A 48,477-nucleotide genomic window follows, 5' to 3' on the forward strand; every position below is an offset into this window, starting at 1 on the left:
CCCCACCACCCGGTAAAGTGCCGCTCCCCCCGCAATGCCCGAGGCAGCTCCCATGACCCAGACCTTTGATATCGCCGTGATCGGCGCCACCGGCACCGTCGGTGAAACCCTGGTGCAGATCCTCGAAGAGCTGGCTTTCCCGGTGGGCACCCTGTACCTGCTGGCGGGCAGCAACTCCGCGGGCGCGTCGGTGCCGTTCCGTGGCAAGAACGTGCGCGTGCGGGAAGTCGATGAGTTTGACTTCAGCAAGGCGCAGCTGGCGTTTTTCGCCGCCGGCCCGGCGGTGACCCTGAGCTTCGCCCCACGCGCCACGGCGGCCGGCTGTTCGGTGATCGATTTGTCGGGCGCATTGCCGGCCGCGCAAGCGCCGCAGGTGGTGCCGGAAGCCAATGCCCATGTGCTGGAGGGCTTGAAAAAGCCGTTCCAGCTCGGCAGCCCGAGCCCGTCCGCGACCAACCTGGCGGTGGTGCTGGCGCCGCTGCGCGGGATTCTGGATATCCAGCGTGTCAGCGTTACCGCCAATCTGGCGGTGTCTGCCCAGGGCCGTGAAGCAGTCAGCGAGCTGGCGCGCCAAACCGCCGAGTTGCTGAATGTGCGCCCGCTGGAGCCCAAATTCTTTGATCGGCAGATGGCATTCAACCTGTTGGCACAAGTCGGCACGCCGGATGCCCAAGGTCATACAGCGCTGGAGAAACGTCTCGTACACGAACTGCGCGCGGTGCTGGAAACTCCTTTACTAAAGATTTCTGCGACTTGCGTTCAAGCCCCGGTGTTTTTTGGCGATAGCTTGACTGTGTCATTGCAATTGGGTTCGCCGGTCGACCTTGCCGCCGTCAACCGTGCGCTCGACGCCGCAGCGGGTATCGAGCGGGTGGAGGAGGGGGATTACCCGACAGCGGTGGGTGATGCCGTCGGCCAGGATGTAGTCTACGTCGGACGAGTGCGTGCGGGGGTGGACGATCCGGCGGAACTAAATCTGTGGTTGACGTCAGATAACGTGCGTAAAGGCGCCGCACTGAATGCGGTGCAGCTGGCGCAGTTGTTGATAAAAGGCCTTGTGTAAAAGATACTTGGCGGCAATTTGTAGATTGATTCTAACCAGGCGCTATGCTTGGCCCCAAGCAGGAACAGTTGCGTGTCGGTGACCTATCGGCTCGCCGTGCCTTATGGCAACGGTTACCAACCTTCTCGCAGGCCGGGGAGTGTTCAAACAAAGGATGAGGCTATGGTTCAAGTTCGCAAACTGGTGTTAGCAATAGCGGCCGCCTCGGCGCTGTCCTCCGGTATGGCGCAGGCGCTGCAGCTGGGGGAGATGACCCTCAAGTCGAAGTTGAACCAGCCGTTGTCGGTGGAAATCGAATTGCTCGACGTCGGCGGCCTCACGGCCTCCGAGATCACCCCGAGCCTGGCGTCGTCCCAGGCGTTTGTCGATGCCGGCGTCGATCGCCAGGCGTTCCTCAATGACCTGACGTTCACCCCGGTGATCAACCCGGCCGGGCGCAGTGTGGTGCGTGTCACGTCCAGCAAGCCGCTGCCTGATGCCTACGTGCGGTTCCTGCTGCAAGTGCAATGGCCCAATGGCCGCTTGATGCGTGACTACAGCGTGCTGCTCGACCCGGCCAAGTTCGACCAGTCGACGCCGACCAACAGCGCAGCCACGCCGCGTTTGAGCGCGCCCGCGTTGAGCGTGCCAGCCCAGCACACCACCACGGCCCGTGACACGCTGTGGGAAATCGCCGAGAAGCACCGCAATGGCGCTTCGGTGCAGCAGACCATGCTGGCGATCCAGGCACTCAACCCTGACGCTTTTATCGGCGGCAACATCAACCGTCTGAAAACCGGCCACGTGCTGCGCCTGCCGGATACCGTACAAAGCACGGCGTTACCGCAGTCCAAGGCCATTGCCGAAGTGACCGCGCAGAACGTCGCCTGGCGCCAGGGCCGCCGTGCCGCGCCCCATCAGGCGGCCGGTAAGCAACAACTGGACGCCACCAAGCGCACCCAGGCTGGCAATGCACCGGCGAGCACCAACGCCAAGGACAACTTGAGTCTGGTTTCGGCCGACTCCGCCAAGAAGGGCGCGAAGGGCAAGGCGGGTGATGGCCAGGCCCTGAGCGACAAGCTGGCGATGGCCCGGGAACAGCTCGACACCACACGCCGTGACAACGAAGAACTGAAAAGTCGCGCCGCAGACCTGCAGAGCCAATTGGACAAGCTGCAAAAGCTGATCCAACTGAAAAACGATCAACTGGCCAGGTTGCAGGCTGAAAAAGGCGCCCCGGCAACCCCGGCGACTGCGGTCATGCCCGCGCAGTTGGCAGGTGAGCCGCCGGCCGCTGCAGTCGCGCCCGCTGAGCCGGCCGCCACTGCGGCCCCGGTGGCCGAGCCGATCAAGCCCGACGCCGTGCCTGCGACCAGCGAAGACAAATTCAACGAACTGCTGACCAACCCGATTGTGCTTGGCGTCATCGGCGGCGCAGCCGGCCTGGTGGCGTTGGTGCTCCTGTTGCTGTGGGCGCGTCATCGCAATGCCCGTCGCGCAGAAGAAAAGCACCTGCGCATGGCGCGGGCCCTGTCCGAAGAGCCGGAATTCACCTCGAACATCGACCTTGATCTGCCACCGGACAGCTTCGCTGGCCTGGAAGTACCGGCACCGAACGTGACGTTGGCCGCCGCGCCTGCGCCTGCGCCGGCACCTGTGGTCGCGCCGGCAGCGGCGCCAAGCGCGGCCTCGGTGCTTGCGCCACTGGCTGGCGCCGTAGCGCCGGAAAACACCAATGATGCACTGGTCCAGGCCCAATCCCATATCGACCGCGGTCACTTGAACCAGGCGGCCGATGTGCTGGAACAAGCCATCAAGTACGAACCCAAGCGCAGCGACCTGCGCTTGAAGCTGATGGAAGTCTACGGCCTGCAGAACGACAAGGACGGTTTTGTCGTCCAGGAGCGTCAGTTGGTGGCCAATGGTGAAAACCATGCCCAGGTCGAGCAGCTCAAGTCGCGCTTCCCGGCCATGGCCGTGTTGGCGGCGGGAGTGAGTGCCGCCGTGGCCGCCGCCGCGATGGACGCTCAATACGTCAAGGATCTGCTGGAAGACAAGTCGGCCGCCGCGCCGCAAGCGACGGCAGAAGCGGAGCCGTTCGATACTGATTTCGATCTGAGTCTGGACGAGCTGGAGGCGGCTTCGCCAGCGGCGTTGGACAAGACCGATCAGCAGACCTTCGAAGCGCTGCTGCAACAACAGACCGATGCCAAGCCAAGTCCGGAAGATCTGTCGGACTTTGACCTCGACCTGCAACTGGACCCGCCGGCGTCCCAGTCCGATGACGACTTCCTTTCGGGGCTTGAAGATCAGATGAAGGACGTGTCGCCGGTCGAACCGCCGACCCTGACCCCGGCCGCCCTGGACGACCTCGACTTGCCGGAAGACTTCGACCTGTCCCTGGCTGACGAGCCGGACGCCCCGGCGGCCAAACCCGATGCGTTCGCCTCGGAACTGGATGACGTCAACGCCGAGCTCGATCGCCTGTCCCAGAGCCTGGAAAGCCCGCCGATCGAGCCGTCCTTCACCGCCGAAGACGCGGCGCTGGGCGGTGACGAACCGGAGGTCGACTTCCTCTCCGGCACCGATGAGGTCGCAACCAAGCTGGATTTGGCCCAGGCCTATATCGACATGGGCGATACGGATGGCGCGCGGGATATCCTTTCCGAAGTGCTGACCGAGGGTGATGAAACCCAGCGCGGCGAAGCCAAGGAGATGCTTGGCCGACTGGTGTAATCGCCACGGGGTGACCCAGACGGCGGCCTTCGGGCCGCCGTTTTGCATTGCCGGTACCAAACACATGGCGTCTGGGGCGCAGCGCCTTATAATGCCCGCCTTTGCGCAACTCATCAGGCTCTCAGTTCTTGGCAAATATAGATAACCCGGCTGCCGAAATGGCGGCTGCAGGCTTTTACCGCATCGCCCTGGGCGTGGAATACAAAGGTTCGCGCTATTGCGGCTGGCAGCGCCAGGCGTCCGGCGTGCTGACGGTGCAGGAAACCCTGGAAAAGGCCCTGTCCAGAGTCGCCGACTCGCCGGTATCGCTGATGTGCGCCGGGCGTACCGACGCGGGCGTCCACGCCTGCGGCCAGGTGGTTCACTTCGACACCCAGGCCGAGCGCTCGATGAAAGCGTGGGTGATGGGCGCTAATATCAATTTGCCCCATGACGTCAGTGTCAGTTGGGCCAAGGTCATGCCGGCGCACTTTCATGCGCGCTTCAAGGCGATCGCCCGGCGTTACCGCTATGTGATCTACAACGATCAGATCCGCCCGGCGCACCTCAACGAAGAAATCACCTGGAACCACCGCCCGCTGGATGCCGAGCGCATGGCCGAAGCCGCGCAGCATCTGGTTGGCGTCCACGATTTCAGCGCGTTCCGTGCCGGCCAGTGCCAGGCCAAGTCACCGATCAAGGAAGTCCATCACTTGCGGGTGACGCGTCACGGCAAGATGATCGTGCTGGATATCCGCGCCGGAGCGTTCCTGCACCATATGGTGCGCAACATTGCCGGTGTGTTGATGACCATCGGCACCGGCGAGCGCCCGGTGGAGTGGGCCAGGGAAGTACTGGAAAGCCGTATTCGGCGGACCGGCGGCGTCACGGCGCATCCGTTTGGCCTGTATCTGGTGGAAGTGGAGTACCGCGACGAGTTCGAGCTGCCGCAGCGCTTCATCGGGCCACACTTCCTCACAGGTTTCAGCGAACTTGGCGGCTGACGCCCGGAAAAGCTTTTGTTACCATCCGGGACTTTCTCGGTTCAACCCCTGAGGTTTCCACGACATGTCAGCCGTTCGCAGCAAGATTTGTGGGATTACCCGCATAGAAGACGCGCTGGCGGCAGTTGAAGCGGGGGCGGATGCCATCGGTTTGGTGTTTTATGCCAAGAGCCCGCGGGCGGTGAATGTGCTGCAGGCGCGGGCGATCATCGCCGCACTGCCGCCGTTCGTGACCACCGTGGGCTTGTTCGTCAATGCCAGCCGCTGCGAACTCAACGAAACCCTGGATGCCGTGCAACTGGACATGTTGCAGTTTCACGGCGATGAAAGCCCTGACGAATGCGAAAGCTACCAGCGTCCGTATATCAAGGCGTTGAGAGTCAAGGCCGGGGATGACATCGCCGGCGCTTGCGCGGCCTACACCGGTGCGCGCGGGATACTGCTGGACACCTACGTCGAAGGCGTACCCGGCGGCACCGGCGAAGCCTTCGATTGGTCGCTGATCCCCGAGGGGTTGAGCAAACCGATCATCCTGGCCGGCGGGCTTACCCCCGCCAATGTCGCGGCGGCGATCGAGCAGGTCCGGCCGTATGCCGTGGATGTCAGCGGTGGGGTAGAGCAGGGCAAGGGCATCAAGGACCACGGCAAGATTCGCGCATTCATGCAGGCTGTGCGCAACAGCGATGGCGCGATGTGACGGCTGGCAGTCTGCCGCCGTCCATAACTACCACTGTGTAAAACAGCCCGGTGCCCCCTGCGGGAGGCCCGGAAATGAAGTGGCAACCCTGCACGGGCAGGTTGTCTGGAAGGCTGAGGAAACATGCGGGAAATGGCTGGTCGAACGTCTGACCCCGTCCTGCATGTGTCATCGCCACATATGAATTTAGCTCAAGGGCATACGCGGGGCTGTGTTCAAGCCACCGGTACTGGAGAAAGAAAGCATGAGCAACTGGTTAGTAGACAAACTGATCCCTTCGATCATGCGTTCCGAGGTGAAAAAAAGCTCGGTTCCTGAAGGTCTGTGGCACAAATGCCCATCCTGCGACGCGGTGTTGTACCGCCCGGAGCTGGAAAAGACCCTGGACGTTTGCCCTAAGTGCAACCACCACATGCGTATCGGCGCTCGCGCGCGCATCGACATTTTCCTCGACGCCGACGGCCGTAACGAGCTGGGCGCGGACCTCGAGCCGGTTGACCGCCTCAAGTTCCGTGACGGCAAGAAGTACAAGGACCGCCTGACCGCTGCACAGAAGCAGACCGGTGAGAAAGACGCGCTGATTTCGGTCAGCGGCAAGCTGCTGGGCATGCCGGTCGTGGTGTCGGCGTTTGAGTTCTCCTTCATGGGCGGTTCCATGGGTGCCATCGTCGGCGAGCGTTTCGTGCGCGCCGCCAACTACGCCCTGGAAAACCGCTGCCCGATGATCTGCTTCTCAGCCTCCGGTGGTGCGCGCATGCAGGAAGCCCTGATCTCCCTGATGCAAATGGCCAAGACCTCCGCGGTGCTGGCACGTCTACGGGAAGAGGGCATTCCGTTCATCTCCGTGCTGACCGATCCGGTGTACGGCGGTGTTTCCGCCAGCCTGGCGATGCTGGGCGACGTGATCGTCGGCGAGCCCAAGGCCCTGATCGGCTTTGCCGGCCCGCGTGTGATCGAGCAGACCGTTCGCGAAAAACTGCCGGAAGGCTTCCAGCGCAGCGAATTCCTGCTGGAGCACGGTGCGATCGACATGATCATCGCCCGTGGCGAGTTGCGTCCACGCCTGGGTAGCCTGCTCGCGCAAATGATGGGCCTGCCGACGCCGGTCTACATCGCGCCGAAGGTTGAGCCGATCGTCGTGCCGCCGGTGCCTGCAAACCTATGACCCAACGTACCCTGGGCGAATGGCTCGCCTACCTTGAGCAGTTGCATCCGTCCGCCATCGACATGGGCCTGGAGCGCTCGCAACAGGTAGCGGCCCGCCTCGGGTTGGGCCGCCCGGCGCCGCGAGTGATCACGGTGACGGGGACCAACGGCAAGGGCTCGACCTGTGCCTTTGTCGCCGCGCTGCTGCAGGCCCAAGGCCTGAAGGTCGGCGTGTACAGCTCGCCGCACCTGCTGCGCTACAACGAGCGGGTGCAACTCAATGGCGTGGAAGCCACTGACGAGCAGCTCTGCGAAGCCTTCGCCGCGCTCGATGCCGGGCGCGGTGAGATTTCCCTGACGTACTTCGAGATGGGCACTCTGGCGGCGTTCTGGCTGTTCGAACGGGCGCGCCTGGACGTGGTCGTGCTTGAAGTGGGCCTGGGCGGGCGCCTGGATACGGTCAACGTGGTGGATGCCGACCTGGCGCTGGTCACCAGCATCGGTGTCGACCATGTCGACTACCTGGGCGATACCCGTGAATCCGTGGCCTATGAAAAGGCCGGCATCTTCCGCCAGGGCAAGCCTGCGCTGTGCGGTGACCTGGACCCGCCGCAGACGTTGCTCGACCGGGTGCGGGAGCTGGATTGCCCATTCTTCCTGCGCGGGCGTGAGTTCAATCTTGAGGTCGGTGCTGAGCATTGGCAGTGGCGCGGGCGTGATGCGCGCGGCCAGCTCGTAGAGTTGCATGACCTGCCGCTGCTGAACCTGCCGATGGAAAACGCCGCGCTCGCCCTGCAAGCCTATCTGTTATTGGATCTGCCGTGGAATCCTGCGCAGATTGCTCGTACATTGCTGGCGACGCGGATCGTCGGGCGTCTCGATCGCCGAGCCTTCGATTGGCAGGGCAAGCGCCTGAACCTGCTGCTGGATGTGGGGCATAACCCCCACGCCGCCGAATACCTCGCGCAACGCCTGTCGCGTACAGCGCCGGTCGGTCGCCGCCTGGCGGTGTTCGGCTTGCTGGCCGACAAGGATCTGGAGGGCGTAGTGACGCCGTTGCTGGGGAATGTCCAGGCCTGGGCCGTGGCGCCCCTGGACACGCCGCGCAGCCGTCCGGCCGCCGAGCTTGAGGCGGCCTTGCAGAACCTTGGTGCGCGCGTGGCGTCGTATGCAAGTGTCACTGCGGCCCTTGAAGCGCAGTGTGCGGTTGCCACGCCCGAGGATGAGATTCTGTTGTTCGGGTCATTTTATTGTGTTGCCGAGGCGCTCGAATGGTTGGCCCGGCGCTCCACGGAGGAAGCTGCACATGGCATTACTGGATAGCGCATACAAGCAGCGGATGGTCGGCGCCCTGGTGCTGGTGGCCTTGGCGGTGATTTTCCTGCCGATGCTGTTTTCCCGTCAGGACGAACAGCGCCAGGTGGTCGTCGAGGCCCCGGCAGCGCCCCAGGCGCCGGCCGTGCCTCAGGTGCAGGTTGAGCCGGTGGTGGTGCCTGAGCCGCAGGCGTTGCCTGAAGAAGAGCCGGTGCCGGCCGATGAGGAGTTGGCCGCGCAGCCGGCCCCTTCGATGCCGGTGCAGCCGAGTGTGCCTGTGGTCAAGCCGGCGCCTGCCGTCGCTGCCAAGCCCGCTGCGCCAGCGCCTGCCCCCAAGCCGGTCGTGCCGCAGCCTGCCGCGCCGGGCAAACCGGACGTGGGTCAGAGCCGTATCGACCCGAATGGCCTGCCGATCAGTTGGTCGATCCAGTTGGCCAGCCTGGCCAATCGCGAAAGCGCCGAGGCCTTGCAGAAAAAACTGCGCAGCCAGGGCTACAACGCTTACATCCGCAGCGCCGACGGCAAGAACCGCGTGTTTATCGGTCCGTTGATCGAGCGCGCCGAAGCGGACCGCCTGCGCGATTTGTTGGGGCGTCAGCAGAATCTCAACGGTTTTGTGGTGCGTTTCCAGCCTGAACGCGGCTGAGTTCACGCCGCTTTCAGCTTGGAATGCAGTCAAATGTGGGAGGGGGCTTGCCCCCGATGGCGGTCGATCAGTATCGGTTGTGCTGACTGACCCACCGCCATCGGGAGCCAGCCCCCTTCCACTTTGGTTTCGAGTGGGCCTTGAAATGCGCTTAACTCGTCACAAACTATTGTTTTGCAAAGCACCCGCAATCACAGCTTACCGATAGCCCGGCGCTCTGCTAAAATGCGCCGCCTTATCCGTCTGTAGGCTGCACCGTGCCATTTACCTGGGTTGATTGGGCGATCGTCGCAATCGTCGCCATCTCCGCTTTGATCAGTCTAAGCCGCGGCTTCGTAAAAGAAGCACTGTCGTTGCTGACCTGGATCATTGCAGGAGTCGTCGCCTGGATGTTCGGCGGTTCGCTGTCGGTCTACTTGAGCGGGTACATCGAGACACCTTCGGCTCGCGTCATCGCGGGCTGCGCCATCATGTTCATCGCCACGCTGCTGGTGGGAGCAATGGTCAATTATCTTATTGGCGAGTTGATACGTGTCACCGGCCTCTCCGGGACCGATCGATTTCTCGGCATGGCCTTCGGCGCTGCGCGTGGCGCGTTGCTGGTGGTCGTGGCGGTCGGGCTGTTGAGCCTGGGGCCAGTACAGCAGGATTCGTGGTGGCAGGAGTCGGTACTCGTGCCAAAATTTCTATTGGTTGCAGATTGGTCCAAGAACCTCATTTTGGGGTGGAGCAGTCAGTGGCTGGCCAGCGGGATCAGCATACCCGCTGATCTTCCGTTCAAGGAGCACCTCTTACCGGCCAAAACGCCTCAGTAAGCAGTGTTCAGTCAAGATTCATTAAGTAGGGGTTGCGTCGCATGTGTGGCATCGTCGGTATCGTCGGTAAGTCGAACGTCAATCAGGCGCTGTATGACGCGCTAACCGTCCTCCAGCACCGCGGCCAGGACGCTGCCGGTATTGTGACCAGCCACGACGGCCGGTTATTCCTGCGCAAGGACAATGGTCTGGTACGTGACGTGTTCCATCAGCGTCACATGCAGCGCCTCGTCGGGCACATGGGCATTGGCCATGTGCGTTACCCGACTGCCGGTAGCTCGACCTCGGCCGAAGCTCAACCGTTTTACGTCAACTCGCCTTACGGCATCACCCTGGCGCATAACGGTAACCTGACCAACGTTGAACAGCTGGCCAAGGAGATTTACGAATCTGACCTGCGCCACGTCAACACCAACTCTGACTCGGAAGTGTTGCTCAACGTGTTCGCTCACGAGCTGGCCCAGCGCGGCAAGCTGCAGCCGACCGAAGAAGATGTGTTTGCCGCCGTCACCGACGTGCATAACCGTTGCGTCGGTGGTTACGCGGTAGTGGCGATGGTCACCGGTTATGGCATCGTCGGTTTCCGTGACCCGCACGGCATCCGCCCGATCGTGTTCGGCCAGCGTCACACCGATGAAGGCGTCGAGTACATGATCGCCTCCGAAAGCGTGTCCCTGGACGTGCTGGGCTTCACCCTGATCCGCGACCTGGCACCGGGCGAAGCGGTGTACATCACCGAAGATGGCAAGTTGCACACCCGCCAGTGCGCTGTTGCGCCGAAACTCACCCCGTGCATCTTCGAACACGTCTACCTGGCGCGTCCGGATTCGATCATCGACGGCGTTTCGGTGTACAAGGCGCGCCTGCGCATGGGCGAGAAGCTGGCCGACAAGATCCTGCGCGAGCGCCCTCAACACGATATCGACGTGGTGATCCCGATCCCGGATACCAGCCGTACCGCTGCGCTGGAGCTGGCCAACCACTTGGGCGTCAAGTTCCGTGAAGGCTTCGTCAAGAACCGCTACATCGGCCGCACGTTCATCATGCCTGGCCAGGCGGCGCGCAAGAAGTCGGTACGCCAGAAGCTCAATGCCATCGAACTGGAATTCCGCGGCAAGAATGTGATGCTGGTGGATGACTCCATCGTGCGTGGCACCACCTGCAAGCAGATCATCCAGATGGCCCGCGAAGCTGGCGCGAAGAACGTGTACTTCTGCTCCGCCGCGCCTGCTGTGCGTTACCCGAACGTGTACGGCATCGACATGCCGAGCGCCCACGAGCTGATCGCCCACAACCGCACGACCCAGGACGTAGCCGATCTGATCGGCGCCGATTGGCTGATCTATCAGGACCTTTCCGACCTGATCGAAGCGGTCGGCGGTGGCAAGATCAAGATCGAGCAGTTCGACTGCGCGGTGTTCGACGGCAAATACGTGACCGGTGATGTCGATGAGGCTTACCTGAACAAGATCGAGCAGGCGCGTAACGACTCGTCGAAGATCAAGACCCAGGCGGTCAGTGCGATCATCGATCTGTACAACAATTGAGTGAACACCGGCCCTGAGGGGCCGGTTTTGTATCTTAAACAAAGCATTGAGTAAGGAGTCGCAGCATGAGTCAGGAATGGGATGCCGGTCGGTTGGACAGCGACCTCGATGGCGTAGCTTTCGATACCCTGGCTGTGCGCGCCGGTCAGCACCGCACGCCGGAAGGCGAGCACGGTGATCCGATGTTCTTCACCTCCAGCTATGTGTTCCGCACCGCTGCCGACGCCGCTGCGCGTTTTGCCGGTGAAGTGCCGGGCAACGTCTATTCCCGTTACACCAACCCGACCGTGCGCGCGTTCGAAGAGCGTATCGCCGCACTGGAAGGCGCTGAGCAGGCGGTCGCCACGGCGACCGGCATGGCGGCGATCCTGGCGGTGGTCATGAGCTTGTGCAGCGCCGGCGACCATGTGCTGGTGTCACGCAGCGTGTTCGGTTCGACCATCAGCCTGTTTGAGAAGTATTTCAAGCGCTTCGGTATCGAAGTGGACTACGTGCCTTTGGCGGATCTTTCCGGCTGGGATGCGGCAATCAAAGCCAATACCAAGCTGCTGTTCGTCGAGTCGCCGTCCAACCCGCTGGCCGAGTTGGTAGACATCACCGCGCTGTCGCAAGTCGCGCATGCCAAAGGCGCCATGCTGGTGGTCGACAACTGCTTCTGCACGCCGGCGTTGCAACAGCCGTTGAAGCTGGGTGCGGATGTTGTCGTGCATTCGGCGACCAAGTTCATCGACGGCCAAGGCCGTTGCATGGGCGGTGTGGTGGCGGGGCGTAGCGAGCAGATGAAAGAAGTGGTGGGTTTTCTGCGCACGGCCGGCCCGACCCTGAGCCCGTTCAATGCATGGATCTTCCTCAAGGGCCTGGAGACTCTCAGCCTGCGGATGAAAGCCCATTGCGCGAACGCCCAGGCCCTGGCCGAGTGGCTGGAGCAGCAGGACGGTATCGAGAAGGTTCACTACGCCGGCCTCAAGAGCCATCCGCAGCACGCATTGGCCCAGCGCCAGCAGCGCGGCTTCGGTGCGGTGGTGAGTTTTGAAGTGAAAGGCGGCAAAGAGGGCGCCTGGCGCTTTATCGACGCGACGCGCCTGATCTCGATCACCGCCAACCTGGGTGATAGCAAGACCACCATTACCCATCCGAGCACCACGTCCCACGGCCGCCTGGCGCCGCAGGAGCGGGAAGCGGCGGGTATTCGCGACAGCCTGATCCGTGTTGCGGTGGGGCTTGAAGACGTCGCTGACTTGCAGGCTGATCTGGCCCGTGGGCTGGCGGCCTTGTGATCGAGTGGTCCATGGAAGCGGCTGCGGGCGGTAACGGCCGCGTCGCGCTGGTGACGGGCGCTGCCCGGGGCATTGGCCTGGGGATCGCGGCGTGGCTGATCAGCGAAGGCTGGCAGGTGGTGTTGGCCGACCTGGACCGCGAGCGCGGCTCCAAGGTCTCCAAGGTGCTCGGCGAGAACGCCTGGTTTATCACCATGGACGTGGCCGACGAGAAGCAAGTCGCCCAGGGCGTCGCTGAAGTGCTCGGGCAGTTCGGGCGCCTGGACGCATTGGTGTGCAATGCGGCGGTGGCCGACCCGCGCAATATCACCCTTGAAAGCCTTGACCTGGCCTCCTGGAATCGCGTGCTGGCGGTGAACCTCAGCGGCCCGATGCTGTTGGCCAAGCACTGTGCGCCTTACCTGCGCGCCCATGGCGGTGCGATCGTCAACCTGGCCTCGACCCGGGCTCGGCAGTCGGAGCCGGACACCGAAGCCTACGCGGCGAGCAAGGGCGGCGTGCTGGCCCTGACACACGCCTTGGCGATGAGCCTTGGCCCGGAAGTGCGGGTCAACGCCGTCAGCCCTGGCTGGATCGATGCGCGTGATCCGGCAGCCCGTCGCGCAGAGCCGCTGACCGACGCCGACCACGCCCAGCACCCGACGGGCAGGGTTGGCACGGTGGAGGACGTGGCGGCGCTGGTGGCATGGCTGCTGTCGCGCCAGGCCGGGTTCGTCACCGGCCAGGAGTTTGTGGTGGACGGCGGCATGAGCAAGAAGATGATTTACAGCGAGTAGGGTGGGTAGCCGTCTTGAAACTATTTTGTCTTTTTCAGAAAAACTTCAAGCAGGCTATTGACTTAGGTCCGCTATCTGCGTAAATTTCGCGGCCTCAACGAAGCAAAGGGTGATTAGCTCAGCTGGGAGAGCATCTGCCTTACAAGCAGAGGGTCGGCGGTTCGATCCCGTCATCACCCACCACTTCTTGAGAGTTTTGCCCTAGGGTAAGACGCAACGTTAAAGGTTGCACCGACGCGCAGCGGTAGTTCAGTCGGTTAGAATACCGGCCTGTCACGCCGGGGGTCGCGGGTTCGAGTCCCGTCCGCTGCGCCATATTTTCCAGGTTCGATTCGTCGGGCTTGAGGTTGAACAGCCAAGGCTGATCAGCCAGATGTTTAAAGACGGTCGAGGGTTTACGTTCGGCCGGTCAAGCGATACGCAGCGGTAGTTCAGTCGGTTAGAATACCGGCCTGTCACGCCGGGGGTCGCGGGTTCGAGTCCCGTCCGCTGCGCCATATCTGCTTCAAGGCCCACTGAACGCCTTGCAGCACAAAGAAAGCCGTTGGCTGCCTTTGACCCGATAGCAAAGACCCTGGTCGAAAGACCGGGGTTTTTTGTGTCTGCGATTCAGCATTGATCGGCGCGTGTCGGCAAGCTACCTCAGCCCCTGTGGACGCAAGCTTGCCTGCGATGATGTCGGCTGAGTGCGCCGTGCCAGCATCCCAGGCAAGCCTTCCCATCAGAACCCCAGCTTATCCCGTAGCCCGTAATACCAGGCGCCCATCGCGGCAAACGGCGTGCGCAGCAGTTGCCCGCCGGGGAACGGGTAGTGCGGCAGGTCGGCAAACGCGTCAAAACGCTCTGCCTGGCCTCGAAGGGCCTCTGCCAGTACCTTGCCCGCCAGGTGCGTGTACGTCACGCCGTGGCCGCTGCAGCCTTGGGAGTAATAGATGTTGTCGCCCAGGCGACCGACTTGCGGCAAGCGCGACAGGGTCAGCAGGAAATTGCCGGTCCAGGCGTAGTCAATCTTCACATCCTTGAGCTGCGGGAAGGCCTTGAGCATCTTCGGGCGGATGATTGCTTCGATATTGGCCGGGTCCCGCGCGCCATAGACCACGCCACCGCCGAAGATCAGGCGTTTGTCACTGGTCAGGCGGTAGTAGTCGAGCAGGTAGTTGCAATCTTCGACGCAGTAGTCCTGTGGCAATAGCGTTTTGGCCAGTTCGTCCCCCAGCGGTGCGGTGGTGATCACCTGCGTGCCGCACGGCATCGATTTGGCCGCCAATTCCGGCACCAGGTTCCCCAGGTAGGCATTGCCGGCGACGATGATGAACTTCGCCCTGACCTTGCCCTCGGCGGTGTGTACCACTGGGTTGGCGCCGCGCTCGATGCGCAATGCGGCTGACTGCTCATAAATCGTGCCGCCGAGGGACTCTACGGCTGCTGCTTCGCCCAGCGCCAGGTTGAGCGGGTGGATATGTCCGCCGCTCATGTCCAGCAGGCCGCCGACGTAATTGTCACAGGCCACCACCTCGCGGATGCGCCGCTCGTCCAGCAACTCCAGCTGCGTATGGCCATAACGCTCCCACAAGCGCTTCTGCGACTCCAGGTGACCCATGTGCTTGCTGTTCAGCGCGGCGAATACTCCACCGTCCTTCAGATCGCACTGAATCTGGTACTTGGCGATCCGCTCACGAATGATCCTGCCGCCCTCGAACGCCATCTGTCCCAGCAACTGCGCCTGCTTCGGCCCTACGCTGCGCTCGATCACATCGATATCGCGGCTGTAGCTGTTGACGATCTGCCCGCCGTTGCGGCCAGACGCGCCAAACCCCACCTTGGCTGCCTCCAGGACTGTCACGCGAAAACCGTTCTCCAGCAGAAACAGCGCGCTGGAGAGTCCGGTGTAGCCAGCACCGATCACGCACACATCGGTTTCGACTTCACCTTGCAGCACTGGGCGAGGCGGAGCCGCATTCGCCGACGCGGCGTAATACGACTGGGGGTAGGGGGTGTTCGCCATCCTGGAACCTCTGTTTTATATTTTTTACGAGTGCCCCGATCCTACCTGAGTTGAAAATTGCCTGCCAGCCGCCCGAAAAATACGGGTGTACGGGCCGAAAATAAAAAATTCGCATATTCATAGGGTTAGCTGCAAAAAAGATGTTGACAGCCCTCCGGAATTCCGTAGAATGCCGCCTCACAGCAGGCACGTAGCTCAGTTGGTTAGAGCACCACCTTGACATGGTGGGGGTCGTTGGTTCGAGTCCAATCGCGCCTACCAAACAAAATCCGCTCTGCTGGGCGGTCTAGAAGGGTTCACCGAAAGGTGGGCCCTTTTTTGTGTGCGCCTGAAATTTGCGCGCAGTTTCGCCACGCCCCGTTCGCGGCGGACGGTGAAGCGGGCGATCAGAAGAAAAGCTGAGCCACCGCTAGCAGACAGATGATCTGGACGAGCATCTGGCCGAGAATTTCGCCATTGAACGTTTCCATATGCGTTTGTCCGGCGTACATAGTGGCTAGCCTCTTTGTCGGCAATATTGCCCTGAACGATGCACAGAACGTGCGGTTGCTTTGTTGAGTGTAGTGGCTGAATGAGAATCTTCACGCCGGGCCGACACAAGGTGATCACCCCCCCCCCACGGTTTGTCGGTCTGCAGCGACAATTCTCCCGCCTTGGAAAAAAACACTCGAAACACGTCGCCCCGCCCTGGGAGCTGCCGCTGTAGCGCCGGGGATGCGTCGCGTGAGCGCTGTTGGCGTTTACAAGCGTCGAGGTGATCCGTAGATTGCCTCGAGTCTATTTTTGTCGTCGCCTGCGAGGAAGCCACACCGTGCCCATCCCCGGTTCATCTGTATTTGCCCAGCGTTATCGCGCCTTCCTGTTCGATATGGATGGCACCTTGCTCAACTCCATTGCGGCTGCCGAACGGGTGTGGAGTATCTGGGCTGAACGTCATGGCCTGGATGTGGCGGCGTTCCTGACCACCATTCATGGCGCGCGGGCGATCGATACGATCAGGCGTCAGGCGTTGCCTGGGGTCGATCCTGAGGCTGAGGCGCAATGGATCACCGAGGCTGAGCTGAATGATGTCGAGGGTGTGGTGGCGATTCCCGGCGCCGTTGCGTTCTTGAATGATGTGCCCAGCGATCAATGGGCGTTGGTGACGTCCGCCCCCAGGGAGTTGGCGCTGCGGCGCCTGCAGGCGGCGGGCATCAGTCCGCCGGCGGTGTGGGTGACGGCCGAGGATGTCGCCAACGGCAAGCCGGATCCCGCCTGCTATAGGCTGGGTGCGCAACGTCTGGGTGTCGCGGCCCAGGACTGCCTGGTATTCGAAGATGCGACGGTGGGGATCCGAGCGGGGGAGGCGGCGGGCGCGGATGTGATGGTCGTGACCTCGACGCACCTGACACCCATGGTGACTGCGCATGCCTGGATCGACGGGTATGAGCAGTTTCAGGTGCGGCGCGACGCTGAAGGCCTGCTGCGCGTCGAGCGCCGAATGGAGTGAGGGGAACAGGCTGCGCGTTCTATCGGCCGTGGCCTTCTTCACACGTGCCTGGGGCGCCGGGCGTGTGCAACGGATAATTTTTCACGCCCTGGCGCGACAGCACCATCTCTCTGAGTATCTCATTGGCAAGTCGGGCAATCGCTTCTTCGCCGCGATAGTGCGCGCGCACGATGCCGGTGATTGCGAAGTGGTCGGTGTTCGGGCCGCTGAGAATGGCTGAGAGGGTGCCGTCAGCATGTAATGTGCAGACGACCTTATAGCTGGGCAAGCGCGATGCCAGTGCAGATTCGATTTGGGATTTGCTCAGGGTGTCCATCTGTTTCAACGCCTTTCAGCCGACCGTGCAAGGCCAAGCATAGGTGCTGCTGCAGGGCTGTAAATACCGGCGATCTGATAGCCAGGCATCAGCCGTCAGCGGGTAGTTCTCCGGTGTTCGCCGGGAGCTGCGCGCTGGCACATTTTGCGCTGGACGGTTTTCTGGATCGGCTTGAGGCAGAACACAAACAGGTAGCCGCCGAGCAACAGCGTCAAGTCCAGCCACGACGGCACATCGGTGACGTAGATGTCTTTGATTTCGAACCTCAAGCCGCATTCCAATCCCGCAAAAACGAGCCCGATGAACAGGGCGATCATCCAGGAACGGGCGGCAAAAGGTCGCTTCGTGCTAGGCCTCATCGATGTGCTCCTGAGTGCACTCGTATGGCGGAAGAGGTTCTCACGAGGTTCGGCTGCAAATCATGTAACAAGTTCCGGGCGTAATGACAGTTTCATCTTTTTAGCGACGATGAAAGGACTGGATACGCTGAACGCGAAAAGAACGCGAGCAGGCCAATAGGGTTTTCGCCAGCCGTGACCGTGAACGAAAAGGCTGGCTACTGAAGGCGCTTCAAGGCGTCTGGTTTTTGTCCGGCGCCGTCAGGCCGGCCTGGATGCGCTGGTAGATTTCCTCGCGATGCACGGCAACATCCTTCGGTGCATTGATGCCGATTCGTACTTGCTGGCCGCTGACGCCCAGGATGGTGATCGTAATGTCATCACCGATGTTTATGCTTTCACCAACTTTACGGGTGAGTATCAGCATGGACTTCTCCTTGATTACTTTTAAGGACACATGTTTCAGACAGGGCAGGTGTCGGATGTGTGTAGCTTACTGCTAAGCGCTTCCCTGTGACTGCCTCTTTTAGGACGCATAGAGGCGACATTAATTCCCATGGCGTCATCATACAGGTCTGCGATACATGATTCGCATTGTTTAACCCAACGTTTATGACGGCCAGAATAGACAGTGGATGATAAAGTTGCCTCTTTATCCTTAAAGGAGCAGGGCAGTGCGTAAAGTAGCGATGGCAATGGCGGTGTTGGCATTGGCCGGTTGCGGTGAAGGCAAGCGTGTCGAAGAGCCCAGGGCCAAGCCCGCCGTGACTGAAAGCCAGCCGCAAACCGGTGCGATTGCCGCTCAGGAGTGGGACCTGCGCGTGGGCCCGCCGGATCACAAGCTGCAGGCGATCACCGACCTGACCGCCTGGTTGCTGGAGCATGGTTTCAATTTTTATATCGTGAAGGAAGACGGCAAGGATGTGGTGCTGTTGGGGCCATTCCAAACCAGGGCCGAGGCTGAAGCCAAGCAGGCCTTGCTGACGGAAAAACTTGCCCGTGCCAAGAAAAACGACACCGAGTCGCAGATCATCGAACACAAGGTCGCGCAGTAACCGGCCGATTGGGCGGGAAAATACCGATTTTTCCCGCTCGGTTTCAGTTGCAGGCTTTCAGATTCACCGGGCCGACGAACTCGTTGCCGCGCCCCATCACGCAGGCTACCGTCTGATTGCGTTGGCGCTCCCAGGTCTGCACCGGATAGGTCTTGTTCCAGGCTTCGTACAGTTGGCGATCCTGTTTCGACAGGCGCAAGCCGTATTGTTTACTCATGTAAAAATACGTCCGTGCGATCATCCCGCGAATGGACGGACGCGGCATGACCTTCTTGGCCTTGAAGTCGACCTGGGTCAGGCATGAACCGTACTGCCCGCTTTGCACCGGCAGCCAGCCAAAACTGAAGTTGTTCCGGTCGCCATTGACCTCGCCGATGCTCGGCACGAGGTTGTGCAGGTCGGCTTCGGCGCGTTTGAACACGTCGTCATACCGCGTACAGTTCTTGCGCCCGCCATTCTGCCAGCACTGGCGCTGATGCCCGATCTGCCAGGCCGGCACGATATGTTCCCACTCGATGCGCGCGGCGCGGCTGGCGTTTTTGCGTGGGATGTAGCCGCAGGCTTTCAGGTCTACGCGGTTGCCCGTGTATTTGCAGCCGCAATAGAACTCGGTGGATTGTGGTGCGTAGAGCTTCCAGGCGATTTTCTTGGCTTCGCTGAACGTTCGGGGCGCTTGGGCGTGGGCGGCGACGGCAAAAAACAGGCACAAAAACACAGCAGTAAAACGGACACTCATTGAATCAATCTTCCTTCGGCACAACCCAGAAAATCTGCACGCCACCGTCGTCCCGGTAGGCGAGTGTGACGTTGTCGTTCTCCGCAATTTCCTCCAGCAGACGTTGCCATTCGTCCTCCGGTTCATCCGGCAGGCGGAAGATCAAGGCTGCCTTGGCTTTCTGGGCGTTGGTCGAATTGATGATCTTTTGCACACGAAGGGCCAGGCGTTCGTAAGCATCAGGCGGGGTTGGCGCTGCGGAAGAGGACTTTGCCACGGAGTATTCCTTAGTAAGCTGTACGTGCATACAGTATTTAACTGTAGGCGATTTCGCAACTGCTTAAAATTCAACAAGCTCGTCTGACAGTGATTCAAGCGAATTGATGTAGGGCGGGGAGATATGTAGCGAGGGTTTTGCGGGGAAGCAGGGGCGGGCGAATCCGCCCCTGCACAGGTGTTATCAGGAATCAGTATTCCCAGAACATCCGTTGCAGCTCTTTGCTGTCCTGGGTCTTGGTCAGGCCGACCATCGCCAGAATCCGCGCTTTCTGCGGGTTCAGGTCGTGGGCAGCCACCCAGTCGTACTTGTCGTCAGGCTGTTCGGCGTTGCGCAGCACGAAACCGCCGGCATTCACGTGGGACGAGCGAATGATCTGCACGCCTTGCTTGCGCAGTTCCTGCAGGGCCGGGACGACCTTGGAGGACACCGAACCGTTGCCGGTGCCTGCAAAGATGATGGCTTTGGCGCCGGCCTGGGCCAGGGCTTTGGCGGCAGTGTCGCTTACGTTGCCGTAGCCGTAGGCAATTTCGACGTCGGGCAGGCTCTTGATGGTCTTGATGTCGAACTCGGAGTCCATGGTGTGACGCTTGGCCGGCAGGCGGAACCAGTAGGATTTGCCTTCAACCACCATGCCCAAAGGGCCCCATGGGCTCTTGAACGCTTCGGTCTTGATGTTGACCATCTTGCTCACGTCGCGACCCGACTGGATCTCGTCGTTCATGGTCACCAGCACGCCCTTGCCGCGGGCATCCTTGCTGCCGGCGACGGCGACGGCGTTGTACAGGTTGAGCATGCCGTCTGCCGACATGGCGGTACCTGGGCGCATCGAGCCGACAACAATGATGGGTTTGTCGGTTTTTTCCACCAGGTTCAGGAAGTAAGCGGTTTCTTCCAGGGTATCGGTGCCATGGGTGATCACGATGCCGTCGACGTCCTTGCTGTCAGCCAGTTCGGCGACGCGGCGACCCAGTTGCAGCAGGTTTTCGTTATTGATGCTTTCGGAGGCAATTTGCATGACTTGCTCGCCGCGCACATTGGCGATCTGGCTAAGCTCGGGAACACCGGCGATCAATTGCTCGATGCCGACTTTGGCTGCCTGGTAGGTGGCGCTGTTAGCAGTGCTGGCGCCGGCGCCGGCAATGGTGCCGCCGGTGGCGAGGATCACCACGTTGGAGAGTTTGGCTTTGGTTTCGACTTCTTTTGCCTGAGCGGCAACGGGGAACAGCAGCAGGAGGGCGAGTGCGCCCGGAACAAAGGTCTTCAGTGCAGATTTCATTATTTTTCTCTCTGGTTTTTGATGAGTGCGGTAGCAAGTTCATCTAGAGCGCTCGGGCGGTTCTGAACGCCTCGAGGTGCAGGCAGGGAGCAGGATTTGTACCAGCCTGAACGCCTTCGTGTTTATTATCTAAGGTGTTGATTTAAAACCAATTAAACTTATCTTTAAGAAGGTTTGTCCATGCACTTGTCCGGCTTTCCGAACAAAGCGTGGCTGTTGCGTTCGGTTGTCCGAAAATAATGACGGGATAGTCGCCGGAGGCGTATGACATCGGCGGCACTGCCTGTCGTTTTAGAGAACGATCCGGCGACGGTGATGTTTAATAACCCCGCGAGACAGGCTGGAACGCAGGCGCTAGAGGGCTTGGGTGGAGGGCGGTTTTCTTCCGTTGACAAATCCTGGCAAGGTTCTCATAGTTTGTTTAACGCAAACGTTTGCGAGATGTTTCGCGGGTACGCCCTGAACGTCTTGAAAGCTCGTATCAGTCACCCGGGTGGGTGGGCTGCCGAAGTGTTCTTCGGTGCAAGCGTTGCTCCCAATAATCATAAGATCGGAGTGAACCCATGAAGCTGCCATTCGCTGGACGTCTTCTTGCTGTCGCTGTGCTTGCCGCCGCATCTGCTGCTCTGCCTCTCTCTTCTGCATTCGCCGCCGACACCGCCGCCAAACCCAAGGTCGGCCTGGTGATGAAATCCCTTGCCAATGAATTCTTCGTCACCATGCAAGAGGGCGCGAAGGACTACCAGAAGTCCCACGCCGCTGATTTCGACATGATCACCAACGGTATCAAGAACGAAACCGATACCAGCGCGCAGATCGATATCGTCAACCAGATGATCCTCGCCAAAGTGAACGCCATCGTCATCGCACCGGCTGACTCCAAGGCACTGGTCACCGTGCTGAAAAAAGCCTCCGATGCCGGCATCAAGGTCGTCAACATCGATAACCGCCTGGACCCGGGCGTGCTGAAAAGCAAAAACCTCGATATTCCCTTCGTCGGCCCGGACAACCGCAAAGGCTCCAAGCTGGTGGGTGATTACCTGGCCAAGCAACTGGCCGCGGGTGACAAGGTCGGCATCATCGAAGGCGTACCGACCACTACCAACGCGCAGCAGCGCACCGCAGGCTACAAGGATGCGATGGACGCGGCCGGCATGAAGATCGTCTCCACCCAATCGGGCAACTGGGAAATCGACCAGGGCCAGAAGGTCGCCTCTGCGATGCTGAGCGAATACCCCGACCTCAAGGCGCTGTTGGCCGGTAACGACAACATGGCCCTGGGCGCCGTCTCGGCTGTGCGTGCGGCAGGCAAAGCCGGCAAGGTTCTGGTCGTAGGCTACGACAACATCGCCGCGATCAAGCCGATGCTGCAGGACGGCCGTGTCCTGGCGACCGCCGACCAGGCCGCCGCACAGCAGGCCGTGTTCGGTATCCAGAACGCGCTCAAGCTGGTCAAGGGTGAGAAGGTCGACGCTCAAGACGGCGTGATCGAAACCCCGGTCGAACTCGTCCTCAAGAAGTAATCCCGGCTGCACCCAACAGCGTCCGCTCACCCTGAGCGGACGCCTGGAGATTTTCCTATGTCATCTTCCGCCCCGAACGCTGTCCTCTCGGTCAGCGGTATCGGTAAGACTTATGCCCAGCCGGTTCTGTCCGACATCACCTTGACGCTCAATCGCGGGGAAGTGCTGGCGCTGACCGGTGAAAACGGCGCAGGCAAAAGTACCTTGTCGAAGATTATCGGCGGGCTGGTCACGCCGACCGCCGGGCACATGCAATTCAACGGTCAGGACTACCGCCCCGGCAGTCGCACCCAGGCCGAAGAGCTGGGCGTGCGGATGGTCATGCAGGAACTCAACCTGCTGCCGACGCTGACCGTGGCCGAAAACCTGTTCCTGGACAACTTGCCCAGCCACTGTGGCTGGATCAGCCGCAAGCAGCTGCGTAGCGCGGCGATCGAAGCGATGGCGCAGGTCGGCCTGGATGCGATTGACCCGGACACCCTGGTCGGCAGCCTGGGTATCGGCCATCAGCAAATGGTCGAGATCGCCCGCAACCTGATCGGCGACTGCCATGTGCTGATTCTCGACGAGCCCACGGCTATGTTGACCGCCCGTGAAGTCGAGATGCTGTTTGAGCAAATCACCCGCCTGCAGGCCCGGGGCGTGGCGATCATTTATATTTCGCACCGGCTCGAAGAGTTGGCCCGTGTCGCCCAACGCATTGCGGTACTGCGTGACGGCAAACTGGTCTGCGTCGAGCCGATGGCCAATTACAACAGCGAGCAACTGGTGACCTTGATGGTCGGCCGCGAGCTGGGCGAGCACATTGACCTGGGGCCCCGTACCATCGGCGGCCCGGCCTTGACGGTGAAAGGGCTGACCCGTGCGGACAAGGTCCGCGACGTCTCCTTTGAAGTGCGTGCCGGCGAGATCTATGGCATCTCCGGCCTGATCGGCGCCGGCCGCACGGAATTGCTGCGCCTGATCTTCGGTGCCGACCTGGCCGACAGCGGCACCATTGCCCTGGGGTCGCCGGCCCAAGTGGTGAGCATTCGCTCGCCGGTCGACGCAGTGGGCCACGGCATCGCCCTGATCACCGAAGACCGCAAGGGCGAAGGCCTGCTGCTGACGCAATCCATCAGCGCGAATATCGCCTTGGGCAACATGCCGGAAATTTCCGGCGGCGGTGTGGTAAATAGTCGCGACGAAACCGCCCTGGCCAAGCGTCAGATCGATGCCATGCGTATCCGCAGTTCCAGTCCGGCGCAGTTGGTGTCCGAATTGTCCGGCGGTAATCAGCAGAAAGTTGTGATTGGCCGCTGGCTGGAGCGCGACTGCTCGGTGATGCTGTTCGATGAGCCGACCCGTGGCATCGACGTGGGGGCCAAGTTCGACATTTACGCCTTGCTCGGCGAGTTGACCCGCCAGGGCAAAGCGCTGGTGGTGGTGTCCAGCGACCTGCGCGAGCTGATGTTGATCTGTGACCGCATCGGCGTGCTGTCTGCCGGGCGGTTGATCGAGACCTTCGAGCGCGACCGCTGGACCCAGGATGAATTGCTTGCCGCCGCCTTCGCCGGCTATCAGAAACGTGACGCGCTGCTCAATGACGCAGCGCTTAGGGATGCCCAATGAAAACAACAACTTCCCCCGGTAAAGCGGGCGGCAATTTTTACGGCCTGGGCACCTACCTGGGGCTGGCGGGTGCGTTGCTGGCGATGATTGCGCTGTTTTCGGTGCTCAGCGATCACTTCTTGTCCTACGACACCTTCAGCACCCTGGCCAACCAGATCCCGGACCTGATGGTGCTGGCGGTGGGCATGACCTTCATCCTGATCATCGGCGGAATCGACCTATCGGTGGGCTCGGTGCTGGCGCTGGCGGCGTCGGCGGTCAGCGTGGCGATTCTCGGCTGGGGCTGGAGCGTGTTGCCGGCCGCCGTGCTCGGCATGGGCTGCGCCGCGTTGGCCGGCACCATCACCGGCTCGATCACCGTGGCCTGGCGGATTCCGTCGTTTATCGTGTCCCTTGGCGTACTGGAAATGGCACGCGGCGTGGCGTACCAGATGACCGGCTCGCGCACGGCTTATATCGGTGACTCCTTTGCCTGGCTGTCCAATCCGATCGCCTTCGGGATTTCGCCTTCGTTCATCATCGCTTTGCTGGTGATCGTCGTCGCCCAACTGGTGTTGACTCGCACGGTATTCGGCCGTTACTTGATCGGTATCGGTACCAATGAAGAAGCCGTGCGTCTGGCCGGGATCAATCCCAAACCTTACAAGATCCTGGTGTTCAGCCTGATGGGCCTGCTGGCGGGTGTTGCGGCGCTGTTCCAGATCTCGCGCCTGGAGGCGGCGGACCCGAACGCCGGGTCCGGCCTGGAACTGCAAGTGATCGCGGCCGTGGTGATCGGCGGCACCAGCCTGATGGGCGGGCGCGGCTCGGTGATCAGTACGTTCTTCGGTGTGTTGATTATTTCGGTATTGGCGGCTGGCCTGGCGCAGATCGGTGCCACCGAACCCACCAAGCGCATCATCACCGGGGCCGTGATCGTGATTGCCGTGGTCCTCGATACCTACCGCAGTCAACGCGCCAGTCGGCGGGGCTGAACCATGGCGACGATTAAGGATGTGGCAGCCCTTGCAGGTATTTCCTACACCACCGTGTCGCATGTGGTGAACAAGACGCGCCCGGTCAGCGAGCCGGTGCGCCTCAAGGTGGAAGCGGCGATCAAGCAACTGGACTATGTGCCCAGCGCCGTGGCGCGTTCGCTCAAGGCCAAGACCACCGCCACCATCGGCCTGCTTGTGCCCAACAGCCTCAACCCGTATTTCGCCGAGCTGGCCCGGGGGATCGAGGATTACTGCGAGCGTAATGGCTATTGCGTGATCCTCTGCAACTCCGACGATAACGCCGAAAAGCAACGCAGCTATTTGCGAGTGTTGCTGGAGAAGCGCGTCGATGGCTTGATCGTGACCTCGGTGGGCGGCGACGACAGCGGCCTGGCCGCGGGCTTGAGCGCGGTCCGCACGCCCATGGTGATTGTCGACCGGGCGTTGGACGGTATTGATGTCGACCTGGTGCGTATAGATCACGAGCAGGGCGCCTACCTGGCGACCCGGCATTTACTTGAACTGGGCCATCGGGACATCGCCTGCATCGGCGGCCCTGGCCATACCCGTGTGGCACAAATGCGTCTGGCGGGGTATCACCGCGCTTTGCGCGAGGCGGGTATCGACGTTGCCGCCAATCGCACCCTGGAAAGCGACTTCACCAGCACCGGCGGTTATGCCGCGGCAGTGAAGTTGCTGTCGGAAAACCCGCCGAGTGCGATTTTCGCCAGCAACGACATGATCGGTTTCGGCGTGTTGCGTGCGGCAGCCGAGCGCAACATCCGCGTGCCGAGCGAATTGTCGGTGATCGGCTTCGATGACATCCAAATGGGCCGTTACGTGTACCCGGCGCTGACCACGGTCGGGCAGTCGATCGTGCAATTGGGCGAGACGGCGGCCGAGTTGTTACTGCGACGGATTGCGACCCCCCAACTGCCGATCGATCAACGCATCGTGACGCCGAGTATTGTCTTGCGTGAGTCGACGGCGCCACTTGCCGGTGTATTCGCGCAATACCGCTGAACCGAATTGATGAGTACTGATGTATGCCAGCAAAAGTAGTGGTAGTAGGCAGCTTGAACATGGACCTGGTCACCCGCGCCAGCCGGCTGCCCCGCGCCGGTGAAACCCTGATCGGCCAATCGTTCTCCACCGTCCCCGGTGGCAAGGGCGCCAACCAGGCCGTCGCATCGGCGCGGCTGGGGGCTGAGGTGGCGATGATCGGCTGCGTCGGCTCTGACGCCTACGGTGTCCAATTGCGCGATGCGTTGCTGGTCGAAGGCATCGATTGCCAGGCTGTGAGCCGTGTCGACGGTTCCAGCGGTGTGGCGTTGATTGTGGTGGACGACAGCAGCCAGAACGCGATCGTGATCGTTGCCGGCAGTAACGGTGAGCTGACGCCCGCTTCGTTGCAGGCGGCCGATGTGGTGTTGCAGGCCGCCGACGTAATCGTCTGTCAGCTTGAAGTGCCGCTGGAGACCGTCGGGTATGCGCTCAAGCGCGGGCGTGAACTGGGCAAGACGGTGATCCTCAATCCGGCCCCGGCCAGCGGTCCTTTGCCGGCGCAGTGGTATGCCTCGATCGATTACCTGATCCCCAACGAAAGCGAAGCCACCGCCCTGAGCGGCGTGACGGTGGACTCCCTGGACAGCGCCAAGCTCGCCGCGGCGCAGTTGATCAAGGCCGGCGCCGCTAAAGTGATCATCACCCTCGGCGCTCAGGGCGCGCTGTTCAGCGATGGCAACCGTGTTGAGCACCTGGCAGCGCCCAACGTCAAGGCGGTGGACACCACGGCTGCCGGCGACACGTTCGTCGGCGGTTTTGCCGCAGCGCTGGCCCATGGCAAAAGCGAAGCCGAGGCGATTCGTTTTGGTCAGGTGGCGGCCGCGCTGTCAGTCACCCGCGCCGGCGCGCAACCCTCTATTCCTACGCTGCACGACGTTCAAGGTTTTGTGCCCTCATGAAAAAGACACCGCTGCTCAATATCGCCCTGTCACGCCTGATCGCCTCCCTCGGGCATGGCGACATCCTGGTTATCGGTGATGCGGGCCTGCCCGTGCCGCCGGGCGTCGAGTTGATCGACTTGGCCCTGACCCAGGGCATTCCCGACTTCATCAGCACCTTGCGCATTGTGCTCAGCGAAATGCAGGTGGAAAGCCACGTGCTGGCCGAAGAAATCCTGCTCAAGCAACCGCCGGCGCTCAGCGCGCTCAATGCCCTGACCGACCAGGCGGCGCTCGGCGAGCGGCGTCTGCTCAGTCATGACGCATTCAAGCAACTGAGCCGCAGCGCGCGTGCCATTGTCCGCACGGGCGAGTGCCAGCCTTATTGCAATATCGCACTGGTGTCCGGCGTCACGTTCTAGAGTTCCCCAACGACAAGGAGTGTTTCATGCCGCGTAATCTTCCAACCCTGAGAAATCTGTTCCGGAGTGTTTTGCTTTTGTCTGCACTCACCGCAGTGAGCGCCCAAGCGGCGGAAAAAATCGACCTGATCATCGACACCGACCCTGGTGCCGACGATGTAGTGGCCTTGCTGTTTGCCATGGCCTCCCCGGAGGAGTTGAACATTCGGGCGCTGACCACCGTCGCCGGCAATGTGCGCCTGGACAAGACCTCGCGTAACGCGCGCCTGGCTCGTGAATGGGCGGGGCGAGAGGACATCCCGGTGTACGCGGGCGCGCCGAAACCGCTGCTGCGCACGCCGATCTACGCCGAAAATATCCATGGCAAGGAAGGCATTTCCGGTGTCGCCGTACATGAGCCGAAAAAGGCCCTGGCCGAAGGCAATGCCGTTGATTACCTGATCAAGACCCTGAGTACCGCCAAGCCGCACAGCATCACCATCGCCATGCTTGGCCCGCAGACCAACCTGGCGCTGGCGCTGACCCAGGCGCCTGAGATCACCCAGGGCATCAAGGAAGTGGTGGTGATGGGCGGCGCGCACTTCAACGGCGGCAATATCACGCCGGTGGCCGAGTTCAACCTGTTCGCCGACCCGGTCGCGGCCGAGATTGTGCTCAAGAGCGGCGTCAAGCTGACCTATCTGCCGTTGGACGTGACCCACAAGGTGCTGACCAGTGAAGCGCGCCTGAAGAAGATCGCCGACATCAACAACAACGCGAGCAAAGTCGTCGGCGATATTCTCAATGAATACGTCAAAGGCGATATGGAGCACTACGGCATTCCTGGCGGCCCGGTGCATGACGCCACAGTCATCGCGTATCTGCTCAAGCCTTCGTTGTTCAGCGGGCGTCAGGCCAATATGGTGGTGGACAGCCGCGAAGGGCCGACCTTTGGCCAGACCATCGTCGATTGGTATGACGGCCTGAAGCAGGAAAAGAATGTGTTCTGGGTTGAGAATGGCGACGCCCAGGGCTTTTTCGATCTGTTGACCGAGCGCCTGGCGCGCCTGAAGTAAGGTGATTGCCGGTCGGCGCTCGCCGGCCGGTGCTTAATCGCGCCCGGGGTTGTGTGCGCCCATGTGATCGGCCGGGTATTTCTCGAAAACCTGGCCAATGAACGCTTGCGCGGCCTGGGTGCCCAACTCCTTGACCAACAGGTCGATACCGATGATCGCCAATTCTTCCGGGCTTCCGGGGCTGTAGGAACTCTGCCCTTGGGGCCACTTGGCTTTGATGTCGGCTTGGAGCGTTACGGTGGTCATGGGTGTCTCACGAGCTGGAAGTACGGGGTGATGCGCTAAAACGCGGTTCTTACGTCGGCAGTTAAGCATTTTGTACGGCGTTTGGCACTGCTACTTACGCATGAGGTATTTCGAAATGAGGCAAGCAGTGTGCGACACTGTCAGCCTGTTTTAATGACCGGGGAACACCGCGTGCAGATCGACTTGAACAACCCCGAGAACCTGACATTGGCCGCCGTGCGCCAACTGCTTGCCAGTGCCAGTGATGATGAACACACTCAATTGCGAGTCACCAGGGCAGGTATTGCCTACATCTCCTCCGGCAAGGCCGTCGGCGGCGTCGATATCGATGGGTTGCTGTTTCGCCTGGAAACCTGGGCCAAGGGCTCCGGTTACGTCGGAAACGTGGCCGCCAGCGATGAGGTCTGGGTCACACAGATTTTCAATGCCTTGAAGCAGAACTGGCCAAAGCCACCGTTTGACTACATCGACATCTACTGAATTCGTTCATATCTGGTGACGATTGATCGGGCGAATGCCTGCCCTGAGTCAGGCAGACTTGCCAGCAGGCGATTTACGTCTTGAAACCAATCCGCCTGATCGCTGTCGCACGATCTCTGTCCATTTTTTATCATAGGAGGCTTCATGCCTTGGAAGCTCGCATCATTCGGTACTTTGTTGGCGGCACTCGCGTTGGCGGGTTGCAGCACCCCGGGTACCTCTGAGCCAGCCAAAGATGCCGCCGTGACCGATGCCGGTCATAGCCGCTGTGAGGCGAAGGCCGCCGAGTTCACGATCGGCCAGAAAGCCTCGCCCCAGTTGCTGGAGCAAGCGCGTACCCGTGCCGGTGCGCAGAACGCCCGAATTCTCAAGCCTAACGATATGATCACCCTGGAATACCGCTCCGACCGCCTTAACCTCAACACCGACGATAACCTGGTGATCACCCGGGTCAATTGCGGCTGATAGCCACAGGCTTTTGCAGCGCCCATAAAAAACCCCGTCACATGGACGGGGTTTTTTTAGCTCAGCGGAGAATTACTCGCCGCGAACCTGTGCAGCTTGCATACCCTTTTGGCCTTTCTCAGCCACGAAGGAAACGGTTTGGCCTTCTTTCAGGCTTTTGAAACCGTCGCTTTCGATAGCTTTGAAGTGTACGAACAGGTCGTCACCGCCACCTTGAGGAGTGATGAAGCCGAAGCCTTTTTCATCGTTGAACCATTTAACGGTGCCGGTTTGGCGATTAGACATGGTGTATCTCCAAGAAACATATATTTTCAGTAGTGCTGTGCTGCTCAGGCCAACTGGGCACACAGGGCTATCATAGTCGAAATGTTCGGCTTGGGAGCCCCCCCAAGGCACTGTTTGCTAATCAATAGCCCCGGGTTTAGTCCTTCGGTTGGCTGAAAGCCCCGATCTACGGGGCTTTCGCACGAAATATCAGCTGGTAAAAAAAGCCGTAAAAGCTGTGTATTTTGTGCGAAATGGCAGTTTTAAGAGGGCTTTTACCGAAAAACTGCCATCCGAATTGCAGCGATTCTTACTTTTTCTTCACGACTTTGCAGGACGAAATAGCCGCGACTGCTTTGTTTTTAAGCGTCTCGCTCGCGTTCTGGTTGGTCATGAGTTCCTTGATTTCCGCGGTGCTCAATTCAGCATTGATCTTGTCGGCGCCGCATTCGCAGTGTGCTTTGGCGGTTTTGATGTCCACGTTCTGGCTGGCGGCTGAGCTGCAGTCTTTGACGAATGCGTCCCTGGCGCCCGCAGGCCAGTTCGAAGGAGCGGCGGCCTGTGCGCCGAGGGAGAGAAGGGTAAGGGATGCTGCAAGCGCGAAGGTCGAGGAAAAACGCATCATTAAATGCTCCTAAAGTCGTGAGGACGAATGGCGATTCTCGGCGGATTTGACGGGGGACGTACAGCTCAAGTTCACTTTTGCCGCTATAAAAGCGGGAATTTGTTATTGGCTGTGGCGCCGTGGGCGCGATGACCGTTCATCTGTGCTAGCATCGTGTGCTTGGCTATTTCCGGGCGCGCCAAATGCCGCCTTGCCATGTTTTTTTCGTCCACTCCAGTCACTCTGGTTCGATCACCGGTTGGCCGAAAGGCTCCTGCCGCTGTAAGGCAGGCGTTCATCACTGAACGGCCTGGTATTGGATCTTGTACTGGCTCATCCCAACCCACGTGACCTTTGGTAGGGGTCACCACTAGGAGAGGAGGCGCCATGCCAACTATTACTCTTCCCGATGGCAGTCAACGTTCATTCGATCATTCGGTTTCCGTAGCCGAGGTCGCCGCATCCATTGGTGCCGGCCTGGCCAAGGCCACCGTGGCCGGCAAGGTCGACGGCAAGCTGGTTGACGCCAGCGACCTGATCACCGCCGATGCCAGCCTGCAAATCATCACGCCCAAGGATCAAGAGGGGCTGGAGATCATTCGCCACTCTTGCGCACACCTGATTGGCCACGCGGTCAAGCAGCTGTACCCGACGGCGAAAATGGTGATCGGCCCGGTCATCGACGATGGCTTCTATTATGACATCGCCTACGAGCGTCCTTTTACTCCGGACGATCTGGCCGCGATCGAACAGCGCATGCACGCGCTGATCGAAAAAGATTACGACGTGATCAAGAAAGTCACGCCGCGCGCCGAAGTGATCGACGTGTTCACTGCCCGTGGCGAAGACTACAAGCTGCGCCTGGTGGAAGACATGCCGGACGAACAGGCCATGGGCCTGTACTACCACGAAGAATACGTCGACATGTGCCGTGGCCCGCACGTGCCGAACACGCGTTTCCTCAAATCGTTCAAGTTGACCAAGCTGTCCGGTGCCTACTGGCGCGGCGACGCGAAGAACGAGCAACTGCAGCGGATCTACGGCACAGCCTGGGCTGACAAGAAGCAGCTGGCCGCCTACGTCCAGCGCATCGAAGAAGCCGAGAAACGCGACCACCGCAAGATCGGCAAGCGCCTGAACCTGTTCCACCTCCAGGAAGAAGCGCCGGGCATGGTGTTCTGGCACCCGAACGGCTGGACCCTGTATCAGGTGCTCGAGCAGTACATGCGCAAGGTTCAGCGCGAAAACGGCTACCTGGAGATCAAGACTCCCCAGGTCGTTGACCGCAGCCTGTGGGAGAAATCCGGGCACTGGGCCAACTACGCCGACAACATGTTCACTACCCAGTCGGAAAATCGCGACTACGCCATCAAGCCGATGAACTGCCCTTGCCACGTGCAGGTGTTCAACCAAGGCCTGAAGAGCTACCGCGAGCTGCCGATGCGCCTGGCCGAGTTCGGTGCCTGCCACCGTAACGAGCCGTCGGGTGCGCTGCACGGCATCATGCGCGTGCGCGGCTTCACTCAGGACGACGCCCACATCTTCTGCACCGAAGAGCAGATGCAGGCCGAATCCGCTGCGTTCATCAAGCTGACCATGGACGTTTATCGCGATTTCGGCTTTACCGAAGTCGAAATGAAGCTGTCCACTCGTCCGGAAAAACGCGTCGGTTCCGATGAATTGTGGGATCGCGCCGAAGCCGCACTGGCCGCTGCGCTAGACAGCGCGGGCCTTGCGTATGATCTGCAGCCGGGTGAGGGCGCCTTCTACGGTCCGAAAATCGAGTTTTCGCTGAAAGATTGTCTTGGTCGTGTCTGGCAATGTGGTACTTTGCAGCTCGATTTTAACCTGCCGATCCGTCTGGGAGCCGAATACGTCTCCGAAGACAACAGCCGTAAACACCCGGTTATGCTGCACCGGGCGATCCTCGGCTCGTTCGAACGGTTCGTCGGTATCCTGATCGAGCACTACGAGGGCGCATTCCCCGCGTGGTTGGCTCCGACCCAGGCAGTGATCATGAATATCACTGATAAACAGGCCGATTTTGCTGCTGAAGTTGAAAAAACTCTCAACGAAAGCGGATTTCGTGCCAAGTCCGACTTGAGAAATGAAAAGATCGGCTTTAAAATCCGCGAGCATACTTTGCTCAAGGTTCCCTATCTTTTGGTTATCGGAGATCGGGAAGTCGAGATGCAGACTGTCGCTGTGCGTACTCGTGAAGGTGCTGACCTGGGCTCGATGCCCGTCGCCCAGTTCGCTGAGTTCCTCGCGCAAGCGGTTTCCCGGCGTGGTCGCCCAGATTCGGAGTAATTATTATTAAGCGTGAAATGAGACAAGATAAACGAGCTGCACCGAAAGCCCCGATCAACGAGAATATCTCGGCACGCGAGGTTCGGTTAATTGGCGCTGACGGCGAGCAGATTGGCATCGTCTCGATTGATGAAGCGCTTCGTATCGCTGAAGAGTCCAAACTGGACCTGGTGGAAATTTCCGCCGACGCAGTCCCACCTGTTTGCCGGGTGATGGACTACGGCAAGTCGATCTTCGAAAAGAAGAAGCAGATTGCTGCGGCGAAGAAGAACCAGAAGCAGATTCAAGTAAAAGAAATCAAGTTTCGTCCAGGGACGGAGGAAGGGGATTACCAGGTAAAACTGCGCAACCTGGTACGTTTCCTGAGTGATGGGGACAGGGCCAAGGTATCCTTGCGATTCCGCGGCCGTGAGATGGCCCACCAGGAGCTGGGGATGGAACTCCTCAAGCGGGTTGAAGCTGACCTGCTCGAGTACGGTTCGGTCGAACAGCATCCTAAGATGGAAGGACGCCAACTGATCATGGTCATCGCCCCGAAAAAGAAGAAGTAATCAATAGGGCACGGCAGGCCTTCTGATTATGTTTATCAACTGAATGCGGAGTATCCGAACATGCCAAAGATGAAGACTAAAAGTGGTGCTGCTAAGCGGTTTCTGAAAACTGCTAACGGTATCAAGCACAAGCACGCTTTCAAGAGCCACATCCTGACCAAAATGTCGACCAAGCGTAAGCGTCAACTGCGCGGTAGCAGCTTGCTGCATCCGTCTGACGTGGCAAAAGTCGAGCGCATGCTGCGCCTTCGTTAATTTTTGGATCAAGAATAGAGGAAGTAACTCATGGCTCGTGTAAAGCGTGGCGTCATTGCCCGTAAGCGTCACAAAAAAATTCTGAAACTTGCTAAAGGCTACTACGGCGCGCGTTCACGCGTATTCCGTGTTGCCAAGCAAGCGGTAATCAAGGCAGGCCAATACGCCTACCGTGACCGTCGTCAGAAAAAACGTCAGTTCCGCGCTCTGTGGATCGCTCGTATCAACGCTGGTGCTCGTGTTAACGGTCTGTCCTACAGCCGTTTCATCGCTGGCCTGAAAAAAGCGTCCATCGAGATCGACCGTAAGGTTCTGGCTGATCTGGCAGTGAACGAAAAAGCGGCGTTTGCTGCGATTGTCGAGAAAGCTAAAGCCACCTTGGCTTAAGTACCCCCGACAGTCACCCTGGGCTACTCCTGTGGTCCAAGGTGTTAAACGTCATAAATAGGGGAAGAGCCTTCAAGCTCTTCCCCTATTTTGTATCTGGAGTCTGTACATGGAAAACCTGGACGCGCTCGTCGCTCAAGCTCTTGAGGCTGTGCAAAGCGCTGAAGATATCAATGCCCTGGAGCAAATCCGGGTTCACTACCTTGGCAAAAAGGGTGAATTGACTCAGGTGATGAAGACCCTGGGAAATTTGCCGGCTGAAGAGCGTCCGCAAGTCGGTGCGCTGATCAACGTCGCCAAGGAGCGTGTCACAGAGGTTCTCAATGCGCGCAAGGCGTCGCTCGAGGAGGCCGAACTTTCGGCCAAGCTCGCCGCCGAGTCCATTGACGTAACCTTGCCTGGCCGTGGCCAGGCCTCGGGCGGTCTGCATCCGATCACCCGGACTCTGGAACGTATCGAGCAGTTCTTCACCCATATCGGCTACGGCATCGCCGAAGGCCCTGAGGTCGAAGACGACTATCACAACTTCGAGGCGCTCAACATCCCAGGCCATCACCCGGCCCGGTCGATGCACGACACCTTCTATTTCAACGCGAACATGTTGTTGCGCACCCATACCTCACCGGTACAGGTCCGCACCATGGAAGCGAACAAGCCGCCGATCCGCATCGTCTGCCCAGGCCGTGTGTACCGCAGCGACTCCGATATTACCCACTCGCCGATGTTCCACCAGGTCGAAGGCCTGCTGGTCGATCGCGATATCAATTTCGCCGACCTCAAAGGCACCATCGAAGAGTTCCTGCGGGTGTTCTTCGAGAAAGAGCTGGCGGTGCGTTTCCGTCCATCGTTCTTCCCGTTCACCGAGCCTTCCGCCGAAGTCGACATGGAATGCGTGATGTGCAGCGGTAAAGGCTGCCGCGTTTGCAAGCAGACCGGCTGGCTGGAAGTGATGGGCTGCGGCATGGTTCACCCCAACGTGCTGCGCATGTCCGGGATCGACCCGGAAGAGTTCTCGGGCTTTGCCTTCGGCATGGGCGTTGAGCGTCTGGCCATGCTGCGTTACGGCGTGAACGACTTGCGTCTGTTCTTCGACAACGACTTGCGGTTCCTCGCGCAATTTCGCTAGTCGTAACGAATCTTTAGGAGAGCAGGATGAAATTCAGTGAACAATGGCTGCGTGGCTGGGTAAGCCCGCAGGTAAGCCGCGACGAGCTGGTTGCTCGTCTGTCGATGGCCGGTCTTGAGGTCGATAGCGTTACTCCGGCCGCCGGCGTATTCAGCGGTGTGGTCGTGGGTGAGGTGCTGAGCACCGAGCAGCACCCCGATGCCGACAAATTGCGTGTGTGTCAGGTCAGCAATGGCGCGCAGACGTTCCAGGTCGTGTGCGGAGCGCCTAATGTGCGCCCGGGCCTGAAGATCCCGTTCGCCATGATCGGCGCCGAACTGCCGGGCGACTTCAAGATCAAGAAAGCCAAGCTGCGTGGCGTTGAGTCCAACGGCATGCTGTGCTCCCAGGCGGAACTGCAGGTGGGCGAGGGCAATGATGGCCTGATGGAGCTGCCGGCCGACGCGCCCGTGGGCCAGGACATTCGTGTCTACCTGGAACTGGAAGACGCCAGCATCGAGGTCGACCTGACCCCGAACCGCGGCGACTGCCTGTCCCTGGCGGGTCTGGCACGTGAAGTAGGCGCGCTGTACGACGCGCCCGTCACCCGGCCGGTGGTTGCCGCAGTTGCTGCGGTGCATGATGAAGTGCGCTCGATCGAAGTACTGGCACCCAACGCGTGCCCGCGTTACCTGGGGCGTGTGATCCGCAACGTCGACCTGTCCAAGCCAACGCCGCTGTGGATGGTTGAGCGCCTGCGTCGCGCCGACGTGCGCAGCATCGACGCTGCCGTCGATATCACCAACTATGTGATGATTGAACTCGGCCAGCCGTTGCACGCGTTCGATCTCGCCGAAATCAATGGCGGCATCCGTGTGCGGATGGCGGAAGAAGGCGAGAAGCTGGTTCTGCTCGACGGCCAGGAAGTCAGCCTGCGTGCCGACACCCTGGTGATCGCCGACCATTCCCGCGCCCTGGCGATTGCCGGTGTGATGGGGGGCGAACACAGCGGTGTGTCCGCAACCACGCGTGACATCTTTCTTGAGAGCGCATTCTTCGACCAGATCGCCATCGCCGGCAAGGCTCGTTCCTACGGCCTGCACACCGATGCGTCGCACCGCTACGAGCGTGGCGTGGACTGGAAACTGGCGCGTGAAGCCATGGAGCGCGCCACTGGCCTGCTGCTGGAAATCACCGGTGGCGAAGCGGGCCCGATCACTGAAACCGTCAGCGAACAATACCTGCCGTCGATTGCACCGATCACCCTGCGCGCCAAAAGCGTTGAGCAAATGCTTGGCCTGGTGATCGAACCAGCGGAAATCGAGCGTCTGCTTTCGGCCCTCGGCCTGGGCATTGCCGCCGGTGAAGCCGGGCAATGGCACGTTGAGGTGCCAAGCCATCGCTTCGATATCAGCCTCGAAGTCGACCTGATCGAAGAACTGGCCCGTCTCTACGGCTACAACCGTCTGCCGGTTCGCTACCCGCAAGCGCGCCTGGCGCCGCAACCCAGGGCCGAAGCGCGCGCGCACCTGCCCGAGCTGCGCCGTCTGCTGGTTGCCCGTGGCTATCAGGAAGCGGTGACCTACAGCTTCATCGATCCTAAGCAGTTCGAACTGTTCAACCCAGGCGTCGAGCCGCTGTTGTTGGCCAACCCGATCTCCAACGACATGGCCGCCATGCGTTCGTCGTTGTGGCCCGGCCTGGTGAAAGCACTTTCCCACAACCTGAACCGCCAGCAAGACCGCGTGCGTATGTTCGAAAGCGGCCTGCGTTTCGTCGGCCAGCTGGATGGCTTGAAGCAAGAGCCGATGCTTGCCGGTGTTGTTTGCGGTAGCCGCTTGCCGGAAGGCTGGGCCCAAGGCCGTGATGCAGTGGACTTCTTCGACGTTAAAGCGGACGTGGAAGCCGTATTGGGGTTTGCCGGAGCACTGAACGACTTCTCGTTCGTGCCAGGTAGCCACCCAGCGTTGCACCCGGGCCAGACGGCGCGCATCGAGCGCGAAGGTCGACTGGTGGGCTTCGTCGGTGCCCTTCACCCGGAACTGTCGAAAACCCTCGGTCTCGACCGTCCGGTCTTCGTTTTTGAATTGGTCCTGGCCGAAGTCGCTTTGGGCAAGATGCCGAAATTCAGCGAGCTGTCGCGCTTCCCGGAAGTGCGTCGCGACCTGGCGCTGATCGCCGATCGTGAAGTGTCCGCCACGGCCGTTCTGGATGTCATCCGTGAAAATGCAGGCGAATGGCTGACGGACCTCAGGCTATTTGACGTCTATCAGGGTAAAGGCATTGATCCGCATAGAAAAAGCCTTGCAGTTGGCTTGACCTGGCAGCATCCATCGCGCACTCTTAATGACGATGAGGTGAATACCACGACACAAAATATCCTCACCTCGCTCGAACAAAGGTTGAACGCCACGTTAAGGAAGTGACGTATGGGGGCTTTGACGAAAGCTGAGATGGCGGAACGTCTGTACGAAGAGTTGGGTCTGAACAAACGCGAGGCCAAGGAATTGGTCGAGTTGTTCTTTGAAGAAATCAGACACGCTCTGGAAGACAACGAACAGGTCAAATTGTCCGGTTTCGGCAATTTTGACCTGCGAGACAAACGCCAGCGGCCTGGCCGCAATCCAAAAACGGGAGAAGAAATCCCGATCACGGCTCGCCGTGTGGTCACCTGTCGTCCAGGGCAGAAGTTGAAGGCCCGAGTTGAGGCTTATGCTGGAACCAAGTCATAACGACGAGCTACCCGTCATCCCAGGCAAACGCTACTTCACCATCGGTGAAGTCAGCGAGCTCTGTGCGGTAAAACCGCATGTGCTGCGCTATTGGGAGCAGGAGTTTCCTCAACTCAACCCCGTCAAACGCACCGGGAACCGTCGGTATTATCAGCGCCAGGATGTGCTGATGATCCGACAGATCCGTGCATTGCTGTACGACCAGGGGTTCACCATCAGCGGCGCGCGCCAGCGCATGTCCGGTGATGAAGCCAAAGACGACACCACCCAATACAAGCAACTGATCCGCCAAATGATCTCCGAACTCGAAGATGTGCTGGTGGTTCTGAAAAAATGATTCAGGCTTTTAAAATACTTCCACATTTCAAAAGCTTGCGGTATATTCCTGATCGCTTCATTGCGAAGCGAACCCAGTAACACGCCTAGTCGGGGCGTAGCGCAGTCCGGTAGCGCACTAGCATGGGGTGCTAGGGGTCGAGTGTTCGAATCACTCCGTCCCGACCATATTATTCAATGACTTAGCCGCTTTTTAGCGGCTTTGTTGTTTCTGCCATAGTGACTTTCCGAGTGACCATGGCCTTTTTCTTCTGTAAGTTGGTGTCGGATTTGGCATCACTTTACGCGATGTTTGGCACCGCCCATTCGCTCGCGTCCCGATGAATTTAGCGCAACTCTTGGCACCGTATTCATGACAACCGAATTGCAGTTGCGGATAGTCGCCACTGCTTTTCAGAGGGTGAGGTTAGCTTGAAAGGGGGACTGCGCTGTCTGATACCTTTTCTGCCTTCAAATGGCCTTTACTCTTCGAAAATAACATACGGGCAGGCTACGTAGTTTTTTGCATCATCAACGTGCCACATCACCCTAGCTAGGCAGCGCGCCGGAATTCCGACATTTCCCTTAAGTGCAGGAGATGCACGAAGAACCTGGGCGAAACCTGCTGAAAAGTAGCTTTCCTGGGTCAGGAATTCCATTCGTTCGTTGTCAAACTTCAGTTCAAAATACTCATGACCAGGCACCTCGCTACCACGCGCCTTCCATTGGCCTACTGTCAGCTTGCCGCTGATCCATACGAGCTTCGTTCCTTGGTAGTTTTCGAAAGAGCTGAAGGTTTCATAATTTTCCTGCAACTGTTTCCACGTGCTTTGGAGCATCTGTCGCGATGTGATCGAGAATGTTCGGGATTCTTGGGTGGAAATTCCAGCAGTCGCAAAAAGCGCTTTGATACCCGCGTTCCCACCCTCCTGATAGGTTGTTTTCGTTGCTGGATCTATTCCGTGTAGCTCCTCGTACTTCCGCGAGATGAACTCAAGGTCAAGGTAAATAAGCTTATCAAGGGTCTCGGGCATAGCACGCACGTAACTTCTCCAGAAAATTATGGCTGCCAAGATAAGCACTATAGCGCAGCTAATGTACCTCTTTATGACTCTATCCTGTCACCATTCAGTGGCGGTCTGGCTCTCTGGGGCTTCAATAAGCGTGGAGCCAGGCTTTCCGTGGAGGATTAGGGACACAAGCCTCTGTCGAAAACCCTTTATCCAGTAACTGGGAGACAATTAATTCGGAAAAATATCCGAAACCGTATTGAGAGCTTTTGAGCGCTCCCAGAAGAAAGGGCTTCGATGTAAAGGGATACTAGAACAACGCCAGCCATGATTTAGTTTAGCTTTAAAGACTTTCGAGTTTGGTCTTGAGGTAGTCAGCCTGGCCTACGCCTAACGCGCGGATTACGCCCAGCTCTAGCTGACTCAAGATGGCCCCGCCAGCCGTCTCTGTGGCTCCATCACGTGTATTAGTGAACTCCAAATCTGAGAGGCCTAACATCTGTGCCACCCGCTTTTCCTCTGCATTCATCGCTGTCGCTTGGCGTTCGACGCTCCCGCCGAACTGCTCATTATTCAGAGCAGTGAGCAGAAGATTCGGCTTGTTGGCCAATCCTGCCGACACGAGGGCCACGATACGGCGGCTCTCCGTTTCGTAATCAAATACCGGAGAAAGGTATCGATACTCTCGGGCTTCTACCTGGGCCCTTCCTCGAGGTGTCCAAGATACTTTTCCCCATAGCGTGCCGATACGCAGTTGCAATACTGTTATCCAACCTGCTGCGGGGGCATCCTGGCCCTGAGGAGCACGGCGCTGTGTGGCATGCTCCCAGTCAATAGGAAGATCGATAGATCGACCAACAAATGCATTGGTGACCAATTGAGCAGACCCTTGGTCGAAAACCCATGATCTACCGTCACGGCCAGTGACCTTTGGGCCAGCAGGAATCAGCTCTACCCATTCTGGCGCCTGTCCGTTTACTAGGCCCGCCGTGATCTCTACATCTAATGAAGCCTTCGCCAGCATACGTTTTCCTAAAATATGATGTGTTCCCGTGCGTGAGCGGCTTTGCCGTTGATGCATGCTTTAGTTCTACCGAGCGTTTAGCCTCATCTTCGGTCATTGACCTCTCCGGACTTGTGTTCCGACTCTGCGCTCAAACTCTAGGAACAGTTCCTCGCGATCAAGGCGTATATCAAATGAAATGGGCTTATCAAGAGCGGCCCTGAATCGAGCAATTGCCTCATTCAAACCGACAAGTGAGGAGCCTCCAGCCTGAGTGCTAAAGGCACCTCCTAGTAACGTATTCGCCTGATTGCGCGCCCACTCATTCGCGCTCGCTACTGTCGATCCCTGAGCAGTCAAGCCGGTATCTTGCTGAGCCAGCCGTCGAGCTTGAGCCGAGACCCAATTGTCGGTGGCATCTGGATTTTGACCTTTTAGGGTCATTCGATTGCGGTAGAAGGCGCCGTAGTATTCTCTCTGGCTGGCATTCAGCATCTTGCTTCGCTCGGCTTGAGACAGCCTGGTGGCGTCGTCTTGCGGGGAGGCCGTTGGCGCATATTGAGTCATGTCTAATGCCATGTATCCCGCTCCAATCCCTGGTATGGCTCTCAGCAGCATTGACCCTCCGCGAGCTGACAGCCCCGCGCCGACTGCTCCTACCACTCTCGCGATAGCACCACCTTTGCCCCTGCCGCCAAGTACCTCTGCCGCCGCGACCCCTAGGTCACCTATTCCTGTGCCCATATTGCTCGGCCAGTTAGTAACGTACACGGAGGTAACACCAGTTGCCTCCTCAAGCGCCTTGCCTACGGCAATACCCTTAAGGGTGTTCAATGGGTTATCGAACCCTGGCAATTTACTGAGTAGCGCCCCAGCTCCTTTCTTGAGGCCTCTCCCAGCGTAATAACTGCCCGCTGCTGTCGCCGCGCCCAGGCCAAGCAGTTGTTCGCCCGACATGTTCAAGTCATCAAGAAGGTATGTACCCATGCTGGCGAACGCTTTATTGATAGGCTGTGCCATTCGATCCGTGGCGTCACGCAAGGTGGCCCGCATACGCCCAGCTGTGCCGGTGGCACTCTCGGTGTTCTCCTTGCGTTGCTGATTAAAAATCGGCCCCCCGTTCTCGGTCTTACTGGAAATCGTGTGCATGTTGGACTCACGATCACCGGACAGCATCCAGCGCCAGGCGGACACCGCGTCACGATCCATGCTCTTGAACGCGACGTTCCAAAACTCTGCACGCTTCTTATCGTTCGGCATTTTTTCGTACTTTCGCTTCAACTCCGCGATGACCTCGAAGGGATCCCGACGACTCTTGTCCTTGTTGAAAAACTCCGTTCCTGTCTTCTCGGTGATTTGTTTCTGGTACGACCCGGTGTTAAATACGGTGAGAAAATTGCCCACCATGGTGCGCAAGTTGTCAGCGTTGGGCTCGACGTTGGACAACGATTCAATTAGGCCAAGAGACTGGCTAAATTTGAAACCTGCTGCACTTGCATTGGCGCCGACCTTGTTGAAAATATCGCCCAGGTCACCCAATTCGGCTTTCGCGGCGTCCCCGGCAATAGTCATTTTCTGAAGTATTTCCAGCATTGCGCTAGGGTTCTCAAGATCAAATCCGTAAGCCTCTTTGGCTGCCATGCCGACCCCAGCTAATACCGTAGGATCTGCACCCCGTAGTGCATTCGCTTGGCCGATGGCATCAATACTTGATTTTGCAGCTTTTGGACTGAGGCCACCGGCCAACAAGGCGGCGCCACCCGACAGGATTGCATCAGGATCGTTGCCATAGGCTTTGGCTACGCGAAACGCCTCTGTTTTGAATTCCTGGCGCTGTGCAGGTGTCATGTCAGCCGTTTGGCCTAACTGGATCACCTGACGCTCCGTGCGAGCGGCTGACCCTAAGGATACTGCGGCGCCAATACCTAGCCCGGCTCCGGCAACCATCCCATTGGTACTGGCCATCACACCCCTAATGCGGTTGAACTCTATGCGCGCCATAGCCGAAACATTTTTGATAATCCGACCAGAATTTGAGGCTGCTCTCGCTAGCTGTCGAAAGCTGTTACTGGTGCGATCCACGCCAATACCTAGAGGACGTACACCATCCCGGTCAGCGCTCCGCAGATTCTCTTTAACTTGAGTCGCTGCCGCTCGTGCGGCTTGCGCAAGTTGCTTCATGCTTGCAGTGCTTTGCGTCACCTGAGTACGGAAGTCACGGCCACCTTGCGTGCTGTCCCGCATGCCTTGACGGATCGCCCGATAGCTGGCAACTCCCGCTCGACCAATGCCAGAGATTGCTACCTGTGCATTTCGGCTTTCGTTCGTTAGAGATTTAGCGCCGTCCTTACCAGCTTGGCGTAGATCACGATTTAATGCGTTGATCTCGCGCCGACTGTTTCCTGAGTTCGCCTGAATTCGCAACGCGACGCGTAGATCACCCGACATCATATGCCTCCTGGTTTTTTCTTCATTTTCTGAATAGGTTGGCGCTGGCTGATATACCGCTTGCCAGTCTTCGGTTTACCCACAATTAAATCGATCACCGTCCCGAGCTGTGCTCGGGACATTTCATGGATCTCGCTTAATTGATGTCCGTGCCGGATGAGGACGTGCTCGATTTGTCGCCTATCTCTGCTGCCACGCTCGGCAGCTTGAGCTTTTTTTCCAATGCCTCATCGGCATCACTTAGGAGGCTCAAATCGCTCTCCGACAGTTCCGCATGCAGCAGCTCATAGGTCAGCGCCTCAGGGGGAATATCTCCCAAGGACACCAACTGCTTATGTAGTATCGCCAAGGTGGCGACGTGAATCGTTCCCTCGGGATGCTCGATCTGTACATTAATGATGTCTCCCGCCATCGGGATACGCAGTGTGAAGTGTTTGTGTCTTACACCGGCGTAGTACACACCAGCCGACAATTCACCATCAATCGTCAAGCCTTCCCAGCGTTTATCTTGATTAGTCATCTTCAGGCCTATGAATGGGGCAATGGAATTAACGTATTTGCACGGCGTTGTTAATGTCGTTGAGTTGTCGAAACAGGCTGTCTCGTTGTTCATTAAGCTCGTCTATCTGGTCTTCAATGGATTGGAGTTCGTCACGACGTTTCGCAATGTTAACTTCGCCGTCTTTTACCCATTTGGATTCGCTCCCCGTACGCAGACATGTCATGAGTCGATCATGCATCACGTCAGGAAACAGGAAGCAGAGTGCATCACTTGTTACGTCAGGCTTAAGTACTTCGCTTAGCAGTTTTCCGACCTCAGTTTGCTCAAAGTCTGGCCAGCGCATAACACTGTGTTGAGGTCCAGCCGCACGCCCTGATTGAGACGAATGTCGTGTGCCTAGCCAAAGGCGCGCGTAATTGTCCGCACGCCCCTGAATCTCTTGAAGAAGAAACGCGCTGTAGTCTTCCAAGGACACAAGCCCGTTTTTCGATTTGCTTTTTTCTTTCTCAACAGAAACGATCTTCTCGGTAATACTTTCAATCTCTAAATTGATTCGCTCTCTTGATGCTTTGATTGCATCAAGTGCAGTTTTTGCTAAATCGGGAATTGAATCCAACTTGGTTTGGTTGCAATTGGTGAGTTTCATTAAAGTTGACCTTGCTCAGAATTTTTGAGAGTTGCTGCTTTTCTTTCGCGCGCGATAATTTCATAGATAGCCTGACTGCCTAGGCGGTAATCTTTAGCCAGTTGAGGTATAGGAACTTTATTCTTCCATGACGTATAAATATCAAAGTCCCGCGCCTTCCGTTCCGCAGCCGCCCCCATTGGCAAATAAAAAACCGCACCGCCGAAGGTTCTGCATAGTCCTAAAACTACTGCGCGTGCCAGGGATTGCGGCGAGCGTTCCTTATCTGGTTGTGCTGAGATCGAGTGCTCTACTACCTCGAGCATCTCTAACATCGTCCCCTCCCATTTAGGGGGGGTGGTTTTACTCTGCGTAGTACCTTCGTCTTGCTGCATATATCTTCCCTCTATCAAAATGCTTTCGTCGATATGAAAGAAGGTATCAGTTAACTCATTAGATTTAACTTTCGTGCCGCCGAAATAAAAAATGGCACCTATCGGGGTGCCATTTCGGGTTGGTTGTACGGACTAGGGCCTGTTAGTCGTGTGAACTCCGATCAAGCCTTGCTGAAACCGTATCTTTGCTTCTGCTATGTTGGTTTTTGCGCGCCCTCACAAAAAAACATGTGTAACCTGATTACAGTGATGTTGGTCAATGAGCCATGACGTGGTTAAAGCCTCCGGGCGGGAGTGAAGAAGTAGAAGTTCGAATCAATCTGATATTTCTTGGTGTTCATCACCGACCTGTTGACTTTAAGATTTTTCAGCAGGGCGTATAAGTCTTCCCGCTGTACAAGAAGCATAATCAGTAGCGTCTGTCAGTGGCGCGCCCTTGGTTGCTAGTCGAACCGCAGACACGATAGTTGAAAGTGCATCCGCAGCCACCTTCACTCCTGGAGTTGATGAGCTGTTTACCTTTGTAATTACTCCGTTATCTAATTCAATGCCAAAAGTTGATGTTTCGAGCCAGCCCGGATCGTAAGCAATGTATCTAGTTTTTAGTGGGTCAACATCCGGAACTATCTGTGCTTCCTTTATTTCTACAAGATTACAAGCTGTAGCTTCGGAATCTTCAGAGGTGCCGGTATAAATCCTAATGACTTTTCCATCTTTGTCTAGGATTCTATCCAAATAGTAGGTTTGAATTCTTTCTCGCAAGGGACTAAAAGGAATCCCAACGTATCTTTGCTTATCTTTCTCGCTTCCGAAGTTCTGGGCGGCCTGATCGCGGTCCATGACATAGATATGCCCTGAGCATCCAGCCAAAATCTGACTAACGCCTATAGCTAGCAGTATTCTTGAAAACTTCATAACTGTCCCCTCCCTAAGCAAGGCAAAGCGCCATCATTCAATGTAGGTGACTTCCATCCGGATGCAAGCCGCTCGACAGCCCTAAATTCATTTATGTGGCTGTGCCAGGAACGCCAGCTTGTATTGGTGGCCGTAAAGGGCGTTAGACCCGCGTTAGAAACAACGATCTTGGCCAGGCCTATACGCAGGTGGCTCTTTGAAAAAAAATGGTTGCCAGCAGCACCGTAGGCGCTCTTGAGTTTCTTGAGGCTTTAGGAGCGGCTGACGTCAGTCACTTTTTTTCTAGGTCAAGCAGGTTGGCCTTTTGACAAGGTGTTCCGTTCTTAAGAACAAAGCCTGTCATTGCCTCAGAAAGAGGCCATTCGATTTCGAAGTCACCGTACCTTTCTAGGAACGCTGCCCAACGGGCACTAAGCACGCCAGTACGGCGCATGCTAGGTGCAACCCATATCCAGTAGAGAGTCCAATGATCTTTACGCCAGTAGAATGCGCATGCCCCCACTATCTTTCCCGTTGGTAATAATTCGAGCTTCTCGGAGAATAAATGTCCTTCAAAGTTGGGGGTTGCCCTTCGTTGACTATTCCCATCCCACTGCAAAGAGTCGTATCTGAAATCTCGTTTAAATCGAAGAGCTCGCTCATAGACTTCGTCGTGCATCCAAAGAGGAGAACTGTCATCGACTAATTCGGGATCTGGATGATTGAGTAGGCGTTTAGAAAATCGGCTGGACAGGCGAGGTTCTAAGACTCTCTTAAGTCTTGCGTGTTCTCTGCGATGAGTGAGGCTAGATTCCAAGTCTCCCTTGGTATATTTGATGCCGCAATATTCGCAAGTGATCTGCACGCGTGGTCTGAGATTTTTTTGTTTTGGACCGATAACTTCTAGTTCGTAAGGTCTTTCGTTAATTAGCGTTAAAATAAAGCGGTATCCGTTTTCTCCTTTGAAACGGTGCTCGGCCCATGCATGTTGCGTAGCATCAATATCTGACCTTAAGTGAATTTTGGATTTGTGGCGTTGACTTGGATATTCCCATATTACTAACTCGCTCGTCGTAAGCATATCTTTGTGTTTTAACGTGGTTGTCAGCTTGTTTACCAATCTTTCTGGGTTAACGCATAGGCCAAGCGATTCAAGCAAGATTAGAAGGTGCACAGCATCTGGTGCGGTGTAACCTTGCCAGCCTATATTTTCTCCATTAGCGTAGCGAGGCTTGTGGTAAATATATCTTATTGGAATTTCGAAGTAGTTTGCTAACTCTTTGAGTAGCGATGAGAGTCTATATCCACCCCGATCCTCAGTATCCAATACCATGTCTTCAAAATCGACTGCGAGAATAACTCCGCTTTGCACAAGATCCAGTTCGCGGGTAGTGAGTCTCTTGGTTTTTGGGAGTGTTGGCGCGGTCTGTTTCAATACATCAATTAAATTTTCCAGCGACTGAACTGAAATTCGTTCAAGCATGGCCTCCATCCTTATGACGATCAGAGCTTCTATGAAGCTGCCAAAATATCAGGTACGAGCATGGGATGGCTAATAGCATCTCGCTAACCTGAGTTACGAGCAGCGCGGGCGTACATTACCTTGTTTAGGTTTGCATCGAAGACCTGCCCGCTCCGCTGAATTATCGGTGCTATTGGCCCTGTGTACATACCAAGCGCAAGGCAATAGCGTGTTTGCCTACCTGGCTGTGCTGGTGTAACCACGGAAAGATAGCCAGCCCAGTTCAACCACTTGAGATAGTTTTTTGCTGTGGCAATGCTAGTTGGCGCCGCTGTGCTGGCGTACATCGCAAGTTCAGTCGCGTTGACGTCGTCCAGCATTCTGAGCGTACGCCACATTGCTTCCGTGCCGCGACCTTGTTGGCTTGGCGTCCCGTCCAGTCGAATCCGGGGAGCCTCAGTGCCCACGTCACGAACTAGCTGGAACTCTGCTTGATCCCCAACACCGTCGCCGCGTTCCAGATAGCCAGCTTTCCTTAGGCTGCTTACGTATGTTCGAACAGTTTCATCGTTGAGGTCAGTGCGCCGACTGATGGTGTAACAACTAATACCCTCAGGATGCTTTCTAATCGCTTCCCACACACGCTGACGATTGCTTTTACCGTCCTGAATGACCATGTGCGCAGGCTTCCGGCCAATGCCCATTAGAGCGTTCTCCGTAATGGTGCCTCACCGGTGAACCAGCCACGTTCTCCCCACTGCACGCTATCAACTGAGTCCCAGCCGAACGCTTGGGCTTCTGATTGAAGGCGGTAAAGGTTCACCACCACACGACGTAGGCAGCCACGCACGGCTTTTCGCAGATCCTCAAGAAGGTCGTCATGAATCTGGAGGTGTGGATAGCAGGCGGTTGACAACGTTCGCAGATCTTCCTGTGTCGCAGGTTGCGCCGGCACCCACTCTAAGACCCTGTTATGTAAGCGTTCAAGCTTGGCTAGGCTGAGCGGTACGCGCTCTTCTCCGATCAGAACAATGGTCCCGTGGCTGGCGTTATAAATGTCGGTCAGAACATTGGCTGCTGCTTTTTCTAGAAGATACTGTGCATCGTCGACGATGAGAGGGCGTCCGCTTCGTGATAGTTGATCTGCGATTTGATCAACCATCTCGGACATTGTGCGGCTTGGCACTATTGTCATTTCTCGCAAAATGGCAGCGAGGAAGGCTTTCTTGGTCCAAGTGTCCCGGCACTCGATGTAATAGGCGCGATAGATGTTCGCGGCGAATGTCGCTCCCACGGTTTTGCCTAGGCCGCTAGCACCGTACATCACTACTAATCCGGGTAAGTTGGATGGTCGGGCCATAGCACGCTCAAGTGCGCTGGCCAGCAAGCCGACGTTCGTCAGGGGGACTATCTTCGGTGCGCTCATTCCGGGCCTCTCCATGCTGTTTTAGTGCTATCGGCCATTTGGCAATGGCCCTACGAGTTGGTGTGCTCATACATCCGCTTGATGGCGGTAAAGTCGAGATGGTGCGGGTATCGCTCATGCCATAAACCTTCTTCTGCGTTAAGGATCTCCCCGGCTTGGAGGCGCCTGTTGAGTGCTTCCCACAGTCGATACCTACCAATCGGGTCATTGGGTAATTCAAATCTGTTGATTTTGGGAGGCGTAAGGCTTGCGGCAAATCGCTGGGCGTCGGCCAGTTGCTCGGCGCTGAGGTCGGCGGATAGAGCAGGAGAGGTAGTGATCATTTCTACACGGCTGCCGGTCAGCGTTTCCAGCTTGTCCACTGCGCGTTTCACCTGGCCTTTCTCGCGTTTGTCGTACGCCTTTTCAATCATGGTTTTCGGCATGTAGTCGCATGCATTGCCGTCGAGGCTTGCTTCGCCGATTAACTCGCCGTCTAGCGTACGGACCCAAATGCGGGATGAGTCGCGCACGTCGTATGCCAGGCGGATTTGCTCGCCGTGAAAGTTACGCAAAGCATCCAGAAAATAGGTTTCTCCAGCCCAGGTAACTTCGCCGCGACGTGTCGGACGGATAACTTGCGGGCGTGTCAGTTCATTTAACAACTCGGCAGGTGCCACAATCGGCTCCCAGCCAGCGGCAATGGCTGCGCTCCATGCCTCATTTGGGCTCATGTGACGAATCTTGCCCGTCAGCGTATCGCGGAACTTTGCCAGCCCCCTGTGCGGGTGGTTGTTGTAGGTTTCAATCTCATACTCGACACCAGACATGAACTCGGCGAAGGTTGGAATTAGGGATGTTTTTCCAGTTTCGCGCAGTTCTTTGCGGCCAATCCGATGCACCTTTGTTGCGCATTCCACGCCATCCGGCCACCCAGCCCACCAACATCCGGCCACCTATTCCACGCTCATCCGGCCGGGCAGTCGGAGCGCAGCGACGCAGGTTTGCATTGTTAGTCTGAAGTCTCTGTCGCCG

50 protein-coding genes and 5 tRNA genes are annotated in these 48,477 nt (G+C 58.3%); 35 read left to right on the plus strand and 20 right to left on the minus strand.

Annotated elements, in window-relative coordinates:
- The first annotated feature begins 52 nt into the window (after positions 1–52).
- The 14 genes from INT12_RS24225 to INT12_RS24290 all read left to right on the plus strand — a co-directional run bounded on the left by INT12_RS24225 (position 53) and on the right by INT12_RS24290 (position 13,476).
- A complete protein-coding gene (locus INT12_RS24225; protein ID WP_017847699.1) occupies positions 53–1,063 on the plus strand; it encodes an aspartate-semialdehyde dehydrogenase in 1,011 nt (336 codons plus the stop codon).
- Between the two features lie 162 nt (positions 1,064–1,225).
- Positions 1,226–3,778, plus strand: a complete 2,553-nt coding sequence (locus INT12_RS24230) for a FimV family protein (RefSeq protein ID WP_193040436.1) — start codon at positions 1,226–1,228, stop codon at positions 3,776–3,778.
- A 158-nt stretch (positions 3,779–3,936) separates the two neighbouring features.
- Positions 3,937–4,761, plus strand: a complete 825-nt coding sequence (truA, locus tag INT12_RS24235; protein ID WP_046382638.1) for a tRNA pseudouridine(38-40) synthase TruA — start codon at positions 3,937–3,939, stop codon at positions 4,759–4,761.
- Positions 4,762–4,825: 64 nt separating this feature from the next.
- Positions 4,826–5,458 (plus strand): phosphoribosylanthranilate isomerase, encoded by a 633-nt coding sequence (locus INT12_RS24240; protein ID WP_193040437.1) that lies wholly within the window; start codon positions 4,826–4,828, stop codon positions 5,456–5,458.
- A gap of 244 nt (positions 5,459–5,702) precedes the next feature.
- Positions 5,703–6,623 carry an acetyl-CoA carboxylase, carboxyltransferase subunit beta gene (gene accD, locus INT12_RS24245; protein ID WP_017847695.1) on the plus strand — a complete coding sequence of 307 codons (921 nt, stop codon included), beginning with the start codon at positions 5,703–5,705 and terminating at the stop codon, positions 6,621–6,623.
- Positions 6,620–7,927 carry a bifunctional tetrahydrofolate synthase/dihydrofolate synthase gene (gene folC / locus INT12_RS24250; RefSeq protein ID WP_193040438.1) on the plus strand — a complete coding sequence of 436 codons (1,308 nt, stop codon included), beginning with the start codon at positions 6,620–6,622 and terminating at the stop codon, positions 7,925–7,927. The genes accD and folC overlap by 4 nt, the downstream gene beginning before the upstream one ends.
- Positions 7,911–8,564: an SPOR domain-containing protein gene (locus INT12_RS24255; protein WP_193040439.1), complete on the plus strand. Its 654-nt coding sequence runs from the start codon at positions 7,911–7,913 to the stop codon at positions 8,562–8,564. Before folC ends, INT12_RS24255 begins: the two co-directional genes overlap by 17 nt.
- Before the next feature lie 257 nt (positions 8,565–8,821).
- Positions 8,822–9,379, plus strand: coding sequence for a CvpA family protein (locus INT12_RS24260; protein WP_057005681.1), 558 nt, complete (start codon positions 8,822–8,824; stop codon positions 9,377–9,379).
- 41 nt (positions 9,380–9,420) lie between these two features.
- Positions 9,421–10,926 (plus strand): amidophosphoribosyltransferase, encoded by a 1,506-nt coding sequence (gene purF / locus INT12_RS24265; RefSeq protein ID WP_017847690.1) that lies wholly within the window; start codon positions 9,421–9,423, stop codon positions 10,924–10,926.
- A gap of 65 nt (positions 10,927–10,991) precedes the next feature.
- Complete coding sequence (locus tag INT12_RS24270) at positions 10,992–12,203, plus strand: O-succinylhomoserine sulfhydrylase (protein WP_193040440.1); 1,212 nt, start codon at positions 10,992–10,994, stop codon at positions 12,201–12,203.
- A gap of 11 nt (positions 12,204–12,214) precedes the next feature.
- Positions 12,215–12,979: an SDR family oxidoreductase gene (locus tag INT12_RS24275; RefSeq protein ID WP_017847688.1), complete on the plus strand. Its 765-nt coding sequence runs from the start codon at positions 12,215–12,217 to the stop codon at positions 12,977–12,979.
- Between the two features lie 107 nt (positions 12,980–13,086).
- Positions 13,087–13,162 (plus strand) — tRNA-Val (locus INT12_RS24280).
- Positions 13,163–13,217: 55 nt separating this feature from the next.
- A tRNA-Asp gene (locus INT12_RS24285) sits at positions 13,218–13,294 on the plus strand.
- A gap of 105 nt (positions 13,295–13,399) precedes the next feature.
- Positions 13,400–13,476: transfer RNA gene (locus INT12_RS24290), tRNA-Asp, on the plus strand.
- Between the two features lie 224 nt (positions 13,477–13,700).
- On the opposite strand, the gene INT12_RS24295 is transcribed toward INT12_RS24290, so the two are convergent.
- A complete protein-coding gene (locus INT12_RS24295; RefSeq protein WP_017847687.1) occupies positions 13,701–14,984 on the minus strand; it encodes an NAD(P)/FAD-dependent oxidoreductase in 1,284 nt (427 codons plus the stop codon).
- A gap of 184 nt (positions 14,985–15,168) precedes the next feature.
- On the opposite strand from INT12_RS24295, the gene INT12_RS24300 reads away from it, so the two are divergent.
- Positions 15,169–15,245: transfer RNA gene (locus INT12_RS24300), tRNA-Val, on the plus strand.
- 550 nt (positions 15,246–15,795) lie between these two features.
- Positions 15,796–16,473 carry an HAD family hydrolase gene (locus INT12_RS24305; RefSeq protein ID WP_193040442.1) on the plus strand — a complete coding sequence of 226 codons (678 nt, stop codon included), beginning with the start codon at positions 15,796–15,798 and terminating at the stop codon, positions 16,471–16,473.
- A 19-nt stretch (positions 16,474–16,492) separates the two neighbouring features.
- On the opposite strand, the gene INT12_RS24310 is transcribed toward INT12_RS24305, so the two are convergent.
- From INT12_RS24310 to csrA, 3 genes are all read right to left on the minus strand, one after another.
- Positions 16,493–16,789, minus strand: coding sequence for a hypothetical protein (locus INT12_RS24310; RefSeq protein ID WP_017847684.1), 297 nt, complete (start codon positions 16,787–16,789; stop codon positions 16,493–16,495).
- A 95-nt stretch (positions 16,790–16,884) separates the two neighbouring features.
- Positions 16,885–17,148, minus strand: a complete 264-nt coding sequence (locus INT12_RS24315) for a hypothetical protein (protein WP_017847683.1) — start codon at positions 17,146–17,148, stop codon at positions 16,885–16,887.
- 211 nt (positions 17,149–17,359) lie between these two features.
- Complete coding sequence (gene csrA / locus INT12_RS24320) at positions 17,360–17,554, minus strand: carbon storage regulator CsrA (protein WP_003192511.1); 195 nt, start codon at positions 17,552–17,554, stop codon at positions 17,360–17,362.
- A 247-nt stretch (positions 17,555–17,801) separates the two neighbouring features.
- On the opposite strand from csrA, the gene INT12_RS24325 reads away from it, so the two are divergent.
- Positions 17,802–18,182, plus strand: coding sequence for a hypothetical protein (locus INT12_RS24325; RefSeq protein ID WP_026140121.1), 381 nt, complete (start codon positions 17,802–17,804; stop codon positions 18,180–18,182).
- Between the two features lie 43 nt (positions 18,183–18,225).
- Here INT12_RS24325 and INT12_RS24330 read toward each other — a convergent pair whose 3' ends face one another.
- The 3 genes from INT12_RS24330 to INT12_RS24340 form a co-directional block, all read right to left on the minus strand.
- The gene (locus INT12_RS24330; RefSeq protein ID WP_017847681.1) at positions 18,226–18,918 is read right to left on the minus strand and encodes an endonuclease; all 693 of its coding nucleotides are present in this window, start codon (positions 18,916–18,918) and stop codon (positions 18,226–18,228) included.
- 4 nt (positions 18,919–18,922) lie between these two features.
- Complete coding sequence (locus INT12_RS24335) at positions 18,923–19,174, minus strand: DUF1654 domain-containing protein (protein ID WP_017847680.1); 252 nt, start codon at positions 19,172–19,174, stop codon at positions 18,923–18,925.
- Between the two features lie 190 nt (positions 19,175–19,364).
- Positions 19,365–20,453 (minus strand): asparaginase, encoded by a 1,089-nt coding sequence (locus tag INT12_RS24340; protein ID WP_017847679.1) that lies wholly within the window; start codon positions 20,451–20,453, stop codon positions 19,365–19,367.
- A 563-nt stretch (positions 20,454–21,016) separates the two neighbouring features.
- On the opposite strand from INT12_RS24340, the gene INT12_RS24345 reads away from it, so the two are divergent.
- From INT12_RS24345 to INT12_RS24375, 7 genes are read left to right on the plus strand one after another with little or no spacing between them, the layout of a single operon-like run.
- Positions 21,017–21,976: a sugar ABC transporter substrate-binding protein gene (locus tag INT12_RS24345; protein ID WP_026140120.1), complete on the plus strand. Its 960-nt coding sequence runs from the start codon at positions 21,017–21,019 to the stop codon at positions 21,974–21,976.
- Positions 21,977–22,033: 57 nt separating this feature from the next.
- Complete coding sequence (locus INT12_RS24350; RefSeq protein WP_017847677.1) at positions 22,034–23,587, plus strand: sugar ABC transporter ATP-binding protein; 1,554 nt, start codon at positions 22,034–22,036, stop codon at positions 23,585–23,587.
- A complete protein-coding gene (locus INT12_RS24355; RefSeq protein ID WP_046382649.1) occupies positions 23,584–24,561 on the plus strand; it encodes an ABC transporter permease in 978 nt (325 codons plus the stop codon). Before INT12_RS24350 ends, INT12_RS24355 begins: the two co-directional genes overlap by 4 nt.
- Positions 24,562–24,564: 3 nt before the next feature.
- Positions 24,565–25,587 (plus strand): LacI family DNA-binding transcriptional regulator, encoded by a 1,023-nt coding sequence (locus tag INT12_RS24360; RefSeq protein WP_046486747.1) that lies wholly within the window; start codon positions 24,565–24,567, stop codon positions 25,585–25,587.
- A gap of 23 nt (positions 25,588–25,610) precedes the next feature.
- A complete protein-coding gene (gene rbsK / locus INT12_RS24365; RefSeq protein WP_193040443.1) occupies positions 25,611–26,528 on the plus strand; it encodes a ribokinase in 918 nt (305 codons plus the stop codon).
- A complete protein-coding gene (gene rbsD / locus INT12_RS24370; protein WP_046382652.1) occupies positions 26,525–26,929 on the plus strand; it encodes a D-ribose pyranase in 405 nt (134 codons plus the stop codon). Before rbsK ends, rbsD begins: the two co-directional genes overlap by 4 nt.
- A gap of 26 nt (positions 26,930–26,955) precedes the next feature.
- Positions 26,956–27,984 carry a nucleoside hydrolase gene (locus INT12_RS24375; RefSeq protein WP_046382653.1) on the plus strand — a complete coding sequence of 343 codons (1,029 nt, stop codon included), beginning with the start codon at positions 26,956–26,958 and terminating at the stop codon, positions 27,982–27,984.
- 33 nt (positions 27,985–28,017) lie between these two features.
- On the opposite strand, the gene INT12_RS24380 is transcribed toward INT12_RS24375, so the two are convergent.
- A complete protein-coding gene (locus INT12_RS24380; protein WP_017847671.1) occupies positions 28,018–28,230 on the minus strand; it encodes a hypothetical protein in 213 nt (70 codons plus the stop codon).
- A gap of 171 nt (positions 28,231–28,401) precedes the next feature.
- On the opposite strand from INT12_RS24380, the gene INT12_RS24385 reads away from it, so the two are divergent.
- Both INT12_RS24385 and INT12_RS24390 read left to right on the plus strand, forming a co-directional pair.
- Positions 28,402–28,710, plus strand: coding sequence for a hypothetical protein (locus tag INT12_RS24385; protein ID WP_026140116.1), 309 nt, complete (start codon positions 28,402–28,404; stop codon positions 28,708–28,710).
- A 144-nt stretch (positions 28,711–28,854) separates the two neighbouring features.
- Positions 28,855–29,175, plus strand: a complete 321-nt coding sequence (locus INT12_RS24390; protein WP_017847669.1) for an I78 family peptidase inhibitor — start codon at positions 28,855–28,857, stop codon at positions 29,173–29,175.
- A 72-nt stretch (positions 29,176–29,247) separates the two neighbouring features.
- Here INT12_RS24390 and INT12_RS24395 read toward each other — a convergent pair whose 3' ends face one another.
- Positions 29,248–29,460, minus strand: coding sequence for a cold-shock protein (locus INT12_RS24395; protein ID WP_003234260.1), 213 nt, complete (start codon positions 29,458–29,460; stop codon positions 29,248–29,250).
- A 289-nt stretch (positions 29,461–29,749) separates the two neighbouring features.
- Positions 29,750–30,064: a hypothetical protein gene (locus tag INT12_RS24400; RefSeq protein WP_193059050.1), complete on the minus strand. Its 315-nt coding sequence runs from the start codon at positions 30,062–30,064 to the stop codon at positions 29,750–29,752.
- Positions 30,065–30,430: 366 nt separating this feature from the next.
- Here INT12_RS24400 and thrS point away from each other — a divergent pair, with 366 nt between their 5' ends.
- From thrS to INT12_RS24445, 9 genes are all read left to right on the plus strand, one after another.
- On the plus strand, positions 30,431–32,353 hold the full coding sequence (gene thrS, locus INT12_RS24405) for a threonine--tRNA ligase (RefSeq protein ID WP_017847667.1): 1,923 nt from the start codon (positions 30,431–30,433) through the stop codon (positions 32,351–32,353).
- Positions 32,353–32,904 carry a translation initiation factor IF-3 gene (gene infC / locus INT12_RS24410; RefSeq protein WP_169850653.1) on the plus strand — a complete coding sequence of 184 codons (552 nt, stop codon included), beginning with the start codon at positions 32,353–32,355 and terminating at the stop codon, positions 32,902–32,904. Before thrS ends, infC begins: the two co-directional genes overlap by 1 nt.
- Positions 32,905–32,964: 60 nt before the next feature.
- A complete protein-coding gene (gene rpmI, locus INT12_RS24415; RefSeq protein WP_002553160.1) occupies positions 32,965–33,159 on the plus strand; it encodes a 50S ribosomal protein L35 in 195 nt (64 codons plus the stop codon).
- A gap of 30 nt (positions 33,160–33,189) precedes the next feature.
- A complete protein-coding gene (gene rplT / locus INT12_RS24420; protein ID WP_002553161.1) occupies positions 33,190–33,546 on the plus strand; it encodes a 50S ribosomal protein L20 in 357 nt (118 codons plus the stop codon).
- A gap of 109 nt (positions 33,547–33,655) precedes the next feature.
- Positions 33,656–34,672 (plus strand): phenylalanine--tRNA ligase subunit alpha, encoded by a 1,017-nt coding sequence (pheS, locus tag INT12_RS24425; RefSeq protein WP_017847666.1) that lies wholly within the window; start codon positions 33,656–33,658, stop codon positions 34,670–34,672.
- Positions 34,673–34,698: 26 nt separating this feature from the next.
- Positions 34,699–37,077 (plus strand): phenylalanine--tRNA ligase subunit beta, encoded by a 2,379-nt coding sequence (gene pheT / locus INT12_RS24430; protein ID WP_193059051.1) that lies wholly within the window; start codon positions 34,699–34,701, stop codon positions 37,075–37,077.
- Positions 37,078–37,080: 3 nt separating this feature from the next.
- Positions 37,081–37,383, plus strand: a complete 303-nt coding sequence (gene ihfA, locus INT12_RS24435) for an integration host factor subunit alpha (protein ID WP_193059052.1) — start codon at positions 37,081–37,083, stop codon at positions 37,381–37,383.
- Positions 37,364–37,720: a MerR family transcriptional regulator gene (locus INT12_RS24440; protein ID WP_003174972.1), complete on the plus strand. Its 357-nt coding sequence runs from the start codon at positions 37,364–37,366 to the stop codon at positions 37,718–37,720. Before ihfA ends, INT12_RS24440 begins: the two co-directional genes overlap by 20 nt.
- Positions 37,721–37,810: 90 nt before the next feature.
- A tRNA-Pro gene (locus INT12_RS24445) sits at positions 37,811–37,887 on the plus strand.
- A 293-nt stretch (positions 37,888–38,180) separates the two neighbouring features.
- On the opposite strand, the gene INT12_RS24450 is transcribed toward INT12_RS24445, so the two are convergent.
- The 10 genes from INT12_RS24450 to INT12_RS24495 all read right to left on the minus strand — a co-directional run bounded on the left by INT12_RS24450 (position 38,181) and on the right by INT12_RS24495 (position 48,362).
- The gene (locus INT12_RS24450) at positions 38,181–38,741 is read right to left on the minus strand and encodes a hypothetical protein (RefSeq protein ID WP_193040842.1); all 561 of its coding nucleotides are present in this window, start codon (positions 38,739–38,741) and stop codon (positions 38,181–38,183) included.
- A 310-nt stretch (positions 38,742–39,051) separates the two neighbouring features.
- On the minus strand, positions 39,052–39,789 hold the full coding sequence (locus tag INT12_RS24455; RefSeq protein WP_226926296.1) for a phage protease: 738 nt from the start codon (positions 39,787–39,789) through the stop codon (positions 39,052–39,054).
- A 36-nt stretch (positions 39,790–39,825) separates the two neighbouring features.
- Positions 39,826–42,159, minus strand: a complete 2,334-nt coding sequence (locus INT12_RS24460) for a phage tail tape measure protein (RefSeq protein WP_193040843.1) — start codon at positions 42,157–42,159, stop codon at positions 39,826–39,828.
- A 136-nt stretch (positions 42,160–42,295) separates the two neighbouring features.
- Positions 42,296–42,679 (minus strand): hypothetical protein, encoded by a 384-nt coding sequence (locus tag INT12_RS24465; protein ID WP_193040844.1) that lies wholly within the window; start codon positions 42,677–42,679, stop codon positions 42,296–42,298.
- A gap of 28 nt (positions 42,680–42,707) precedes the next feature.
- Positions 42,708–43,307, minus strand: coding sequence for a hypothetical protein (locus INT12_RS24470; protein WP_193040845.1), 600 nt, complete (start codon positions 43,305–43,307; stop codon positions 42,708–42,710).
- Complete coding sequence (locus INT12_RS24475) at positions 43,307–43,681, minus strand: Mor transcription activator family protein (RefSeq protein ID WP_193040846.1); 375 nt, start codon at positions 43,679–43,681, stop codon at positions 43,307–43,309. Before INT12_RS24475 ends, INT12_RS24470 begins: the two co-directional genes overlap by 1 nt.
- A 357-nt stretch (positions 43,682–44,038) precedes the next feature.
- Positions 44,039–44,596 carry a hypothetical protein gene (locus INT12_RS24480; protein ID WP_193059053.1) on the minus strand — a complete coding sequence of 186 codons (558 nt, stop codon included), beginning with the start codon at positions 44,594–44,596 and terminating at the stop codon, positions 44,039–44,041.
- A 271-nt stretch (positions 44,597–44,867) separates the two neighbouring features.
- Complete coding sequence (locus tag INT12_RS24485; RefSeq protein WP_193059054.1) at positions 44,868–46,058, minus strand: hypothetical protein; 1,191 nt, start codon at positions 46,056–46,058, stop codon at positions 44,868–44,870.
- A gap of 682 nt (positions 46,059–46,740) precedes the next feature.
- Entirely contained in the window at positions 46,741–47,463 is a 723-nt protein-coding gene (locus tag INT12_RS24490; protein ID WP_193041170.1) for an AAA family ATPase, read from the minus strand.
- A 50-nt stretch (positions 47,464–47,513) separates the two neighbouring features.
- Positions 47,514–48,362, minus strand: a complete 849-nt coding sequence (locus INT12_RS24495; RefSeq protein WP_193041169.1) for a Mu transposase C-terminal domain-containing protein — start codon at positions 48,360–48,362, stop codon at positions 47,514–47,516.
- Positions 48,363–48,477 lie beyond the last annotated feature (115 nt).

It is taken from the genome of Pseudomonas sp. K8, assembly GCF_014889455.1.
Classification (GTDB): Bacteria; Pseudomonadota; Gammaproteobacteria; order Pseudomonadales; family Pseudomonadaceae; genus Aquipseudomonas; species Aquipseudomonas veronii.

Excerpts from the sequence above, each read along its gene's own strand:
- INT12_RS24225 (WP_017847699.1), top strand. The coding sequence starts at position 53 with ATGACCCAGACCTTTGATATCGCCGTGATCGGCGCCACCGGCACCGTC.
- INT12_RS24230 (WP_193040436.1), top strand. The coding sequence starts at position 1,226 with ATGGTTCAAGTTCGCAAACTGGTGTTAGCAATAGCGGCCGCCTCGGCG.
- truA (WP_046382638.1), top strand. The coding sequence starts at position 3,937 with ATGGCGGCTGCAGGCTTTTACCGCATCGCCCTGGGCGTGGAATACAAA.
- INT12_RS24240 (WP_193040437.1), top strand. The coding sequence starts at position 4,826 with ATGTCAGCCGTTCGCAGCAAGATTTGTGGGATTACCCGCATAGAAGAC.
- accD (WP_017847695.1), top strand. The coding sequence starts at position 5,703 with ATGAGCAACTGGTTAGTAGACAAACTGATCCCTTCGATCATGCGTTCC.
- folC (WP_193040438.1), top strand. The coding sequence starts at position 6,620 with ATGACCCAACGTACCCTGGGCGAATGGCTCGCCTACCTTGAGCAGTTG.
- INT12_RS24255 (WP_193040439.1), top strand. The coding sequence starts at position 7,911 with ATGGCATTACTGGATAGCGCATACAAGCAGCGGATGGTCGGCGCCCTG.
- purF (WP_017847690.1), top strand. The coding sequence starts at position 9,421 with ATGTGTGGCATCGTCGGTATCGTCGGTAAGTCGAACGTCAATCAGGCG.
- INT12_RS24270 (WP_193040440.1), top strand. The coding sequence starts at position 10,992 with ATGAGTCAGGAATGGGATGCCGGTCGGTTGGACAGCGACCTCGATGGC.
- INT12_RS24275 (WP_017847688.1), top strand. The coding sequence starts at position 12,215 with ATGGAAGCGGCTGCGGGCGGTAACGGCCGCGTCGCGCTGGTGACGGGC.
- INT12_RS24295 (WP_017847687.1), bottom strand. The coding sequence starts at position 14,984 with ATGGCGAACACCCCCTACCCCCAGTCGTATTACGCCGCGTCGGCGAAT.
- INT12_RS24310 (WP_017847684.1), bottom strand. The coding sequence starts at position 16,789 with ATGGACACCCTGAGCAAATCCCAAATCGAATCTGCACTGGCATCGCGC.
- INT12_RS24315 (WP_017847683.1), bottom strand. The coding sequence starts at position 17,148 with ATGAGGCCTAGCACGAAGCGACCTTTTGCCGCCCGTTCCTGGATGATC.
- csrA (WP_003192511.1), bottom strand. The coding sequence starts at position 17,554 with ATGCTGATACTCACCCGTAAAGTTGGTGAAAGCATAAACATCGGTGAT.
- INT12_RS24330 (WP_017847681.1), bottom strand. The coding sequence starts at position 18,918 with ATGAGTGTCCGTTTTACTGCTGTGTTTTTGTGCCTGTTTTTTGCCGTC.
- INT12_RS24340 (WP_017847679.1), bottom strand. The coding sequence starts at position 20,453 with ATGAAATCTGCACTGAAGACCTTTGTTCCGGGCGCACTCGCCCTCCTG.
- INT12_RS24345 (WP_026140120.1), top strand. The coding sequence starts at position 21,017 with ATGAAGCTGCCATTCGCTGGACGTCTTCTTGCTGTCGCTGTGCTTGCC.
- INT12_RS24350 (WP_017847677.1), top strand. The coding sequence starts at position 22,034 with ATGTCATCTTCCGCCCCGAACGCTGTCCTCTCGGTCAGCGGTATCGGT.
- INT12_RS24355 (WP_046382649.1), top strand. The coding sequence starts at position 23,584 with ATGAAAACAACAACTTCCCCCGGTAAAGCGGGCGGCAATTTTTACGGC.
- INT12_RS24360 (WP_046486747.1), top strand. The coding sequence starts at position 24,565 with ATGGCGACGATTAAGGATGTGGCAGCCCTTGCAGGTATTTCCTACACC.
- rbsK (WP_193040443.1), top strand. The coding sequence starts at position 25,611 with ATGCCAGCAAAAGTAGTGGTAGTAGGCAGCTTGAACATGGACCTGGTC.
- rbsD (WP_046382652.1), top strand. The coding sequence starts at position 26,525 with ATGAAAAAGACACCGCTGCTCAATATCGCCCTGTCACGCCTGATCGCC.
- INT12_RS24375 (WP_046382653.1), top strand. The coding sequence starts at position 26,956 with ATGCCGCGTAATCTTCCAACCCTGAGAAATCTGTTCCGGAGTGTTTTG.
- INT12_RS24380 (WP_017847671.1), bottom strand. The coding sequence starts at position 28,230 with ATGACCACCGTAACGCTCCAAGCCGACATCAAAGCCAAGTGGCCCCAA.
- INT12_RS24390 (WP_017847669.1), top strand. The coding sequence starts at position 28,855 with ATGCCTTGGAAGCTCGCATCATTCGGTACTTTGTTGGCGGCACTCGCG.
- INT12_RS24395 (WP_003234260.1), bottom strand. The coding sequence starts at position 29,460 with ATGTCTAATCGCCAAACCGGCACCGTTAAATGGTTCAACGATGAAAAA.
- INT12_RS24400 (WP_193059050.1), bottom strand. The coding sequence starts at position 30,064 with ATGATGCGTTTTTCCTCGACCTTCGCGCTTGCAGCATCCCTTACCCTT.
- thrS (WP_017847667.1), top strand. The coding sequence starts at position 30,431 with ATGCCAACTATTACTCTTCCCGATGGCAGTCAACGTTCATTCGATCAT.
- rpmI (WP_002553160.1), top strand. The coding sequence starts at position 32,965 with ATGCCAAAGATGAAGACTAAAAGTGGTGCTGCTAAGCGGTTTCTGAAA.
- rplT (WP_002553161.1), top strand. The coding sequence starts at position 33,190 with ATGGCTCGTGTAAAGCGTGGCGTCATTGCCCGTAAGCGTCACAAAAAA.
- pheS (WP_017847666.1), top strand. The coding sequence starts at position 33,656 with ATGGAAAACCTGGACGCGCTCGTCGCTCAAGCTCTTGAGGCTGTGCAA.
- pheT (WP_193059051.1), top strand. The coding sequence starts at position 34,699 with ATGAAATTCAGTGAACAATGGCTGCGTGGCTGGGTAAGCCCGCAGGTA.
- ihfA (WP_193059052.1), top strand. The coding sequence starts at position 37,081 with ATGGGGGCTTTGACGAAAGCTGAGATGGCGGAACGTCTGTACGAAGAG.
- INT12_RS24440 (WP_003174972.1), top strand. The coding sequence starts at position 37,364 with ATGCTGGAACCAAGTCATAACGACGAGCTACCCGTCATCCCAGGCAAA.
- INT12_RS24455 (WP_226926296.1), bottom strand. The coding sequence starts at position 39,789 with ATGCATCAACGGCAAAGCCGCTCACGCACGGGAACACATCATATTTTA.
- INT12_RS24460 (WP_193040843.1), bottom strand. The coding sequence starts at position 42,159 with ATGTCGGGTGATCTACGCGTCGCGTTGCGAATTCAGGCGAACTCAGGA.
- INT12_RS24465 (WP_193040844.1), bottom strand. The coding sequence starts at position 42,679 with ATGACTAATCAAGATAAACGCTGGGAAGGCTTGACGATTGATGGTGAA.
- INT12_RS24470 (WP_193040845.1), bottom strand. The coding sequence starts at position 43,307 with ATGAAACTCACCAATTGCAACCAAACCAAGTTGGATTCAATTCCCGAT.
- INT12_RS24475 (WP_193040846.1), bottom strand. The coding sequence starts at position 43,681 with ATGCAGCAAGACGAAGGTACTACGCAGAGTAAAACCACCCCCCCTAAA.
- INT12_RS24480 (WP_193059053.1), bottom strand. The coding sequence starts at position 44,596 with ATGAAGTTTTCAAGAATACTGCTAGCTATAGGCGTTAGTCAGATTTTG.
- INT12_RS24485 (WP_193059054.1), bottom strand. The coding sequence starts at position 46,058 with ATGCTTGAACGAATTTCAGTTCAGTCGCTGGAAAATTTAATTGATGTA.
- INT12_RS24490 (WP_193041170.1), bottom strand. The coding sequence starts at position 47,463 with ATGAGCGCACCGAAGATAGTCCCCCTGACGAACGTCGGCTTGCTGGCC.